At 64.9% G+C, this 55,945-nt stretch carries 58 protein-coding genes, 4 tRNA genes and 1 pseudogene (1 of these 63 cut by a window edge); 34 read left to right on the forward strand and 29 right to left on the reverse strand.

Features of this window, described 5'->3' with window-relative positions:
- Together VAE53_RS03550 and VAE53_RS03555 are read right to left on the reverse strand one after the other, a co-directional pair.
- Positions 1-285 (reverse strand): annotated as a pseudogene (locus VAE53_RS03550) (hypothetical protein); the annotation flags it as partial.
- 40 nt (positions 286-325) lie between these two features.
- Positions 326-1,216: a PhzF family phenazine biosynthesis protein gene (locus VAE53_RS03555; RefSeq protein ID WP_322817990.1), complete on the reverse strand. Its 891-nt coding sequence runs from the start codon at positions 1,214-1,216 to the stop codon at positions 326-328.
- 131 nt (positions 1,217-1,347) lie between these two features.
- Here VAE53_RS03555 and VAE53_RS03560 point away from each other — a divergent pair, with 131 nt between their 5' ends.
- Positions 1,348-1,875 carry a CinA family protein gene (locus VAE53_RS03560; RefSeq protein ID WP_322817991.1) on the forward strand — a complete coding sequence of 176 codons (528 nt, stop codon included), beginning with the start codon at positions 1,348-1,350 and terminating at the stop codon, positions 1,873-1,875.
- On the opposite strand, the gene VAE53_RS03565 is transcribed toward VAE53_RS03560, so the two are convergent.
- From VAE53_RS03565 to pyrR, 8 genes are all read right to left on the reverse strand, one after another.
- Positions 1,872-2,633: a hypothetical protein gene (locus tag VAE53_RS03565; RefSeq protein ID WP_322817992.1), complete on the reverse strand. Its 762-nt coding sequence runs from the start codon at positions 2,631-2,633 to the stop codon at positions 1,872-1,874. The genes VAE53_RS03560 and VAE53_RS03565 overlap by 4 nt on opposite strands.
- Positions 2,623-5,889 (reverse strand): carbamoyl-phosphate synthase large subunit, encoded by a 3,267-nt coding sequence (carB, locus tag VAE53_RS03570; RefSeq protein WP_369294020.1) that lies wholly within the window; start codon positions 5,887-5,889, stop codon positions 2,623-2,625. The genes VAE53_RS03565 and carB overlap by 11 nt, the downstream gene beginning before the upstream one ends.
- A 64-nt stretch (positions 5,890-5,953) precedes the next feature.
- Positions 5,954-6,322 carry a hypothetical protein gene (locus VAE53_RS03575; RefSeq protein WP_322817994.1) on the reverse strand — a complete coding sequence of 123 codons (369 nt, stop codon included), beginning with the start codon at positions 6,320-6,322 and terminating at the stop codon, positions 5,954-5,956.
- A gap of 82 nt (positions 6,323-6,404) precedes the next feature.
- Positions 6,405-6,854, reverse strand: a complete 450-nt coding sequence (locus VAE53_RS03580; RefSeq protein WP_322817995.1) for a GNAT family N-acetyltransferase — start codon at positions 6,852-6,854, stop codon at positions 6,405-6,407.
- The gene (carA, locus tag VAE53_RS03585; RefSeq protein WP_322817996.1) at positions 6,851-7,948 is read right to left on the reverse strand and encodes a glutamine-hydrolyzing carbamoyl-phosphate synthase small subunit; all 1,098 of its coding nucleotides are present in this window, start codon (positions 7,946-7,948) and stop codon (positions 6,851-6,853) included. Before carA ends, VAE53_RS03580 begins: the two co-directional genes overlap by 4 nt.
- Positions 7,941-9,266 (reverse strand): dihydroorotase, encoded by a 1,326-nt coding sequence (locus VAE53_RS03590; RefSeq protein ID WP_322817997.1) that lies wholly within the window; start codon positions 9,264-9,266, stop codon positions 7,941-7,943. The genes carA and VAE53_RS03590 overlap by 8 nt, the downstream gene beginning before the upstream one ends.
- On the reverse strand, positions 9,263-10,222 hold the full coding sequence (locus VAE53_RS03595) for an aspartate carbamoyltransferase catalytic subunit (protein ID WP_369294023.1): 960 nt from the start codon (positions 10,220-10,222) through the stop codon (positions 9,263-9,265). Before VAE53_RS03595 ends, VAE53_RS03590 begins: the two co-directional genes overlap by 4 nt.
- A gap of 13 nt (positions 10,223-10,235) precedes the next feature.
- Complete coding sequence (gene pyrR, locus VAE53_RS03600) at positions 10,236-10,784, reverse strand: bifunctional pyr operon transcriptional regulator/uracil phosphoribosyltransferase PyrR (RefSeq protein WP_322817999.1); 549 nt, start codon at positions 10,782-10,784, stop codon at positions 10,236-10,238.
- Between the two features lie 228 nt (positions 10,785-11,012).
- Between pyrR and VAE53_RS03605 the strand changes: the two genes are divergently transcribed.
- Positions 11,013-11,621 (forward strand): TetR/AcrR family transcriptional regulator, encoded by a 609-nt coding sequence (locus tag VAE53_RS03605; RefSeq protein WP_322818000.1) that lies wholly within the window; start codon positions 11,013-11,015, stop codon positions 11,619-11,621.
- Between the two features lie 85 nt (positions 11,622-11,706).
- Positions 11,707-12,108 (forward strand): DnaJ domain-containing protein, encoded by a 402-nt coding sequence (locus VAE53_RS03610; protein ID WP_322818001.1) that lies wholly within the window; start codon positions 11,707-11,709, stop codon positions 12,106-12,108.
- 8 nt (positions 12,109-12,116) lie between these two features.
- Here VAE53_RS03610 and VAE53_RS03615 read toward each other — a convergent pair whose 3' ends face one another.
- The 6 genes from VAE53_RS03615 to VAE53_RS03640 all read right to left on the reverse strand — a co-directional run bounded on the left by VAE53_RS03615 (position 12,117) and on the right by VAE53_RS03640 (position 16,425).
- The gene (locus VAE53_RS03615; protein ID WP_322818002.1) at positions 12,117-13,472 is read right to left on the reverse strand and encodes an ABC1 kinase family protein; all 1,356 of its coding nucleotides are present in this window, start codon (positions 13,470-13,472) and stop codon (positions 12,117-12,119) included.
- A gap of 86 nt (positions 13,473-13,558) precedes the next feature.
- A complete protein-coding gene (locus tag VAE53_RS03620; protein ID WP_322818003.1) occupies positions 13,559-13,870 on the reverse strand; it encodes a hypothetical protein in 312 nt (103 codons plus the stop codon).
- A gap of 76 nt (positions 13,871-13,946) precedes the next feature.
- The gene (locus tag VAE53_RS03625; RefSeq protein WP_322818004.1) at positions 13,947-14,762 is read right to left on the reverse strand and encodes an SDR family oxidoreductase; all 816 of its coding nucleotides are present in this window, start codon (positions 14,760-14,762) and stop codon (positions 13,947-13,949) included.
- 13 nt (positions 14,763-14,775) lie between these two features.
- Positions 14,776-15,378 carry a cob(I)yrinic acid a,c-diamide adenosyltransferase gene (locus VAE53_RS03630; protein ID WP_322818005.1) on the reverse strand — a complete coding sequence of 201 codons (603 nt, stop codon included), beginning with the start codon at positions 15,376-15,378 and terminating at the stop codon, positions 14,776-14,778.
- A gap of 534 nt (positions 15,379-15,912) precedes the next feature.
- A tRNA-Leu gene (locus VAE53_RS03635) sits at positions 15,913-15,996 on the reverse strand.
- Between the two features lie 18 nt (positions 15,997-16,014).
- A complete protein-coding gene (locus VAE53_RS03640) occupies positions 16,015-16,425 on the reverse strand; it encodes a Fur family transcriptional regulator (RefSeq protein WP_322818006.1) in 411 nt (136 codons plus the stop codon).
- A 78-nt stretch (positions 16,426-16,503) separates the two neighbouring features.
- On the opposite strand from VAE53_RS03640, the gene VAE53_RS03645 reads away from it, so the two are divergent.
- Complete coding sequence (locus VAE53_RS03645) at positions 16,504-16,959, forward strand: chemotaxis protein CheW (RefSeq protein ID WP_322818007.1); 456 nt, start codon at positions 16,504-16,506, stop codon at positions 16,957-16,959.
- On the opposite strand, the gene VAE53_RS03650 is transcribed toward VAE53_RS03645, so the two are convergent.
- Positions 16,932-17,939 (reverse strand): MBL fold metallo-hydrolase, encoded by a 1,008-nt coding sequence (locus tag VAE53_RS03650; protein ID WP_322818008.1) that lies wholly within the window; start codon positions 17,937-17,939, stop codon positions 16,932-16,934. The genes VAE53_RS03645 and VAE53_RS03650 overlap by 28 nt on opposite strands.
- A 78-nt stretch (positions 17,940-18,017) precedes the next feature.
- Here VAE53_RS03650 and VAE53_RS03655 point away from each other — a divergent pair, with 78 nt between their 5' ends.
- From VAE53_RS03655 to VAE53_RS03665, 3 genes are read left to right on the forward strand one after another with little or no spacing between them, the layout of a single operon-like run.
- Positions 18,018-19,001 carry a MoxR family ATPase gene (locus tag VAE53_RS03655; RefSeq protein WP_322818009.1) on the forward strand — a complete coding sequence of 328 codons (984 nt, stop codon included), beginning with the start codon at positions 18,018-18,020 and terminating at the stop codon, positions 18,999-19,001.
- A 1-nt stretch (position 19,002) separates the two neighbouring features.
- Complete coding sequence (locus VAE53_RS03660; RefSeq protein ID WP_322818010.1) at positions 19,003-20,214, forward strand: DUF58 domain-containing protein; 1,212 nt, start codon at positions 19,003-19,005, stop codon at positions 20,212-20,214.
- Positions 20,211-21,551, forward strand: a complete 1,341-nt coding sequence (locus tag VAE53_RS03665) for a DUF4129 domain-containing protein (protein WP_322818011.1) — start codon at positions 20,211-20,213, stop codon at positions 21,549-21,551. Before VAE53_RS03660 ends, VAE53_RS03665 begins: the two co-directional genes overlap by 4 nt.
- Here VAE53_RS03665 and VAE53_RS03670 read toward each other — a convergent pair.
- The gene (locus tag VAE53_RS03670; protein WP_322818012.1) at positions 21,538-22,257 is read right to left on the reverse strand and encodes a 2-phosphosulfolactate phosphatase; all 720 of its coding nucleotides are present in this window, start codon (positions 22,255-22,257) and stop codon (positions 21,538-21,540) included. The two genes, VAE53_RS03665 and VAE53_RS03670, sit on opposite strands and share 14 nt — an antisense overlap.
- 62 nt (positions 22,258-22,319) lie before the next feature.
- Here VAE53_RS03670 and murI point away from each other — a divergent pair, with 62 nt between their 5' ends.
- The 17 genes from murI (at position 22,320) to VAE53_RS03750 (ending at position 36,573) form a co-directional block, all read left to right on the forward strand.
- Positions 22,320-23,099: a glutamate racemase gene (murI, locus tag VAE53_RS03675; RefSeq protein ID WP_322818013.1), complete on the forward strand. Its 780-nt coding sequence runs from the start codon at positions 22,320-22,322 to the stop codon at positions 23,097-23,099.
- Entirely contained in the window at positions 23,096-23,890 is a 795-nt protein-coding gene (pyrF, locus tag VAE53_RS03680; protein ID WP_322818014.1) for an orotidine-5'-phosphate decarboxylase, read from the forward strand. The genes murI and pyrF overlap by 4 nt, the downstream gene beginning before the upstream one ends.
- Complete coding sequence (locus tag VAE53_RS13155; RefSeq protein ID WP_369294021.1) at positions 23,880-24,077, forward strand: DUF951 domain-containing protein; 198 nt, start codon at positions 23,880-23,882, stop codon at positions 24,075-24,077. Before pyrF ends, VAE53_RS13155 begins: the two co-directional genes overlap by 11 nt.
- A gap of 49 nt (positions 24,078-24,126) precedes the next feature.
- Complete coding sequence (locus VAE53_RS03685; RefSeq protein ID WP_322818015.1) at positions 24,127-25,392, forward strand: MFS transporter; 1,266 nt, start codon at positions 24,127-24,129, stop codon at positions 25,390-25,392.
- Between the two features lie 84 nt (positions 25,393-25,476).
- On the forward strand, positions 25,477-26,025 hold the full coding sequence (locus VAE53_RS03690) for a bifunctional nuclease family protein (RefSeq protein WP_322818016.1): 549 nt from the start codon (positions 25,477-25,479) through the stop codon (positions 26,023-26,025).
- A 114-nt stretch (positions 26,026-26,139) separates the two neighbouring features.
- Positions 26,140-26,367, forward strand: coding sequence for an AtpZ/AtpI family protein (locus VAE53_RS03695; RefSeq protein WP_322818017.1), 228 nt, complete (start codon positions 26,140-26,142; stop codon positions 26,365-26,367).
- A complete protein-coding gene (locus VAE53_RS03700; protein ID WP_322818018.1) occupies positions 26,348-27,688 on the forward strand; it encodes a F0F1 ATP synthase subunit A in 1,341 nt (446 codons plus the stop codon). Before VAE53_RS03695 ends, VAE53_RS03700 begins: the two co-directional genes overlap by 20 nt.
- Positions 27,689-27,750: 62 nt before the next feature.
- Positions 27,751-28,017, forward strand: a complete 267-nt coding sequence (locus VAE53_RS03705) for an ATP synthase F0 subunit C (protein ID WP_322818019.1) — start codon at positions 27,751-27,753, stop codon at positions 28,015-28,017.
- Positions 28,018-28,072: 55 nt separating this feature from the next.
- The gene (atpF, locus tag VAE53_RS03710; protein WP_322818020.1) at positions 28,073-28,582 is read left to right on the forward strand and encodes a F0F1 ATP synthase subunit B; all 510 of its coding nucleotides are present in this window, start codon (positions 28,073-28,075) and stop codon (positions 28,580-28,582) included.
- Between the two features lie 2 nt (positions 28,583-28,584).
- Positions 28,585-29,118 carry a F0F1 ATP synthase subunit delta gene (locus VAE53_RS03715; protein WP_322818021.1) on the forward strand — a complete coding sequence of 178 codons (534 nt, stop codon included), beginning with the start codon at positions 28,585-28,587 and terminating at the stop codon, positions 29,116-29,118.
- Positions 29,119-29,150: 32 nt separating this feature from the next.
- The gene (gene atpA / locus VAE53_RS03720; protein WP_322818022.1) at positions 29,151-30,653 is read left to right on the forward strand and encodes a F0F1 ATP synthase subunit alpha; all 1,503 of its coding nucleotides are present in this window, start codon (positions 29,151-29,153) and stop codon (positions 30,651-30,653) included.
- Positions 30,654-30,697: 44 nt separating this feature from the next.
- Positions 30,698-31,576, forward strand: a complete 879-nt coding sequence (atpG, locus tag VAE53_RS03725) for an ATP synthase F1 subunit gamma (RefSeq protein ID WP_322818023.1) — start codon at positions 30,698-30,700, stop codon at positions 31,574-31,576.
- Entirely contained in the window at positions 31,573-32,232 is a 660-nt protein-coding gene (locus tag VAE53_RS03730; protein WP_322818024.1) for an HAD family phosphatase, read from the forward strand. The genes atpG and VAE53_RS03730 overlap by 4 nt, the downstream gene beginning before the upstream one ends.
- Before the next feature lie 52 nt (positions 32,233-32,284).
- Positions 32,285-33,688 (forward strand): F0F1 ATP synthase subunit beta, encoded by a 1,404-nt coding sequence (gene atpD, locus VAE53_RS03735; RefSeq protein WP_322818025.1) that lies wholly within the window; start codon positions 32,285-32,287, stop codon positions 33,686-33,688.
- Between the two features lie 3 nt (positions 33,689-33,691).
- A complete protein-coding gene (locus tag VAE53_RS03740) occupies positions 33,692-34,135 on the forward strand; it encodes a F0F1 ATP synthase subunit epsilon (RefSeq protein WP_322818026.1) in 444 nt (147 codons plus the stop codon).
- Between the two features lie 102 nt (positions 34,136-34,237).
- Complete coding sequence (gene murA, locus VAE53_RS03745; protein ID WP_322818027.1) at positions 34,238-35,509, forward strand: UDP-N-acetylglucosamine 1-carboxyvinyltransferase; 1,272 nt, start codon at positions 34,238-34,240, stop codon at positions 35,507-35,509.
- On the forward strand, positions 35,509-36,573 hold the full coding sequence (locus tag VAE53_RS03750) for a rod shape-determining protein (protein WP_322818028.1): 1,065 nt from the start codon (positions 35,509-35,511) through the stop codon (positions 36,571-36,573). The genes murA and VAE53_RS03750 overlap by 1 nt, the downstream gene beginning before the upstream one ends.
- Before the next feature lie 93 nt (positions 36,574-36,666).
- Here the strand turns inward: VAE53_RS03750 and VAE53_RS03755 are convergent, their stop codons facing one another.
- A complete protein-coding gene (locus VAE53_RS03755; RefSeq protein ID WP_322818029.1) occupies positions 36,667-37,308 on the reverse strand; it encodes a redox-sensing transcriptional repressor Rex in 642 nt (213 codons plus the stop codon).
- 169 nt (positions 37,309-37,477) lie between these two features.
- On the opposite strand from VAE53_RS03755, the gene VAE53_RS03760 reads away from it, so the two are divergent.
- Both VAE53_RS03760 and serA read left to right on the forward strand, forming a co-directional pair.
- Positions 37,478-38,608, forward strand: a complete 1,131-nt coding sequence (locus VAE53_RS03760; RefSeq protein WP_322818030.1) for an alanine--glyoxylate aminotransferase family protein — start codon at positions 37,478-37,480, stop codon at positions 38,606-38,608.
- A gap of 76 nt (positions 38,609-38,684) precedes the next feature.
- Positions 38,685-40,457: a phosphoglycerate dehydrogenase gene (serA, locus tag VAE53_RS03765; RefSeq protein ID WP_322818031.1), complete on the forward strand. Its 1,773-nt coding sequence runs from the start codon at positions 38,685-38,687 to the stop codon at positions 40,455-40,457.
- Between the two features lie 9 nt (positions 40,458-40,466).
- Here the strand turns inward: serA and VAE53_RS03770 are convergent, their stop codons facing one another.
- Positions 40,467-41,885 carry an FtsW/RodA/SpoVE family cell cycle protein gene (locus VAE53_RS03770; protein ID WP_322818032.1) on the reverse strand — a complete coding sequence of 473 codons (1,419 nt, stop codon included), beginning with the start codon at positions 41,883-41,885 and terminating at the stop codon, positions 40,467-40,469.
- Here VAE53_RS03770 and VAE53_RS13160 point away from each other — a divergent pair.
- On the forward strand, positions 41,820-43,055 hold the full coding sequence (locus VAE53_RS13160) for a serine/threonine-protein kinase (RefSeq protein ID WP_369294022.1): 1,236 nt from the start codon (positions 41,820-41,822) through the stop codon (positions 43,053-43,055). The two genes, VAE53_RS03770 and VAE53_RS13160, sit on opposite strands and share 66 nt — an antisense overlap.
- 73 nt (positions 43,056-43,128) lie before the next feature.
- Positions 43,129-44,226, forward strand: coding sequence for an LLM class flavin-dependent oxidoreductase (locus VAE53_RS03780; protein ID WP_322818034.1), 1,098 nt, complete (start codon positions 43,129-43,131; stop codon positions 44,224-44,226).
- Between the two features lie 84 nt (positions 44,227-44,310).
- On the opposite strand, the gene VAE53_RS03785 is transcribed toward VAE53_RS03780, so the two are convergent.
- The 4 genes from VAE53_RS03785 to VAE53_RS03800 form a co-directional block, all read right to left on the reverse strand.
- Positions 44,311-45,294, reverse strand: a complete 984-nt coding sequence (locus VAE53_RS03785) for a dipeptide ABC transporter ATP-binding protein (RefSeq protein WP_322818035.1) — start codon at positions 45,292-45,294, stop codon at positions 44,311-44,313.
- Positions 45,295-45,322: 28 nt separating this feature from the next.
- Complete coding sequence (locus VAE53_RS03790; protein ID WP_322818036.1) at positions 45,323-46,324, reverse strand: ABC transporter ATP-binding protein; 1,002 nt, start codon at positions 46,322-46,324, stop codon at positions 45,323-45,325.
- Positions 46,325-46,378: 54 nt separating this feature from the next.
- Positions 46,379-46,463: transfer RNA gene (locus tag VAE53_RS03795), tRNA-Leu, on the reverse strand.
- 54 nt (positions 46,464-46,517) lie between these two features.
- Positions 46,518-46,593: transfer RNA gene (locus VAE53_RS03800), tRNA-Lys, on the reverse strand.
- A 173-nt stretch (positions 46,594-46,766) separates the two neighbouring features.
- Here VAE53_RS03800 and VAE53_RS03805 point away from each other — a divergent pair.
- Complete coding sequence (locus VAE53_RS03805) at positions 46,767-47,687, forward strand: glycerophosphodiester phosphodiesterase family protein (RefSeq protein ID WP_322818037.1); 921 nt, start codon at positions 46,767-46,769, stop codon at positions 47,685-47,687.
- 106 nt (positions 47,688-47,793) lie between these two features.
- Complete coding sequence (locus VAE53_RS03810; RefSeq protein ID WP_322818038.1) at positions 47,794-47,979, forward strand: hypothetical protein; 186 nt, start codon at positions 47,794-47,796, stop codon at positions 47,977-47,979.
- Positions 47,980-48,006: 27 nt separating this feature from the next.
- Here the strand turns inward: VAE53_RS03810 and VAE53_RS03815 are convergent, their stop codons facing one another.
- Together VAE53_RS03815 and VAE53_RS03820 are read right to left on the reverse strand one after the other, a co-directional pair.
- Positions 48,007-48,204, reverse strand: a complete 198-nt coding sequence (locus VAE53_RS03815) for a hypothetical protein (protein ID WP_322818039.1) — start codon at positions 48,202-48,204, stop codon at positions 48,007-48,009.
- A 40-nt stretch (positions 48,205-48,244) separates the two neighbouring features.
- On the reverse strand, positions 48,245-48,376 hold the full coding sequence (locus tag VAE53_RS03820) for a hypothetical protein (RefSeq protein ID WP_322818040.1): 132 nt from the start codon (positions 48,374-48,376) through the stop codon (positions 48,245-48,247).
- A 694-nt stretch (positions 48,377-49,070) separates the two neighbouring features.
- Between VAE53_RS03820 and VAE53_RS03825 the strand changes: the two genes are divergently transcribed.
- The 4 genes from VAE53_RS03825 to VAE53_RS03840 all read left to right on the forward strand — a co-directional run bounded on the left by VAE53_RS03825 (position 49,071) and on the right by VAE53_RS03840 (position 54,155).
- Positions 49,071-52,238 carry a tetratricopeptide repeat protein gene (locus tag VAE53_RS03825; RefSeq protein WP_322818041.1) on the forward strand — a complete coding sequence of 1,056 codons (3,168 nt, stop codon included), beginning with the start codon at positions 49,071-49,073 and terminating at the stop codon, positions 52,236-52,238.
- Between the two features lie 234 nt (positions 52,239-52,472).
- A complete protein-coding gene (locus VAE53_RS03830) occupies positions 52,473-53,036 on the forward strand; it encodes a DUF5317 family protein (RefSeq protein WP_322818042.1) in 564 nt (187 codons plus the stop codon).
- A 295-nt stretch (positions 53,037-53,331) separates the two neighbouring features.
- Entirely contained in the window at positions 53,332-53,955 is a 624-nt protein-coding gene (locus VAE53_RS03835; RefSeq protein ID WP_322818043.1) for a hypothetical protein, read from the forward strand.
- A gap of 123 nt (positions 53,956-54,078) precedes the next feature.
- A tRNA-Asp gene (locus VAE53_RS03840) sits at positions 54,079-54,155 on the forward strand.
- 100 nt (positions 54,156-54,255) lie between these two features.
- On the opposite strand, the gene VAE53_RS03845 is transcribed toward VAE53_RS03840, so the two are convergent.
- The 3 genes in view from VAE53_RS03845 to aroA are tightly spaced (at most 56 nt apart) and all read right to left on the reverse strand, a layout consistent with a single transcriptional unit that may run on beyond the window.
- Positions 54,256-55,104 (reverse strand): glucose 1-dehydrogenase, encoded by an 849-nt coding sequence (locus VAE53_RS03845; protein ID WP_322818044.1) that lies wholly within the window; start codon positions 55,102-55,104, stop codon positions 54,256-54,258.
- Positions 55,105-55,160: 56 nt separating this feature from the next.
- Positions 55,161-55,769 carry a guanylate kinase gene (gene gmk / locus VAE53_RS03850; protein WP_322818045.1) on the reverse strand — a complete coding sequence of 203 codons (609 nt, stop codon included), beginning with the start codon at positions 55,767-55,769 and terminating at the stop codon, positions 55,161-55,163.
- Positions 55,769-55,945: the 3' portion of a 3-phosphoshikimate 1-carboxyvinyltransferase gene (aroA, locus tag VAE53_RS03855; protein WP_322818046.1), read on the reverse strand. It continues 1,119 nt past the right edge of the window; 177 of the gene's 1,296 nt are visible here — the last part of the coding sequence; its start codon lies beyond the right edge, outside the window; the stop codon is at positions 55,769-55,771. Before aroA ends, gmk begins: the two co-directional genes overlap by 1 nt.

Genomic DNA, 55,945 nt, shown 5'->3' on the forward strand with positions numbered 1-55,945 from the left:
AGGGCCGTGCGGACCTTCACGCACGACAGTCGGCGGGACGAGACTCCAGCCGAATACGCGATCCAGACGGTAGGCAGCCACCTCCCGCCGATAGAGCGTGCCATGGGGAAAATCCCAGAGCGGGGTCTCGCCATCGCGCGGCTTGTAAATCGCGAGCAACTCACCCTCGCCATCGGTAAGCCGAGCGAGGTACACGTAATTCGATGAGTACCAGACCGGTCGACATTCCAGAAACGCCGAACCCTGCAGTCGTCGTTCGACCGCCACGAAATCACCACTATCCATCCGTTCTGAGCCTAGCAGAACACGTGCGGACGAGGCCGTCTCACACGACGATGGAGCCACGCAGGACGGTGACCGCCGTTCCGGCGATCCGGACACCGGTGGGCTCGTCGCCGTCCCCATCCACTTCTACCGTGACCACCCCCGGGCGCCCCATGAGGTGCCCCTGTTCCACCATATAGCGTCGCTCGCGGACCAAGCCGTACTTCCACAGGTAAGCTGCCATCGCCCCCGCAGCGCTCCCGGTTACCGGGTCCTCGGCAATGCCAGCGCTCGCCGCGAAATGTCGAGCGTGCGCCCGGTGCCCCGGTTCGAACGCTTCGAGGCAGAACACGTGCGTACTGAAATAGTGCCCGACCTCCTCCAGGTCGCCGAGGTGTTGAAAATTCGGCCGCAGCCGACGAAGGACCTCGAGCGACCGCACCGGCACCATCGCTTGCGGCGTTCCAGTCGATACCACCTGAACCGGCGAGTCCGAGCAAATGTCCGAGGGCGCGATTCCCAGTGCTTCCGCGATCACGTTCCGGTCGAGCCTGCGGCCAAATTCGGGCCGCGCTTGCGTCATGACCACACGGATGTTCCGCGCCTCGTCCAGGTCGATGTCCACCGGCAACAGCCCGATGTTGAGCTCCTGGGTAACCCGAACCGGACCGCCAGAAAGGTCGATACGCCCCTCCTCGACGAGCGCGTGCATCGTCGCGATCGTCGGGTGGCCGGCCAGCGGGATTTCTTTCGCCGGAGTGAAAAATCTGACACGAAACTTCGCCCTGCGCGAAGGGAACACGAATGCGGTCTCGCTCGCGTTGAGCTCCCGCGCAATCTGCTGCATCTGCTCATCGGATAGCCCGTCGGCTCGGGTGATGACGCCACAGGGATTGCCCGTGTACGGCCGCGTGGTGAACGCGTCGATAATCTTTACCTGATACTCCGGCATGGCCGCAGCATACCAGCCCCGCACGCTGCCGTTCCGAAGTTCGCCTCCGCCAACGTCGAATCAGGCCCTGGCCTCGGTCATGCCAGCCATTGACAATCTCACCGGCCCGCCGGCCGGGCTTGGAGGAAGGCGTGCACATTTCCCAATTTCCGCTCGAACAAGACCATCTCGCCGCCGCGGTTGGCGAACTGCTCGTGCGGCGCGGCGAGAAGCTAGCAGTTTCCGAAACCACCGCAGGGGGGCTCATTAGCGTCCGATTGCTGAGCGTCCCCGGAGCCTCGCGGTGGTACGACGGTGGCATCATCCCCTATGCCGGAGCCCATCGCTGGCAACAGCTCGGCCTCGACGTCGAGATTGCCCGGCAGCACGGCGCCGTGAGCGCAGCTTGGGTAGCGGCCACTGCCGAAGGGCTACGCCGGGCGCTTGGGTGCGCCTGGGCGCTCGCCGAGAGCGGCATCGCTGGGCCGCAAGGCAGCCGACGCTCGCCCAAGCCGGTCGGGTCGGTCGTCATCGCGCTCGCCGGGCCAGCGGGAACCATCACCGAAGAGCACGTCTTCCCCGGTTCCCGAGTCGAGGTGATGGTCCAGATCGCCGAGCGGGCCCTCGCCCTGCTGAAAGAGACCCTCACGGCGACAGCAGAAACGACGGTAACGAGCTAGAAGACATCGAAGAGGCTGAATCGCGGGCCGTCCTTGCAGCAGAGCCGGACACCCCGCCGCGTGAAAACGGCGCATCCGTAGCACATGCCCCAGCCGCACGGCATGTTCTCTTCCATCAGAATCTCCGGCGACTGTCGCCGTCCGTTGCCGCGGAGTCTATCCGCCAATGCCTGGAACATCGCGTTCGGCCCGCAGGCGTAGATACGATTCGCCCATTCCTGATATTTCCCGAGGTGCTCCGTGACGAACCCCCGTGGTCCCGCCGAGCCGTCCTCGGTAACGACGACATACTCGGTCTCCTTCGGCCACTCCGCTGCAGGGAGGAGATGAGCGGCGTCGCGAGCGCCCATCATCGCGACCACATGGTGCCCCGCTTCAATCGCGCGAAAGGCAGTTTCCACGAGCGGCGCCACGCCGACTCCTCCTCCGATGAGGAGGACGTTCGCCGGTGCCGATGGCAGGCGAAACCCCCGGCCAAGCGGTCCGTACGCTCGAACAGCGGTACCCGGTGGCTGCTCGCTCAGCCAACGGGTACCGCGGCCCACGACCGCATAGCAGAGCGCGAATCGGTCCCCGTCGACCCGGTAATAGCTGAATGCGCGCGCGAACATGGGATCCATGTGCTCGTGCGAGCAATGGACCATCACGAATTGCCCCGGCTCCACCCGACGAGCGAGAGCCGGCGAATGAAACCAGGTAATGAACGCCCCTTCCCAAGCCGGCCGCGTCTCGAGAATGATAGCGTCGTCAATCTCCACCGAGGTACTCCCTCACCGTCGCAACGTCGTAGGCTGCGGGCCGGGCAAGCGCCTGAATGGCTGCCCGGGCGGTATCGATCGACGTGAAGCACGGGATTCGACGTTCGGCCGCCGCTCGCCGAATGTGAAATCCGTCTCTCAAGGAGCCGGTCATCCGGCCTTCCGGCGTATTGATCACGCACTGCACGGTGCCGTCCATGATGACATCGACGACGTTCGGATGGCCGCCACTCAGAACCTTCGTGACCGTCTCGACCGGGAGCCCCAGCGCCTGGATCATCCGGGCTGTGCCCTCCGTCGCGTAGAGGCGGTATCCGGCCTCGGCGAGTTGGTGCACGAGTGGAAGCGCATCGGCCTTGGTGCGGTCCGAAATGCTGAGCAGAATCGACGCCTTCGACGGCAATGCGAGGTCCGCCGCAATGAGCGCTTTCGCCAGCGCAGCCTCGAAGGTCCGGTCGACCCCCATCACCTCTCCCGTGCTCTTCATCTCAGGGCCCAAGTAGGTATCGACGCCCTTGAGCTTCGACATCGAGAACACCGGGGCCTTGACTGCGTACAGGCGCCGCTCCGGCCAGAGGCCATCCGGATAACCTTGCTCGCGCAGCTTCCTTCCGAGCATCGCGCCAACCGCGAGCTGCACCATCGGCACACCGGTCACCTTCGAGAGAAACGGCACGGTTCGACTCGCGCGTGGATTCACCTCGAGGACGAACACGCGCGGGCCCTCGTGCGGTCGGCGCGGGAGCACGACGTATTGGATGTTGGTCAAGCCGATCGCGCCCATGCCCAGCACGATACGACGGGTGTAATCGACGATGACTGCCTTTTCCTCATCGTCGAGGTGGACCGGCGGGTAGACCGCCATCGAATCCCCTGAGTGCACGCCCGCCCGCTCGATATGTTCCATGATGCCCGGAATGAGCACCTGCTCGCCGTCGCAGATGGCGTCCACCTCCACTTCGGCACCTTCGAGGAACTTGTCGATGAGAATTGGCTTTCCGCCCGCAACCTCGGCGGCAGCGCCGACGAAGGTCACCAGCTCGGTCGCGTTCTGAACGATCTCCATGGCCCGCCCGCCGAGCACGTACGACGGCCGCACGAGAACCGGGTAGCCTATCTGCTGCGCCGTCTTCATCGCTTCTTCCAGCGTCAAGATCGCGGCTCCAGGCGGCTGCGGAATACCTCGCTCCTGGAGAAACCGCTCGAACCGGCGGCGGTCCTCCGCAATGTCGATCGCCTCGGCGTCCGAGCCGATGATCGGGAGCCCCGCCCGCCGGAGCGGGCCCGCGATGTTGATCGCGGTCTGTCCGCCAAACTGGACGATGCTCGGCGGACTCCCATGCGCGCCGGCCCCCTCGTTTTCGATGATGTCGCGAATCGATTCTTCGTCCAGCGGCTCGAAATACAGCCGGTCGGACGTGTCGAAATCGGTCGAAACCGTCTCCGGGTTCGAGTTCACCATGATGGCGCGCAGCCCCGCGCTCTGCAGCGCCCAAGCGGCATGGACGCTCGCGTAGTCGAACTCGATGCCCTGCCCGATGCGGATCGGACCGCTCCCGACGACAACGGCTCCGCGCCCCTCCTCAGGCGTCGCCTCGTTCTCGTATTCGTAGGTGCTGTAAAAATAGGGTGTCTCGGCGTCGAACTCCGCCGCGCAGGTATCCACCATCTTGTAGACCGGCCGGATATTCCACTCGTGGCGGAGCGCCCGGATCTGTTCGGGCAGCCGGTCCGCAAGTTGCGCGACCATCTCGTCGCTGAAGCCCATCCGCTTCGCTTCACGCAGCAGGTCGGGGTGGAGCGGCTCCTCCAACAGCCGCCGTTCCATCCGCACAATGTTCTGCAGGCGCTCCAGGAACCACGGGTCGACGCCATGCGACCGCCGCGAGAGCGTGACGATGTCTTCGCCCCGGCGAAGGGCCGCGATCAGCGCCCAGAGCCGCTCGTCCGTTGCGTGGACGGGCACCTCCGCCATCTCCCGCCACTCCGGCCGCTCCCAGAGCAGACTGCGCCCGCCGACCTCCAGCGAGCGGACCGCCTTGTTGAGGGCTGCCTCGAAGGTACGGTCGATCGCCATCACTTCGCCCGTCGCCTTCATCTGCGTGCCCAGGGTCCGGTCGCCAAGGGCGAACTTGTCGAACGGCCATCGGGGAATCTTCACTACCACGTAGTCGAGCGCCGGCTCGAACGCAGCCGTGGTCTTTTTCGTCACCGCGTTCGGAATCTCATCCAGGGTTCGGCCGCAGGCGATCTTGGCCGCGACGCGCGCGATCGGGTATCCCGTCGCCTTCGATGCGAGCGCTGAAGACCGGCTGACGCGTGGATTGACCTCGATAACGTAGTAGGGCAGCGGTTCGTCCGGATCGCCCCGCCAGTCGGTGACATCCTTCCTGGGGGCCAGCGAGAACTGGACGTTGCAGCCCCCTTCGATGCCCAGCTCCGAAATGATCCGCAAGGCCGCGGAACGGAGCATCTGGTAATCCTTGTCGCTCAGTGTCTGCGATGGTGCGACCACGATAGAGTCGCCCGTGTGGACGCCCATCGGGTCCATGTTTTCCATATTGCATATGGTGATGCAGTTGCCGGCGCTGTCACGCATCACCTCGTACTCGATCTCTTTCCAGCCAAGGAGGTTCTTCTCGACGAGGACCTGCGTGATCGGGCTGGCGGCCAGCCCCGACGCCGCGACGCTCCGGAGCTGCTCCATCGAGAAGGCCATGCCACCACCGGTGCCGCCCAGCGTGTAGGCAGGCCGCACGACCACGGGCAGGCCGATGCGCTCGGCCGCCCTCTCGCACTCGGCCACCGTGTGGCAAATCTCGCTCTCGAGAACCGGCTCCCCGAGCTTCGCCAGCATCTCGCGGAAGAGTTCGCGGTCCTCCGCCCGACGTATCGCGTCGAGCGGAGTGCCCAGCAGGCGCACGTTGTACTTTTCGAGAATGCCGGCCTTCGAGAGCTCGACGGCGAGGTTGAGGCCTGTCTGGCCCCCCAGCGTCGGCAAAAGCCCCTCCGGTCGTTCGCGCGCAATAATTCGCTCCAGTACGGGAACGGTCAGCGGCTCGATGTAAACGGCATCGGCGATATCGAGGTCCGTCATGATCGTCGCCGGATTCGAGTTCACGAGGATGCTGCGCACGCCCTCCTCGCGCACCGCCTTGCAAGCCTGCGTTCCGGCATAGTCGAACTCCGCGGCCTGGCCGATGACGATCGGCCCGGACCCGATGATGAGCACGCTCGATGGTTTCACGGATGGCATCTCCGGAGAGGTTCGATGTGGGTAGCGGCCATCGATGCTGAAGCCGGGATTCTCGACGGCTGCCTCATCGTCGTAGTCCGCTTCGGAGAACCCGGCGAACGGGCAGCGGCACGAACAGGAACAGCGCGAACGGCAGTAGCAACAGTTCCACCCGTGCCTCGAGGATGAGCAAGGCCTCGAACGCGCCGACCACGGCGCCCAGCAAGACCGGTACCGTCGAATGGGCCCCCGCATCGGGCGCGCCGCTGACAAGCATCGCGCCAATCAGCATTCCGCAAATGCTCGCGATGGCGAGCGAAGCCGCGAACAGCCGCGCGAGACCGGCGCCGGCATCTCCAGCCGCGAACCCGGGCCCGCCGAAGCTGATAGCCGTAAAGACTCCAGCCATCACGAACATGCCAGCAGCGAGCGCGAAGGCGAAGTCAGCTACCACGGATACCTGTCGCCTGGGCCGAATAGGCGCGTTGTTCCGCCGGCGGGTCGTCATCGTCGGGTTACCTGCCATGGACCCCATCTCAGAGCGGTAACTCGAACCGCATGTTGGGGTTCCGTAGCGGAACCATCGCGCCGATGCTCGAGAGGAAGCTCAGTGCAGGTTCGTTCCCCTCCGGCAGCCGGCCGCGGATGCGCCGGTAGCCGCGTTGACGTGCGAATTCGAGAATCGCCTCGGCGAGGTCGGTCGCGATTCCGCGCCGCCGGTACTCCGCGAGCACCCACACGCCCAGCAGCCCAGTCCCCGGGTCCGCCGTGTCGAAATCGAGCGCCCCGAAAGCGACGGGGATGCTGCCATCGTAGGCCACGAAAAGCGCTCCGTCGTCGCCAAGGCGGCGAAGCCATGCCTCGATCCGGCTCGCATCGAACGGCCCCTCCAGGCCGACATTCTCGTTTCCCATACCCCGCAGAATGGCCGCGATGCCCTCCGCATCGGCGGCGCTGGCCCGTCGAATCTCCGTGGCACGGGTCATCGGCCCCCTCCTTTCGTTGTCGCCATCAGGTCGATGAAGCGGTCGAAAATGTATTCGTTGTCGAGCGGCCCCGGACACGCCTCACTGTGATACTGAATCGTCATCAGCGGATCCCGTCGCGAGGCGATGCCTTCGACCGTTCCATCGTTGAGGTTGATGTGGCTCACGTACGCCGCGGCATCCAGGTGGTCTGGGTCGACGGCGTACCCATGATTTTGTGCCGTGATGGTCACCCGGCCCGAAACGAGGTCCTTCACCGGGTGGTTCCCGCCCCGGTGGCCGAACGGCAGCTTGAATGTTCCCGCACCGAGAGCACGCGCCGCCACCTGATGGCCGAGGCAGATACCGAAAACCGGAACGCGTCCGATCAGCTGTCTCACCTCACGGACCATCCGATCCAAGAGTCGCGGATCACCCGGCCCGGGCGAAAGACAAACCCCGTCGGGATGAACGGCCAGAATGTCGGCCGCCGGCGTACCGGCGGGAAACACCCGAACCGAACAGCCCCGTTTTTCGAGCAACCGCATGATATTTCGTTTCACCCCACCATCGAGCAGCGCCACGCGGTAGCGACCTTCGCCAAGGGGGACCGACCAGTCGTAGACCCGGTCGGTGGTGACCGAAGCCACCCAGTCGATGTCGTCGTACACAGGCAGGTCGCGCACCCGCGCCAGCGCCTGCTCCGGAGACTCGTGGGTCGTGATCGTTCCTAGCATCACACCTTGACGGCGGATCCGCCTGGTCACGGCGCGGGTGTCCACGCCCTCGATAGCCACCACCCCGCGTGCCTCGAGGTACTCGCGCAACGTCTGATGTGACCGGAGGTGGCTTGGCTGGTCGGTGGCCTGACGGACAATCAGGCCCCTCGGCTGAATACGGGCTGATTCTTCGACCCGTTCGTCTATCCCGTAGTTGCCGATCAGCGGGTACGTCAGCACCAGGAGCTGCCCGGCGTACGACGGATCGGTCAGCATCTCCTGGTACCCAGTCATCGACGTGTTGAACACAACCTCGCCATCCGCGTGTCCGAGCGCCCCCACAGCCCTCCCGGGGTACGCCGTTCCGTCAGCGAGGACGAGCCAGGCATCAGCCATTCACCACCTCCCGCTCCCATGCGATCGTTCCACCGAAAACGACGGCACGCACCGCGCCCGTCAGGCGTTGTCCGCCGAGCGGTGTGTTTCTTCCTTTCGAGCACCACGAAGTAGGATCGACTACCACCGTCGCCCGTGGATCGAGCACGACAATGTCTCGCGCTTCGCCCGGCGCGAGGGTGCCCAGTCCTCGTACCCGCTCCGCGAGGCGGAAGCACGCTGCCGGTCCCGACGTGAGCGCCTCGACCATCCGTTCGACCCGAAGCTCGCCGCGCGACGCCAGGGTCAGCAACGTCGACACCGCCGATTCGAAACAGCTGATGCCGAAGGCCGCCTCTTCGAACTCGACGAGCTTGTCCTCGACCGCGTGAGGCGCGTGATCGGTTGCGATCGCATCGATAATCCCCTCGTCGAGGGCGCGCAGCAGCGCGCGCCGATCCGATTCCGTCCGCAACGGTGGGTTGACCTTGGCGTTCGTGTCGTAGGAAGGCTCCGAGCCCGTCCCGGCGACGGCGTCCTCGGTCAGAAACAGATGGCTAGGGGTGACCTCGCAGGTCACCCGAACGCCGCTGCGCTTCGCCTGTGCGATGAGGTCCACGCCCCGCGCCGTGGAAACGTGGGCGATGTGAAGCCGAGCGCCCGTGAGAGCAGCGAGTTCGATATTGCGGGCGATGGCGGCAGCTTCAGCTGCCGAAGGCTGCCCGGTGAGCCCCAACCTCTCGCTCACCGCCCCCTCGTTCATCGCGCCGTTCGTGTGCATCTCGGGACTGTCGCAGTGCTCGGAAAGGGGAACGCCGAGTGCATTCGCGAGGGCAAGCGCGTTCCGCATGAGCCGCGGGTCCGCCACGGGACTCCCGTCGTCGCTGAAGGCGACGACCCCGCGCTGCGCGAGCTCGGCCAGCTCGGCAAGCTCTCTCCCCTCGCGCCCCCGGGTGACACACCCGATCTGGAAGATGCGTACACGCCCGTACCGAGCGTAGAGTTCGAGAATGCTCTCGAGCACCGGCCCGCAGTCGGGCGCAGGTCTCGTGTTGGGCATCGCGCAAACCGTGGTGAATCCGCCCCGAAGCGCAGCGGCCGTTTCCGTCGCCACGGTGCCTTTCTGCTCGAAGCCCGGCTCCCGCAAATGCGCATGGAGGTCGATGAAGCCCGGGGCCACGATACACCCATCGGCTTCCACCACACGTGCACCGGTCACCTCCAGCCCCGCACGAACGTCCGCGACAACCCCGTCCGCTACGAGCACGTCCACCACCGCGTCGAGCCTCCGCGCGGGATCGATGACCCTGCCGCCCCTGATGAGAATGCGTTCGCTCAACGTCGGCTCCTCGCTGCGATGAGGTAGAGGAGGGCCATCCGAATGGCCACCCCATTCGCGACTTGTTCCTCCACCAGTGACTGCGCCCCGTGAGCGACATCGGGCGCTACCTCGATCCCCTCGTTCATCGGGCCGGGGTGCATCAGCAGCGCGCCCGGCCGTGCCCGCCCCATCCTCGCCGCATTGACCTGGTACCCCGAGATGTACTCTCGGAGCGAAGGGATCAGGCCACGCTGCTGGCGCTCCTTTTGCATCCGAAGCGCCATGACGACGTCGGCACCTTCGACCGCCCGGTCCAAATCGGTCGTGAGCGCGCAACGGTTCTCTCCGAGCTGCGGAACGTAGCTCCGAGGCAACAGCGTCGCCGGTCCACAGAGAATGACCTCTGCCCCGTACCGAAGCAGAGTCCACGCGTTCGAACGAGCGACCCGCGAGTGGAGAATGTCGCCCACGATGACTACCTTCCGCCCCTCGAGCGAGCCGAGGTGCTCGACCATCGTGAACAAGTCCAAGAGGGCCTGCGTCGGATGCGCGTGTGTGCCGTCGCCGCCGTTGATCACCGCAGCGCCCGTGTTCCGCGCCGCGAGGTAGGGGGCTCCCGACCGAGGATGGCGCATCACGATGACGTCCGCGCCGATCGCTTCGAGGGTCCGAACCGTGTCGATGAGCGTCTCCCCCTTCTCGACCGACGACCCGGCGGCCGTGAGGTTCACGACGTCGGCGCCCAGCGCCTTGGCTGCAACCTCGAAGCTGGCCCGCGTGCGGGTGCTCTGTTCGTAAAACAGTGTCGCAACGGTCACACCGCGCAGCGTCGACACCTTCGACACCGGCCTCGAACGGATCTCTCGCATGCCGCGAGCCGTCTCGAGGATGAGGTCGATCTCCTCTCGGGAGAGCGTGTCAGTGTCGAGCAGGTCCTTTCGAGTCCAAGTGGTTGCGAGAGAAGGCTCCGCCACGGGACTGCGCGCGTCAGGCACTGGCCGCCTCCTCGCCGTAGACATACACCGCATCTTCGCCATCGACCTCCGAGAGGCGCACCCGAACTCGCTGGACGAGGGCAGTTGGGATGTTCTTCCCAACGAAATCCGGCCGGATGGGTAGCTCACGATGCCCACGGTCGACCAGTACGCAGAGGCGAACCCGTGCCGGCCTTCCAAAATCGAGCAGCGCATCCAAAGCAGCCCGAACCGACCTACCCGTGAACAGCACGTCGTCGACCAACACCACGGTTTTTCCGTCGATCGGGACCGGGATGTCCGACGGCCGGACCGGGGGTGGCGAGGGGCGGCGCACGACATCGTCGCGGTAGAGACCGATGTCGAGGGCCCCTACTGGTACCTCGACACCCTCGAACTCCCGAATGGCGGCGGCAAGCCGCTGCGCGAGCGGAAACCCCCGGGATAGCAAGCCAACCAGCACGAGGTCGTCCGTTCCGCGGTTACTCTCGACGATCTCGTGCCCTAGGCGCCGGACCGTGCGCGCGATCTCCTCAGGGCCGAGGTATCGGGTTGGACTCACGAAAAACGCCTCCCCCAAGCTCCGGAGAAGGCGCACACGAACATGAACGACCTGCCGGCCATGCCGGCACCTCCTCCCTTGGCGGCCTCACGGGACCACCTTAAAGGGTCCCGCTCAGCATACACCGCGCACCGCCACGGTGCCAGCCCACCATCCATGACCCGTTCCGGAGTCAGCCGTATACTCCAGGTACCCGCACCGCCTGAATCCGACGATCGGAGCTCTTGCGTGTCATCGCCCTCGGGCACAGAGCAGACGAAGGAGTCCGACGTTCGCGATCGAATCTTCGCGAGCGCGCTGCGGCATTTCTCGCAAAAGGGCTACGCCGCGACGTCCCTCCGTGAGGTCTCGGAGGACGCTGGTACCACCAAGCCGATGATCTATTACTACTTCGGCTCGAAAGAGGGCCTCTACGCTGGCATCGTCCGGCAGATCCTCGAGGAGATGGCGGACACGATTCGTGCCCAGCTACCCGCCGAGGCCCCGGTCGAAGAACAGGTGCTCGCGTACTGCGAGCGATACCTCGACTACTTCCTCCAACAGGAGGAGATCATCGCCCTCGTTCTGCGGGAAGTGTTCGGGCTCGGCGGCGTCCCCATGGCCGAATTCGCGCAGGCGCTCGGTGAACGCGTCCGCCTACCCCTCGACGAAATCCTCGCCCGCGGCATGGCCTCGGGTGTGCTTCGCACAGATTCCGTACCAATCTGTGCGACCGCCATCACCGGCATTCTCAACATGTTCATCCTGGCCCACGTCTTCGGTGGCGCACCCATCGACCGAGAGACCCCCCTCAGGCAGGTGCGCTACTACATCGCAGGGCTCGCCTGCCTTTCCTGAGCCTTGTCGTGCGAATCGGCGCCAAAAGGCCGGAGCCTCATCTTTTGGCCCGGGCTGCCGTTTTATCTCTTTAGAGAGGCATGCCGTGGCCGAATCCCGCTTGGTCGACTACTACTCGATCCTCAACCTGCCCCCAAAAGCCGACCTTGCTGGCATCGAGGCAGCCTACGCGCGACTCTCGGACGACCTGATGCGTCAAGCCGAGTACGATGACTCGGCGCGTGAAGCCATGCAGCGGCTCAACGAAGCCTACGCGGTGCTTTCGAAACCGGACCTCCGCCGGGAGTACGACCGCGCATTCTTTCGAGCGGAGCTCGAACGACTCGAGCGGGAAACTCGCGCGATAGAAAGGCGTCGAGCCATTGCCAGCAGCGTCCTCGTTGGCGCACTCGGGCTCGTCGTCGCGGTCCAGGCGGCTGCATTGCTCTACCTCGGGTGGGACAGCGCCACCGGGCTCTTCCGCGCCATTGCCGACTGGCTGATGTAGCGCTGCCGTTATCCCGCGGCTTCGCCCGTCCCCCGCTCTGTCAGCAGGCGTGCCTGTTCCTCGGCGTAGGGAGTGATCGTCTCGAACATGTTGACCTGGCTTTCGAGCCGCTTCTGCAACCCGCTCATCAGTCCGAGCACACGGAAGATCAGCAAAATGTCGCCGGGGATCTCCGTCACTGGGTTGGCATTAAGGATTCGCGCGAGCCGCTCGTTGACCTCCGGCATAACGTCGGCGTCCATGTACGGCTTTTGGTCGGGTCCGGTAGCCTCGAAGAACGACCTCCCGAGCGCGATGAGCGATTGCGGGTCTTCGGATTTCGTTCTGAAGCCGATTGCACGGAACGCCGCCACCATCTCGGCATCGTCCTGGCGCAACATTGCCACCACCAGCCGCGCATAGTTGAGACGGAAGGATTCGGGCAGCTCTTTCGATAGCCCAAAGTCGAGGAAGACCACCACAGGCCCAGGCAGAACGAGGAGGTTGCCGGGGTGAGGGTCGGCGTGGAAATACCCATGAACCAGGATCTGCTCGCAGTACGCCTCGGTCATGATCAGGGCGACCTGGTTGGGGTCGATCCCTTGCGCGAGCAGGGCGGGGATGTCGGAGATCTTGGTCCCCTCGATAAATTCCGTGGTCAGGACACGCCGGGCCGTGTATTCCCAATACACCCTCGGGATACGGATATCCCTCCGGTGGGCCAAGTCCCGCGCGACACGCTCCGAGCTTTTCCCTTCGAGGATGAAGTCCAGCTCTAACGGTATCTGCCGGTTCAGCTCGTCCATGATGACCCGGAAATCGAAGTTCGGCTCGATGCGGGCCAAGATGCGGACGAGGATCGAGATATTCCGCAGGTCGGTTTCCAGCACGCGGTCAATCCCCGGGTACTGCACCTTCACGGCCACGTCGTGACCGTCGCGCGTCCGCGCTCGGTGCACTTGAGCAAGCGAGGCCGACGCGATAGGCCGACGGCTGAACTCGGCGAAAATGACATCGGGGTGATTGCCTAGCTCCCGACGTACTTGCTCGGCCACCTCACGGAAAGGCCGGGCCGGCACCCTATCCTGCAGGCGACTGAGCACGGCAATGTACTCCGGCGGGGCGACGTCCGCGCGGCTGGAGATGAACTGACAGGTCTTGATGAGCAGCCCTTCCATCCTCGTCGCGAGCCCGTAGACCCTTCGAGCTGCTCGCAGATGGGTCTGGGAAAGCCGCCGTGCCCGCACTTCGGGGTCGCGGGCTGGGAATTTCTGGAGCCGCTTGTAGCTGAGGTAAATGACGACGAACGCCCAGCCCACCTCGACAAAGCGTCGGATTCGTTGCGGCCAGGGAAGCGGGCGAGCGCCAGTCAACGTGCGTGCCATCGCTTCCAACGGTAGCAGGCCACATTGGCACGACGAAGAAAGGCCGCCCACGATTGGGCGGCCCCGAGTTCATTCAGGGCTGGCCGTCAAGCCTTCAGCGAAATGCCGTCGACCTTCCACGAACCCGCGACGTCCTTCCAGCGGGTCGCGATGGTGCGCGCGCCCGCGTCAGAGGCCATCACGATGTCGACGAGGTGGTCTTCCCCATCCTGGCCTTGAAGCTCGACGGTCACCGTCGGTGTACCTGTCGGCTGCGGGCCGCCAGCTGCCTGCATCTGCGATTGGAGGGCCATGGCCTGCCCCATACCATTCGGGGTGAACGCCATCATGAGGCCCGCGATGTTCTGGTTGACCAGGTCCTTCGCGAACTGTTCGGCCGCTTCCTTCAGATCCGCCATTCATTGCTCCTTGTTTCCCGGCCGGTAGGTATCGTGGTTGCCGGGAAGGCTTAGCGTAGGGAGCTGGCGCACCGTGTCAAGCGTCACCCCTCGCGGAGGGGTTTTCGGCTGCGAACAGTGGCCGGAACTGATGGAGCAGGTCGGGCCCTTGGCGCAGATGGTGGCCGCCATCGTCGGCCAGCGTTACGCCCGTAATCCAGCTCGCCTCGTCGCTGAGCAAAAACGCCACGGCCGCCGCAATGTCGTCCGTCGTGCCCAAGCGGTTCAACGGCATCCTTCGCAGGTATTCGGCAACGGTCTCGTCGTTAGCCAGCAGCCCCGATGCCAAATCCGTTGGCACGAGACCGGGAGCGACGGCATTCACCCGAATGCCGAACTCGCCCAGGTCGTCGGCAGCACAGCGCGTGAGCATGTCGAGCGCTGCCTTCGAAACACAGTACGCGGTCATCCAGCGATGGGTATGGGTACCGGCAATCGAGCTGATGTTCACGATGCTGCCGCCACCGGCCGCAGCCATCAGACGTGCCTCCTGCTGCATCACCCGGTACACACCCGTCAGGTTCGTATCGACGACCCTCACGAACTCACCGACCGGACCGTTGAGCACGCTCCCGACCGTTCCCGTGCCGGCGGCGTTCACCGCCAGGTCGAGCCTTCCGAAACGGTGCGTTACCCACGAGAACGCCCGACCCACGGATGCGTCATCCTGGACGTCGCACGGAACAAAGGATGCGCTCGGGCCGAGCTTCTCGGCTGCGTCGTGGAGCACGCCTTCCCTCCGTCCCGCCAGGATGACCCGGCCGCCGCCTTCGACGATTGCGCGGGCACAGGCAAAACCAATCCCTGTGCCACCTCCGGTCACAAATCCGACTTTTCCATCGAATCGAGGCATGCCGGGCTCCGGGTCAATATTTCCGACTATCCCAGGTGATATCGCCGATCCCCGCCAGGCGGGCCTGGTATCGGGCGGCCACGAACAGGAGATCCGAGAGCCGATTCAAAAACGGCACGACTTGCGCGCCGATTGGCTCCTCGCGGGAGAGGGCCACCACGGCACGCTCCGCCCGGCGGCAGACGGTGCGGGCCACGTGCAGCTGCGCCGCAGCCAGATCCCCGCCCGGCAAGATAAAGCTCGTGAGCGGCTCCAACTCGCCGTTCCATTCATCGATCCAGGCCTCGAGCTGCTCGACGTGACGCGGCTCGATACGGGGAACCGGGAGCCGTTCCTTGTCCTCCTCGAGGATGCAAAGGTCCGAGCCGAGGTTGAACAACACCTGCTGAATGACGTGAAAACGCTCACGCATCGACTCATGAAGCCCGGCGGCCACGGCTACGCCGATCACGCTGTTCAGCTCGTCGACGGTCCCGTAGGCCTCGATCCGCAGGCTTTCCTTGGGGACGCGCTGCCCCCCGCCAAGCGCGGTTTCGCCAGAGTCGCCCGCCCGAGTGTATACGCGATTGATTCGAACCATAGCATCGTCCCGCGGCTTTTTCGGAGCCAGCCGCATGGCAGAATGATCAGCGAAACGCACCAGCGGGGGTCCCGATGACGAACAACGAGCCGCGGCGCTGCATCCGCTGCCATGCAGTCTACACGTCACCGCCGCACATCATGGCGGGCCGGTCGTACTGCTGCGCTAGCTGCTCCGTTGGTTCCGCTTGTGAGCACCAAGGTGTCCGAAGGCCGGTCGAGGTCCGCCGCTTCGACACCATGTTCGAGCCATTCCGCCGCGTTGCTCATTCGGCCACCCCCTACGAGCGGGACGTCGAGCCCCAACCCGAAGGCTGAGCTGAGCAAGGCATGTCCATTTGCCACGAAGCGGCCCCGAACATTTGAGGCATCACCTCCCAGGAGAACGCACCCGCGCCAACCGCTGGTTCTACGAATCGCCTTCGAGCGGCCGGCGCCGTACCCGTGACGGTGCTCGAACCACCGGCCAGGTAGGTCGCAAATCCGCGCCCGCCCGCGCCAGGTTTCTGCGCGGTGCCTCGCCTCCCCAAGCCGAGGCGAGCCGCCAACCGATGCGAACACCCTGGTGCGATGGTGCCGGGGGAGGGATTCGAACCCACACGCCTCGCGGCCGCCGGGTTTAAGCCGGCTGCGTCTGCCATTCCGCCACCCCGGCGAGGTACGCGCCGCTATCCTAACGCGCGCACTGCCCGCAAACGCCGTAAAGCTCGACCGCGTGGCTTTCGAGGGTGAAGCCGTGCGCGCGTGCCTGCTCCTGGATGCGGGCGTCCAGCTCCAGGTCGGTGAATTCCGTGAATCGCCCGCACGCGCGGCAGACCAAGTGATGATGATGCTCGCCCTCGCTGAGCTGATACCGCACGCCCCCGTCTTCGAGCGGGACCCGACACAGCAGGTCAAGCTCGTGAAGGAGCTTCACGGTCCGAAACACCGTCGCGCGGCCGACTCCCGGAAGCGTTTCCAGCAGTTCCTCCACGGTGAACGGCGACCCGGCAGATTCGATAGCCTGCAGGACCGCCCGGCGCGGAGCAGTGGAACGAAACCCGATGGCATCGAGGCGAGCATTCGCTACTTCGGTAAAGCTCACGTGACAATGCTAGCAAACAGCCCCATTGCGGCTCCACGAGCGCCTTCGCCGGCCGATAACCCGGACGAGGTGATCTCGATGAACGCCACAGAGCTCCCACGCGAACCCGTCCAGTGCGTCATCTTTCGCGCCGGCGGCTGTCGCCACGCACTCCCCATCGAGGCCGTTCGCGAAATCCTGATGCCAGGCAGCCTAACCCCCGCGCCCGGCGCTCCTCCTGGCGTTCTCGGCCTCATGCAGGTTCGGGGCGCGGCCCTCCCCGTCATCGACCTCGCCCGTCGGCTCGACCTCGGTCGCGCGGAGCCAACGCCTGACCGGCGACTCGTGGTGGTCGTCGCTCGGGGCGAGACGGCCGCCCTGCTCGTTGACGACGTCGACGAAGTGGTCACGGTCCCGCCAGCCGATTTCGAACTGGTGCACCTCCCCGGCGGAAGCGCCCACCTCGTCCTCAAACGTCATGATGCACTCGTCGGCTGGCTCGATCCTGCGGCGACCATCGCCGCTGACTACGAGAACGAGGTGCTGGCAGCCTGAGTGAGCCGCCAGCGACCGTCCTCGTAGGCGACCAGGCCGCGAAACTCCAAAACGTCGATTAGGCCCTGCACCGTCGCGAGGATCTGCCAAAAGCGGCGTCGCACGGCGCGGGGGTACAGTCGCTCCGCCAGTTCGTACAAGCTCGAGCCTGCAGCATCCCGCAGGGCCCCGACGGCCCGATTCAGACGCTGCTCCGCTTGTTCCAGGTTGGCCTCGATCACCGCGACCACATCTCCGAATGGTTCACCATGACCCGGAAAACAGCGAGTGGGCTGGAGAGCCTGCAGGCTCCGAAGCGCGCCAAGGAAGGCCGGAAAGCTTCGAAATCTCCAATCGCTCGCCGGACCGTGACCGTGGTGCCCTTGCAGCGCTGGCGTCGGCGTAATCCCCGGGAGGAGCTGGTCGCCAGAGAACAGCCAGCCCTCCGAAGGGACCCAAACGACGGCATTGCCGGGCGTGTGCCCGGGCAGGTGCAGCAACTCAAGCCCTCCAACATCGACGTCGTCGAGCGCAAGTCGGGGTAGGAACGGACGATATAGCAGACCGGTCGGCCAGCGGCGGTCTCGGCCCGCCGGCGGATGCCGTTGCGCTGTCCGAGCTGCAACGCTCCACGCCCGCCGCGATTCGATAGCGGCTGCGGCGCTCGCAGCCACATCCGGCGGCGCGCCGGATGCGAGCGCCAGCTGCTTCAAAGCGGCAAACTCAGCCTCCGAGGGGGCCTCTCCAGTGGCGAACGGCCAGTCCAGCGGATGGAGGGCGACCGGTAGCCCCTGCTCCTGCCACCATGCTCCGAGGCCGGCGTGATCCAGGTGCCCGTGGGTGGCGATCACCACGTCGGGAGACGTGCCGCGGAGCGATTCCGTGAGCAAATCGCGAGCACCCTCGAAATCCGGCCCCGGATCGATCAACACTCGGGTGCCGTCGAGTTCGAGCAGGTAGACGGTATTGTCCCCCAGCGAAACAGCTCGGACCGAACGCATAATCCCTCAGTCTACGGGCGCCTGGTCCGTTATCGGAATTCGCCCGCCATGGGCATTTCCCGGTACCATCCCGCAACCATGAACGACGGAGAAACCCGTGGACGGCTCGCCCCTCGGGATGTGGAGCGCATCCGTGATGCAGCGGAGCGGCTTCGTGAGAACGTCGAGCGAGTCATCGTCGGGCACAGGGACGTCGTAGACCTCGTGTTGGTCGCTCTGCTGTGCGAAGGACACATCCTGCTCGAGGACGTCCCGGGCACGGGAAAGACGACGCTCGCAAAGGCAATCGCGCGCTCGCTCGACTGCTCGTTCCGTCGCATTCAGTTCACGCCCGACCTGATGCCCTCCGATATCACGGGAATCACGTACTACAACCAAAAGCTCGGAGAGTTCGTCTTTCGCGAAGGGCCACTCCTCGCGCAAGTGATCCTTGCCGATGAGATCAATCGCGCGACGCCCAGGACACAGGCAGCGCTCCTCGAGGCGATGGAAGAGCGGCAACTGACCGTCGAGGGGACGACGGTGCGTATGCCGGCCCCGTTCATCGTCATTGCCACGCAGAACCCCGTCGAACTCGAGGGCACGTTCCCCCTTCCGGAGGCACAACTCGACCGCTTCCTCTTGCGGTTGCGCATTGGCTACCCCAGCGAAGACGACGAGGACCGAATCCTCCAGCGATTCGAATCAGCGAACCCCTTGGAAGCGCTCCAGCCGGTGATCGCGGCTCCCACGCTTCTCGAGCTGGCCGCGAGTTTGCGCCACCTCTACGTCGCGCCGGGAGTTCGCCGCTACATCGTGCGGCTCGTTCAGGCCACCCGCGCCGAGCCCGCGTTCGAGCTTGGAGGTAGTCCGCGAGCCACTCTCGCCTTGTTTCGAGCCGCGCGCGCTAGGGCGGCCATCGAAGGTCGCGACTTTGTCCTTCCCGATGACGCCAAGGCCCTCGTGCCGCAGGTCCTCGGCCACCGCGTCATTCTGTCCACGCAGGCGCGATTGCGGGGTCGCGACGCCGAAGCATTGCTCGCAGAGGTCGTCGAACGCGTCCCCGCGCCGGTGGAGGGCTGATGTGCCATTCCGAGATTCCTGGCCTATCGTCGGTGGGCTGCTCTTCATCGTCGGTGTCGGAGCGGAATTGCCGCTCGTCGCGCTCGTGGGTCTCGGGGTCATGGTCCTCGGCGTCGGATCCCGCTGGTGGGCGGATCACCTCTTCGACCGGGTCACCCTGCGCCGTCGACTCTCCGAGAACCGGGCGTTCATCGACGAGCCCGTCATGCTCGAGGTCGAACTGGAGAACCGAAAGGTGCTGCCACTTCCGTGGTTCGAGTGGCGGATCGCACTCGGAGAGCGACTGCACGTCGCCGGCGAGGTGCTGGCCGCGTCGGCCGCACATGGCCTCCACTACCTCGTTCGCCGCGGCTCGGTCGGCTGGTACTCGGTCGAGCGCTGGGCGTTCCAGCTGTCCTCACCGCAACGCGGCTACCACCCCATCGGACCGGCGTCCATCCGATCGTCGGATATCCTCGGCGCATGGCCCTCGCGCTTCGAGGACGACAAGATCGATCACCTCATCATCTACCCGCGCGGCTACCGCCTACAGGAGCTTGGCCTGCCCGCAGAGCGGCCGTTTGGCGATGTTCGTGGGGGCGATCGCCTTTTCGAAGATCCGCTGCGCATCGCGGGGCTCCGCGAATACCGTCCGGGTGACCCGCTGCGCCGAATCGATTGGAAGGCAACCGCACGTGCCGGTGAACTACGCTCGCGCGTATACGAGCCCTCGGCGACGCGTCAGCTCTATATGTTCCTCAACGTCGACACGCTCGAGCATCCCTGGGAAGGATATCTTTCGGACGAACTCGAGCGCCTCGTGTCCGTGACGGCATCCGTTGCGATTTGGGCAGCGGGCGCGCGATATGCCGTAGGTTTGCTCGCCAACGGCGCATTCCCCGCCGCCGACCGACCGATTCGCCTCCCTCCCTCCCGCGCCCGCGACCAGCTCGCACGATTGCTCGAGGCGCTCGCGGTGATCCAACCACTCACCATGGGCGACCTTCCCGGCGCAATCCGCCGAGAAGCGGGACGGCTGACGGTTGGATCGACTATCGTCGCTATCGCGGCACTCGTCCCCCAGGCGCTTGCCGAGGCGCTCGAGCGCCTCGCGGGCGAAGGGCACCGCGTTCGCCTGCTCGCCACGACCGATCGCGCGGCTGCCACGCAGATTCCGGGCGTCCCGGTGCTTCGAATCGGGAGAGCCTTCGAGCCGACGGAGGCATTTCCGTGATTGCCGGGGCAGCGACCGGCCTCGCCATGTTGGCCGATGCGCTCGCGCTCGCCTGCGTAGCCACGCTTGTCGCTCTGGTGACCGCCCCGGAGCGGCCGGATGCCGGGCCTATCTCGATTCTTCTCCTCGTGCTGGCTGGATTCGCCGTTCCGCGTCTGGCTGGGGCACTCGTGGAGCCACGCCGCGCGACGGTAGCGGCGGTCATTGGTGCCCTCGTAATCGTGTTCACCGCAACCAGCCTCGAAGCCACGGGAAACCTCAGCGCCTGGACATTCGACTGGGTCGTCGATTTCTACCGCGAGCCAGGGTCCACGATGCGGGCCGGGGCCCCGGCTGTCATTATCGCGTTGCTCCTGGCAGTCGCTTGGGCCCGGGGCGCATCGCGCGCGGAGCAGGACCTCGACCTGGAACTCCACGCGCGAACGATGTTTCTGCCCTTCGCCATCGTTGTCGTTTCTTGTGTCCTCGGTGCAGGGTCCTCCCGGGCGGGCGACCTCGCGACGCTCTCCGCGGCGTTTTTCGCTACCGCGGTTGCATCGCTCGCCATGGCACAGCTGGCCCTCGGGGGAGCCACGCTCGGGGCGCTGCGCTCCGGCGGCATCACGGCCACCCTGCTTGTCGGCACCGCAGTCATGGCCATCGCGGTGTTCGTCATTTTCGGCGTGCTCTCTCGATGGCTTGGGCCAGTGGTCGTACCGCTCGCGGCACGCGCGGCCGAGCGGGTGCTCATCGTGATGCTCACACCCTTGGCGTGGGTGCTGACCGAACTCTTCGAGCGACTCCTCCAGGGGGTCGACCCGTTCCAAAGGCTCCAGCCGGTGCTCGAACAGGCCTCCAACGATCAGGCGGCCAACGACACTGGAGGCCCTACCGCTGCCGAACGGGTTGCCCTCTTCGGCCTTCGAACGCTCGGCTTGATCGGATTCGGCGCAGTTCTCGCCGCCATCGTCCTCGCCTGGACGCGCGCCCGCCGCCGTTACGCTCGGCTCCGCGAAGGGAGCGCCCCGTACGGGCGATCTGGCGGGCTCGCCGAAGACCTGCTCGGGCTCTGGAAGAGCCTCCCGAGGCTTCGCCGCGATCCCGGCCGCCCGGACTCGGGAGGAGCGGCTGTACGGCTCTACCTCGCCGTTCTCGCCGACGCGGAGCGCCGTGGCCACCCGCGTGAGCCGGCACGGACGCCGCACGAATTCCAGCCCGTGTTGCACCAGGCTTTCCAAACTCCCGTGACCGACGAAATCACCAAGCTGTTCGAAGAGGCGCAGTACGCAGGTCGCGACCCTGAGCCTGCGCGGGTGCGCGATGCAGCTGCGCGCTGGCACGCCGTCAAACGCGGGTAGCCTCGAGCCGAGCCCAGCCCTCACCGTGGGCGACGACGACGGGAACCATGTCGACGATATCTCTCTGCAACCCCAAGTCGATGTCCGCTGCGAGTCCCAACGCCCGCAGCTCGACTGCATGGGCCGCGCGCGTGGCGAGGTCGAGCGGGTGCGGTGTCGCCAGCCCGAGCCGGGCTCCATCGCCCCAATTGGCCCGCGGAAACTCGCGCTCCAGCTCCTGCACCAGGTTGGCCGCGACCGCGAAGTCCTCGAGCGCAAAGGCGGTCCCCTGACGCTCGCCGGCGCAAACGATGAGGACGCGCCCGGCCCGCCCCAGCCATCGAACGGCCGCGGTGGCATTCACCGCCGCGGCTGCTGCCGTCGTGCCAGCGCTGGCAGCCATGCAAAGCGCGCGAGTGCCATTCGTCGTGAACAGAACGGCGCACCGTCCCGCGACGATAGCCGGGTCGATTTCCACAGGGCTGTTGCCGAGATCGAAACCTGGCGGAGGTAGTCCCCCGACCTCCCCCGCAAGGATCGCGCCTTCGCTTCGGGTGATTTCCCTGGCGAGCGAAAGGTCGGCAACAGCGATGACCGCCGTTGCACCATGGTGCAGGAGCATCGTTACGGTCGTTGTCGCACGGAATACGTCCACCACGGCGATAGCGTCGGCAGCCGGCCAGGCGCCCACGGGTGGGGTGGGCAGAATGTCCACGACATGCACCATTGAGTTCACTATCGCGCGTCTACCACCATGGCGACAACGCGGGCCATGGTACGCTTCACCCCGTGGATAACCGGCCGGTTGGCATGTTCGATTCGGGCGTCGGTGGTCTCGCCGTGGCGCGCGCATTCCGGCGGCTCGCTCCTTCCGAGCACATCCTCTACTTCGCCGATACCGCATGGTTCCCCTACGGCCCTCGGCCAGCCGCGGAGGTTCGGAAGCGGTCCTTCGCTATCGCGCACCGGCTCCTCGCGAGCGACGTCAAGCTCATCGTCGTCGCGTGCAACACCGCGTCGGCCGCAGCGCTCGACGCACTGCGCGAGGCGTTTCCCGCGGTCCCGTTCGTTGGCATCGTCCCCGGGGTCAAACCTGCTGCCCGCCAGTCACGTAGCCGACACGTCGTCGTCCTGGCAACGGCGGGCACCCTCGATGGTGGTCTCTTCGAACGCGTCGTCGAAGAATTCGGGAAGGGGACACGGGTAGCGCGCGTGGTAGGTCATGGGCTCGCCGAGGCCGTCGAACGTGCCGAACACAGGACGCCCCATGTTCGCGCTCGTCTCCGCGAACTTCTCCAACCCGAAGTTTCCGCCGGCGCCGATACGATCGTGCTCGGATGCACCCACTACGCCTTCTTGGCGAACGTCATCGAGGAGGAATTTCCGGGCGTGACGGTAGTCGACACCACGGAACCAGTAGCCCGGCGGGCGCTCGACCTGCTTCGAGAGCGAGATGCCCTCGGGCCGGGACCCGGCGGACTGAGCCTCATCGCGAGCTTGGACCCGGAACGGTTCGCCCAGAAGGTCGAGCGGCTCGGATTCCAGCGGGCCGAGGCCGTGCAGGTATGACCCCGTTTTTCCAGCGCCTTGCCCAACGATCACAGGCCATCGATTCACTCGTCTGCGTCGGCCTCGACCCCGACGTCCGCCGTCACTCAGTGGGCGAAGTAGCTCCCTATCTGCGCGACATCGTCGCCGCGACGGCCCGATTCGCCGCCTGCTACAAGCCGAACCTCGCTTTTTTCGAACAGTGGGGAGTACCGGGTCTCGAAGCGCTCGGTAGCGTTCTCGAGAGCATTCCCTCCGAGATACCGGTCATTGGCGATGCCAAACGGGGCGATATCGGCAGCACGGCCGAGGCCTACGCCAGGGCCCTGTTCGAAACTTGGAAGTTCGACGCAGTGACGGTGAACCCCTACCTCGGCCGAGACGCAACAGAGCCATTCCTCGCCTACCAAGACAAGGGTGTATACCTCATCTGCAGGACCTCCAACCCGGGAGCGAGCGACTTCCAGTCCCTCCGCTTGAGCGACGGACGCCAGCTCTTCGAGCACGTCGCGACAACGGCGGCAGCGTGGGCCCCGAATGTCGGCCTCGTCGTGGGGGCCACCGCTCCCGAGGAACTCCGCCGCGTCCGCGAGCTCACGCCCCACACACCGCTTCTCGTCCCTGGGGTCGGCGCTCAAGGAGGGACAGCCAGCGAGGTTATCCGGAGCACTGGCTATCGGTACGGAATGATCGTGGTCAACGCATCGCGAAGTATCGTCTACGCAGGCTCCGATTCGAGCGCACCCGAAGCGGCAGCAAGCGCCGCCCGTGCACTTCGGGACGCCCTCAGGGCTGCTCGCGATGGTGCCTGATCCCGATATTCGCGAGGGCGATATCGTGAAGATGAAGCGTCCGCACCCCTGCGGCGGCACGGAATGGCGCGTGACGCGAATCGGAGCCGATGTCGGCATCGAATGCCTCCGCTGTGGGCGGCGTGTGCTGGTCGAGCGGCGAAGGTTCGAAAGCCGCCTGAAGGGACTGGTTCGCCGTGGTGCGTGAGGCTGCCCACCCCAGGCCTGCCCCGCTCTGGCAGCAGCGCCCTTTCCGGATGCTGAGCTACTCGCGCTTCTTCTCACGGGTTGCCCAGAACGCCCTGAACTTTGGCCTCGTCCTGCTCATCACCGAGGAAACGGGCCGGGCAGTTTTCACATCGCTCCTGGTGCTCGCGCTCGTGGTCCCCTCCACCGTTGCGGGGCTCGTGGCCGGAACCGCGGCGGATGTGCTTCCGAAGCGCCTCGTGGTGTTCGTGGCCAACTCGGCGAGGGTCGCTATCTGTGTGCTGTTCTTGCTCGAGGGTGGAAGCGCAATCAGCTACTACCTGTTCGCCATCCTGCTCGCGACCGCGTCGCAGTTCGCCGGAACGGCCGAGAGCGCCATCTTGCCGGCTATTGTCCGCAAAGAGGACCTTGCGCGCGCGAACGCCATCGGCCAAGCGGTCGGAGGTGCGGCGCAGGCCATCGGCCTGGGTATCGTCACGCCTGTGGTGCTCCGGCTGTTCGATTCACGCGAGGGATTGTTCGCCCTCGGTGCGTGCTTGTTCGCCGTCGCGGCTTTCCAGGTGCTGTTCGTGGGCAACACCCGCTCGGCAGAGCGCCAAGAAATCGGCGGTGAGCCGGGAGGACGCTGGTGGAGCGTCGGCTGGCGGGCAATGCGAAGCGACCGTGCGGTCTTCCATGCCGCCGTCGAACTGACGCTCATCTCCGCGACGGTGATCATTCTGAGCGGCCTCATCCCTACGTATATCACCGATGTCCTCGGTGTACGGATCGACTTTGGCGCTGCCGTGTTGGCGCCCGCGGTGCTCGGCGTCGCGCTCGGCCTTCGGGTTGCCGGGCTACTCGCCCGTCGCCTGCCGCATACGCTCCTCAGCACCACGGGATTTCTCGTATTCGTTGGGGCACTCGGCTTGCTCGCCGTCGTCAACGAGCTTGCGGCGTTCCTCGGCGGCTACGGCGCCTTCAGTTGGCTGAACAGCGTGTCCATCGGCCGATTCGACGGAGGCGGCGTCATCGCCATGGCAATCATGCTGCCATTGGGCTTCGCCTACGCGCTGGTCTCGGTAGCAGGACAAACGGTCATCGACGACCGCGTCCCGCTTTCGCTCCGCGGGAGAGTCGGCGCCACTCAGGCAGCTATGGCGGCCGTAGCATCGTCCGTCCCGGTGGTCGTCGCGGGCGTACTCAGCGACTGGCTCGGGGTCGGGCTCGTGTTCGCGCTCGTTGCCCTCGTCACCGGGGCGGTGGCCATTGCCCTTCAGAGGAGCGACCGGAGCAGCGACCGCCGTCCGCGAGTGATCGCCATCACGGGACGCTGACTCACTGCGTTGACTCGCCGATCCGGCCGAACCTATCATCGAATTCGGGGCTTGGTATGCGAAGGGCCCCCGGGAGGGCTCCAGGTGAGAGAGCTGAGCATCGAAAGCATCCGACTGAGCCTGATGAACTATCAGCGTGTGGTCATCCTGCGCGAAAAGGATTCCGATCGCTATCTCCCGATTTGGATCGGCCCCGCGGAAGCCGATGCCATTGCCGTCCGCCTCCAGGACGTGTCGGTCGCTCGCCCGCTGACCCACGACCTCCTGCGGAACATGATCGAGCAACTCGGTGCCCGCGTCGCCTACATCGTCGTGAACGACCTCGAGAACGACACCTTCTACGCACGAATCGTCCTCGATGTGAACGGCCAGACCCTCGAAGTCGACAGCCGTCCATCGGATGCGATCGCGCTCGCGGTCCGAGTCGATGCTCCCATCTTCGCCGAGGAGTCTGTGCTCGACCGAGCAGGAGTCATCCTCGAGGAGGGCGAGGAGGCCGAGGGAAAGGAAGGGGGCACGTCCCCCAAACCGCTCGAGGAAACCAAACCGGCCGACCCCGAGGAACTCGAAAAGCTGGGTGTCTTCAAGGAGTTCATCGAGGGGTTGGACCTCGATGACTTCGGCAAGCGCTGAAACGACGGCCCGCTCCAACCGCGGGCCGATTGCTTCCCAGTTCCGCTTGCGCATTGCTTCACAATCGTCCTATGATGCGCGGGGTCTGGAGCCCGGTCGCCCCGGGGTGGCCGCGTGAAAGCTTGGCTCGTACCTGCAGCGAGCCTGCTGGGCGCGGGGTGGTTCTTCGCCACCGCCATCATCGTCGGGGTGGTCGTTGGCCGCTGGGTCGACGGCAAGACGGGGCTCGAGCCCACATTCACGCTCGTCGGGATTGTCCTCGGGTTAGCCGTTGCTCTACTGGGCGGCTACCGCATGGTGCAGCCCTTGATGAGCCGGCTCGATGACGAGCCACCGGAGTGACGTCGGCTTGAAAATTATCGTCATCGCGGTTATCGCCCTCGCGGTCATCGGTTCCGGATTCGTCCTTGCCGCCGGTCCCGAGCCGCACATCGTCATCCCCGGCGAAATCCTTTGGCAGCTCGGCCCGCTCCCCATCACTTCCACGCTCATGGCCGCCTGGCTCGCCATGGTCCTCCTCATCGTTGGCACCTTTCTCATGACCAGGACCATGAAGCTCATTCCTACCGGCGCGCAGAACTTCATCGAGTCAATCATCGACTTCCTCTACGGACAGGTCGAAGAAATCGCTGGCGAGACCAATGCGCGTCGCTTCTTTCCGGTGGTAGCGAGCTTCTTCCTGTTCATCCTGGTCGCCAACTGGGTCGCCCTCACGCCCATCTTCAAATCGATCGGCGTCACCAAAGATTACGGGCACGAAATCTTCCACGAGATTCAAGAGAAGGCGGCCAAAGGCAAGGCCTTCGACAAGGACAAGCACTTCCTCGCGTGGCAGATGGAAGACGCGGGCGGCATTGGGCTGGCCAAAACCGGCGCCGAAACCTTCAAATTCGATATCCACGCTGGCGAGGACCCTGCCGACGTCTTGGATCGGTACATCATCGCCCTCGCCGAGTTCTACACCGATTTCCAGCCCCACGCCGATCCCGCTCACGGCACAGGACACGCGGACCCTGCGGACGTCGAAGCAGCATTCGCCGCTCTCCAGGCTGACCCCGATGCGCCGAAGTTCATCGCCGAAAGCCACGGCGAATCTACGGCCGAACACCATGGCGTCACCAGCAAGGCGCTCGGGCAGACATTCACCGCCCTCGACTTCCCGGGAGACAAAATCGCTCTTGTATACCCCTTCTTCCGGGCAGCGTTCAGCGACCTCAACAACACCCTCGCTCTCGCTATCTTTGCCTTCCTCGTCATCGAGTTCTGGGGCTTCCAATCGCTTGGCTTCGGCTACCTCGGAAAGTTCTTCATCAGCCCGCTCAAGAATCCGATTCTCACGTTCGTCGGCATCCTCGAGCTCGTTTCCGAGTTCATTCGCATCATCAGCTTCTCCTTCCGTCTTTTCGGCAACATCTTTGCCGGCGGTGTCCTGCTCCTCATCCTGACATTCCTCGCTCCGTTCATCGTCCCGCTCGGGATTTATGGCCTCGAGCTTTTCGTTGGCCTCATCCAGGCCATCGTGTTCTCGCTGCTCGTGCTCGTCTTCGCGGTGGGCGCCGTCGAGCACCACGGCGAGGAGCACAACGACGAGCACGGTGAAGGACGGCATGCCGATGAGCATCCTTCACCGCAGCATCAACCGGGGGCAGTCCAGGCGCACTAGCGCCTGTTCGCAGGCAATCCAGAACAGCGCACCGCAGAGGGGTGCAACGGAGGAAAACAGTCATGGATCTTCTCAGCTATCTGCCGTTCCTGGTCATCCTCGAGACCGATGCGGCCAAAGCCATCGGCGCCGCGCTTGCGATGGGGATCGGGAGCATCGCGCCTGCGATCGCAATCGGTATGCTCGTCGGCAAGGCGATGGAAGCGCTCGGCCGCAATCCTGAGGCCCGCGCAGCTATCCAGACGAACATGATCCTCGGCGTCGCGTTCGCCGAAGCCATTGGCATCTACGCCCTGCTCTCCGCGCTCATCATCGCATTCGTCATCTAAGTCAGTCGCGCGCCTGGGGAATCGTTTCCCCCGGCGCGGGGAAGGGGGTTGCGCAGTGGGTGACGCATTCTCTGCTCTCGGGGTCAGCGTACCGCTCCTCCTTGCGCAGTTCGTCAACTTCGCGGTGCTGCTTGTCATCCTGCGACTGACGCTCTACAAGCCCGTGCTCCGCATGCTCGATGACCGGAAGCGGCGCATCGCCGAGGGCCTCAATGCCGCGGAGATCGCCCGCCAGGAAGCGGCCGCCGCTCAGGCGAATATCCAGGCGCAAATCGAGGCGGCTCGGAAAGAGGGCCTCGACATCGTTGCAAACGCTCAGGCGGTCGCTGCCAGGATCGAGACGGAAGCCCGCGAGCAGGCAGCGCGGGAGCGCCAGGCGGCGCTCGAGAAAGCCCGAAACGAAATCCAGCTCGAACGGGACCGCGCCATCTCGGAGCTCCGGCGGGAGTTCGCAACGCTCACCGTGGCGGCTGCCGAACGCGTCATCAATCAATCGCTCGATCCCCAAGCTCACCAGCGCATCATCGAAGAAACGCTGGCCGAGTCGCGATTCAGTGGGAACTGACGATGGGAGACAAAGCGGCCGCTCGACGGTACGCCCAGGCAGCCTTCAGCATCGCCCGTGACCGGAACGAGATTCCCGGCTGGCGTGCTGAACTTGGCGACGTCGCGACGGTGCTCTCGGAGTCGCAACTCGCCCCGGTCTTCGCCGACCCGGCGCGCCCTGTCGACGAAAAGTTCAGACTCCTCGAGCGGGTTCTCGACGTGTCGCCCCTAGTCACCAACCTGGCAAAGCTCCTCGTTCAGAAGGGACGAGCCGCTGACGCTCGCGACGTGGCCGAAGCATTCAATCAGCTCGCCGACGAGTACGAGGGCATCGCCCACGCAGAAGTGACCACGGCCGTCCCGCTCGGTAGCGACCAGCTGCAGGCGATCGAGAGCCGCCTCTCCGCGCAACTCGGGAAAAAGGTCATCGCCTCGACGCGAGTCGACCCGGGAATCATCGGCGGTGCGATCGTGCGCGTCGGCGACCGGTTGGTCGATGGCAGCATTCGGACGCGGCTCAAAATGCTGCGTCGGGAACTCGAAGGGGCCCGCTAGCGGGCGTTCGAATCAGGAAGGGGTATTGCCGCATGGCAGTTCGCGCAGAAGAAATCGCGTCGATCCTTCGCGAGCAAATCGAACACTTCGGCTCGAAGGTGACGGCAACCGATGTTGGCACCGTCATCGAAGCCGGCGATGGCGTCGTGCGCATCCACGGCCTCTCTGGTGCCATGTACTCGGAATTGCTCGAGTTCGCCAACGGGACGATGGGCATCGCCCTCAACCTCGAGGAAGAGTCGGTCAGTGCCGTGGTGCTCGGCGATTACCTCGAGATCAAAGAAGGCGATGAAGTTCGCTCGACCGGGCGCGTCATCGAAGTTCCCGTCGGTGACGAGCTGATCGGGCGCGTGGTCGACCCCCTCGGAAACCCCATCGACGGCAAAGGCCCCATCAACACGACAAAGACGCGGCCGGTCGAACGCATCGCTCCGGGCGTGACGCTTCGCAAGAGCGTCTCGGTGCCCGTCCAGACGGGCATCAAGGCCATCGACGCGATGTTCCCCATCGGGCGCGGCCAGCGCGAGCTCATCATCGGTGACCGCTCCACCGGCAAAACAGCCATCGCCCTCGATACGATCATCAACCAGAAGGGCGGCGACCTCATCTGCATCTACGTCGCCATCGGTCAGAAGGCAGCAAAAGTCGCCCAGGTCGTCGGGATGCTCGAAGAGTACGGCGCGATGGAGCACACCATCGTCGTCGCCGCCAACGCATCGGAGTCGGCTGCACTCCAGTACCTCGCTCCGTATGCCGGCTGCGCCATGGGCGAAGAGTTCATGGAATCCGGCCGGGATGCGCTCATCGTGTACGACGACCTCAGCAAGCACGCCTGGGCCTACCGCCAGATGTCGCTCCTCCTTCGCCGGCCGCCGGGCCGCGAGGCCTACCCCGGTGACGTGTTCTACCTGCACAGCCGGCTACTCGAGCGTGCCGCACGGCTCGCAAAAGGCGGGTCGCTCAGCGCCCTTCCCATCATCGAAACCCAGGCGAACGACGTCTCTGCCTACATTCCGACGAACGTCATCTCGATTACCGACGGACAGATCTACCTCGAGACCGACCTTTTCAACGCCGGCATCCGACCAGCCATCAACACAGGTCTGTCGGTGAGCCGCGTCGGGTCGGCGGCTCAGACCAAGGCCATGAAGGCGGTCTCCGGCGGTCTGAAAGCCGAAATGTCCCAGTACCGCGAGCTGGCAGCATTCGCCCAGTTCGGTACGAGCGACCTCGACGCCGCGACCCGGCGACAGCTCGAGCGCGGGCAGCGCGCAACGGAAATCCTCAAACAAGATCAATTCCAGCCCCTGAGCCTCGCCGAAGAAGTCGTCGTCATCTTCGCTCTGACGAGCGGCCTGCTCGACGACGTGCCAGTGGCAAAGGTTCGCTCCTTCGAAAACGAGCTCCGGAAATATCTCGCCACCACCGAAAAGCCGTTGATGGACGAGATCCAGGCCAACCCAGTCATGACTCCCGAGCTCGAAACGCGCATAAGGACGGTGATCCGCACCTTCAAGGAGACGATTCCCTACTAAGTCCGGGCCGTCGCTCGGGTACGAGGAAAGAAGCGTAAACGGCTATGGCAACCATTCGACAGCTTCGGCGACGCATCCAAAGCGTCAAGAACACGGCGAAAATCACTAACGCGCTGCAGCTCGTCGCTGCATCGAAGATGCGGCGCGCGCAGGACCGCGCCCTGCAGGCAAAGCCGTACTCGGAAAAGCTCCGAGCTGTCATAGCCGACCTCGCTGCCGCCACGCTCGACCCCGAAAAGCCGGCGCACCCGCTCTTGACGGTCCGTGAGGGCAACAACATCGGTCTCCTCCACATCACCCCGGACCGCGGCCTCTGCGGTGGCCTCAACTCCAACCTGAACCGGAGTGCCGGGACGTTCGTCGCCACCTCGCGCAATCCTGTCGACGTCATCGCAGTCGGCAAGAAAGGCCGCGACTTCTTCATTCGGGCCAGGGTCAACGTCGTCGCCGAATTCACCGAACTCGGCGACTACCCCGGGGCCGCCCAGGTGGCACCCATCGCGCGGCTCGTGATCGACGACTATCTCGCGGGGATATTCGACAGGGTCTATATCAGCTACCCGGAGTTCGTTACCACCGCCACACAGCGCCCCGTGATTCGGCAGCTCCTCCCCATCGAGCCGCCAACCTCCGAGATATCGGAAAGCAGCGCAACCCTGGCACAGGACTACATCTTCGAGCCATCGCCCGAGGAGGTGCTCGGAGAGCTCCTCCCGCGCTACGTCGAGATGCAAATCTACGAGGCGATCCTGCAAAACTCGGCGAGCTTCCAGAGCGCCCAGATGGTCGCCATGAAGAACGCAACCGACAATGCCAACGAGATCACCCGAGAACTGACGCTGACCTACAACAAGGCGCGCCAAGAACAGATCACCAAGGAGCTCCTCGACATCGTCGGCGGAGCCGCAGCCCTGGAGGGTTGACACTGGCTGGGTTCGCAGCGGTCATCTTCGACATGGACGGGGTGCTCGTCGATGGCGAGCCACTCCACTTCCGTGCTGTCAACGAACTGCTCGGCGAAGAGGGCCTCTCCATCTCCCTCGAGGCCTACAAGCCCTATATGGGGACGAAGACCGGTTGGCAGGATATGGCCCGCGATCTCGGACTCCGGCGGCCGCTCGACGAATATGCCGCCCGCTACCGAGAAATCATGCTCACCAAGTACCGCGCCGAAGCCGAGCCCATGCCAGGCGCGGTTGCCCTCGTGCGGAACCTCCGCGACGCCGGAGTCCCGCTTGCGCTCGCATCGTCGTCGATCCAGCCGTGGGTGGATGCCTGCCTTGAACGGATCGGCCTCGCCGGCGCATTCGAAGTTGTCGTCACCGGCAGCGATATCCGCGAGGGAAAACCGCACCCCGAGATCTATCTCCTGGCCGCCGGGCGCCTGGGCATCGCGCCAGCGCGAGGCCTCGCTTTCGAAGACGCCCCCGCTGGAATCCACTCGGCACGTGCAGCGGGCCTGACGGTTTGGGCGGTGAGAACGCCGTACACCCGCGGACTCGAACTCCCGGACCCCGACCGCGAATTCGAATCACTCGAAGAGGTTGCGCTCGAACTGCTCCTGGGGGCGGCAGCATGAACGCCCCATCGAACTCGGCTTTCGCCAATCTTCCGGAGGTCTTCCCATGGTCATGACAACCACTGAAGGTCGCGTCGTCCAGGTCATCGGTACGGTGATCGACGTCGAGTTCCCGCCCGACCAGCTCCCTGCCATCTACAACGCCGTCAACATCGTCAAGGAAGACGGCTCGATCCTGGTGACCGAAGTCCAACAGCACCTCGGCAACAACTGGGTGCGCTGCCTCGCCATGGATTCGACCGACGGCCTCCGTCGGGGCGTGCGGGCGATCGACACAGGAGCACCGATTTCCGTTCCCGTAGGCCCCAAAGCCCTTGGCCGCATGTTCAACGTCCTCGGCCAGCCGATCGACGACCTGCCGGCTCCGGACGAGGCGCCCCGTTGGGCCATCCACCGCGAGCCGCCGACGTTCGAAGAGCAGGAGACCGCACCATCCGTTCTCGAAACAGGCATCAAGGTCATCGACCTCATCGCACCGCTCGTCCGCGGTGGCAAGGTCGGCCTCTACGGCGGCGCCGGCGTGGGCAAAACCGTCGTCATTCAAGAGCTCATCTCGAACATCGCCCGAGAGCACGGCGGCTACTCGGTCTTCGCCGGAGTAGGGGAACGCTCACGCGAAGGCAACGACCTGTGGCACGAAATGAAGGAGTCGGGCGTGCTTCCGAAGATGGCGATGGTCTTCGGACAGATGAACGAGCCGCCCGGCGTGCGGCTCCGCGTCGCGCTGACCGGTCTCACGATGGCCGAGTACTTCCGCGATGAGGAAGGGCGCGACGTGCTCTTTTTCGTCGACAACATCTACCGCTACACCCTTGCTGGCATGGAAGTCTCGGCACTCCTCGGCCGCATGCCGTCCGCCGTGGGCTACCAGCCAACCCTCGCCACCGAAATGGGCGAACTCGAGGAACGTATCACGTCCACCAAGAAGGGTTCCATTACGTCGTTCCAGGCCATCTACGTCCCCGCGGACGACTACACCGACCCCGGCGTGGCGACGACCTTCGGACACCTCGACGCCGTCGTCGCCCTCGAGCGGTCGCTCGCGGAGCAGGCACTGTTCCCCGCGATGGACCCGCTCGCGTCGTTCTCCCGGGCCCTCGAACCGCGCGTGGTCGGCCAGGAACACTACGAAGTAGCTCGGGGCGTGCAGCGCGTGCTCCAGCGCTACAAGGACCTTCAGGACATCATCGCCATTCTCGGCATCGATGAACTTTCCGATGAAGATAAGCTGACCGTCGCCCGAGCACGCAAGATTCAGCGCTTCCTCACCCAACCCTTCTTCGTTGCCGAACAATTCACCGGCAACCCCGGACAATACGTGCCCGTCCGGGAGACCGTCCGCGGCTTCAAAGAAATCCTCGAAGGCAAGCACGACGGCCTACCCGAGCAGGCGTTCTACATGGTCGGTAACATCGACAGCGCGGTCGAGAAGGCCCGACGCCTCGCACAGGAGTAAGGCATGCCGCTGACCGTCGAGCTGATCACGGCCGAACGGGTGGTCCGCGTGGAGCAAGGGGTCGATGCCCTCATCGTCCCCGGCGCCGAAGGACAGCTCGCCATTTACCCGAAGCACGCAGCGTTGATGACAACGCTGGAGCCCGGCGAGATGATCATCCGCCGCGCGGGCCAAGAAGAGGCGTTCGTCGTGACCGGAGGCTTCCTCGAGGTCAAGAGCGACCACGTCACCGTCCTCGCCGACGCCTCCGAGGCAGCCGAAGAGATCGATATCGCGCGTGCCGAAGAAGCCCGCCGCCGCGCCGAAGAACGCATCCGTCGCTTCCGCGAACAGGCCGACCGGGATGTCGACCTCGCCAGAGCCCAGGCGGCGCTTCAGCGCGCACTGCTCCGCCTTCGGGTGGCCGAGCAACGGCGCCGGCGCACCACCGGCCGGCCGCAGGTGTAGCGCCTCCGGTTCGGTCGACCGTACCCGACGACCGGTCGTCTCCACCGAATTCGGACGGGGCGGTCGCATGTTCAGCAGCCAGACCATAGACTGGCCTACGACATGACCACAAGAGTGCGCGGTGGACGCTATATCGTCCGAGGTGAAGCCGTCATCCACGGAAGCGTCCGAGTCTCCGGAGCGAAGAACCACGCGCTCGCGGCGATGTGCGCCGCCCTCCTCACCGACGAAGACGTCATCCTCGAGAACGTCCCCTTCATCACGGACGTCGAGTCCCTCGCCGACCTCTTGCGGAGCCTCGGGGCCAAGGTCGAACGCCTGCCCGACGGCGCGTTGTTGCTGAACGCGGCCAAAGTCAACACCTACGAAGCCCCGACCGAACTCATCAGCGAGAATCGTGCCTCGTTCCAAGTGATGGGCCCGCTGCTCGGACGTCACGGATTCGCGGCCTCCGCCCCGCCCGGCGGAGACGTCATCGGACAACGGCCCATCGATGTCCACCTCTCGGGCTTCGAAGCGATGGGGGCAACCATCACCCGCGAAGGGGAACGCTTCGTGGCGCGGGCGCCGGAGGGGCTCACGGGAACTCGAGTCTTTATGGACTATCCTTCGGTCTCGGGTACACAAAATGTCATGATGGCCGCGGTGCTCGCGCACGGCCACACGACCATCGTCAACGCCGCCACCGAGCCGGAAGTGCAGGAGCTTTGTCACCTGCTCAACGCCATGGGAGCACGCATCACCGGCATCGGGAGCCAAATCCTCGAGGTCGATGGCGTCGACCACCTCCGCGCCACACGGGCTCGAATCATGCCCGATCGAATCGAAGCGGGAACATGGGCCATCGCCGCCGTCATGACGGGTGGGGAGCTCCTCGTCGAAGAGGCGCCCTGGGAGGTGATGGACGCATTGCTCCACAAGCTGCGCGCGACAGGCGCAACCATCACCACAGGACCCGAAGGAATGCGCGTTCGAGGAAGCCAGCCAATCCGAGCCGTCAGCTTCCAGGCGCTCCCCTACCCCGGCCTGGCTACCGATTTGCACGCACCGTTCGGGGCGCTGCTCACCCAGGCGAACGGCGTATCCATCATCCATGAGCGCGTGTTCGACAACCGCATGCTGTACGTGAGCGAACTGCGCAAGATGGGCGCCGAAATCGTGTCCACCGGCTCCTCGGCGATCGTTTCCGGGCCCACCCCCCTTCACGGCACAAGAGTGAGGGCGCTCGATGTCCGGGCGGGCGCCGCCGTCTTGCTCGCCGCAATGGTCGCGCAGGGCACAACGGTCATCGACGATATCTACCACCTCGATCGTGGCTATGAACGGCTCGACGAGAAGTTGCGTACCATGGGCGTCGAGGTGGAGCGCGCCTGATGGCCTTCGAGTTCCTCGTCCCGAAAAAAGTTGGCATCGACCTCGGCACGGCGAACATCCTCGTCTACGTCAAGGGCCAGGGGATCGTCGTCAACGAACCGAGCGTGGTCGCCAGGCACAACCGAGACAATGCGATCGTCGCGGTCGGTAACGAGGCCCGCGCAATGCAAGGCCGGACTCCAGGCTCCATCAGCGTCATCCGCCCGATGCGCGATGGCGTGATCGCCGACTACCTCACCACCGAGGCGATGCTCCGCTACTTCATCGGGTTGGTCACCGGTCGCTTCAACCTCATCCGGCCCGAAGTGATGGTCACCGTGCCGGCCGGCGTCACCAGCGTCGAGCAGCGTGCCGTGCGCGACGCCGCCGAGCAGGCTGGGGCGCGCAAGCCTGCCCACCTCGTCCCCGAACCCCTCGCCGCAGCCATCGGTGCCCGCATCCCCATTGGCACCGCTCGCGGCAACATGATCGTCAACATCGGCGGCGGCCGGACCGAAGCGGCCGTGATTTCCCTTTATGGCATCGTCGTTTCCGAGTCGGTACGGATGGCCGGCGACCGCATCGACGAGGCGATCATCGCCTACGTGCGTAGACGACATAACCTCATCATCGGCGAAAAAACCGCCGAAGAAATCAAGATCGCCATCGGCAGCGCGCTTCCGATCGACGAAGGGCTCGCCACGCAGGTGCGGGGCAGAGACCAGTTGAGCGGACTCCCGAAAACGATATCCCTGACGTCCACCGAGGTAGCCCAGGCCATTCAAGATTGCCTCGGCACGATCGTACAGACGGTCCGAGCGGTGCTCGAAAAAACCCCACCCGAACTCGCGGCCGATGTCATCGACCGCGGCATCGTTCTCACCGGCGGAGGCGCCCTGTTGCGGCACCTCGACGAACTGCTTACGCAAGAGACCGGCGTGCCATGCTACGTCGCCGACAACCCCCTGGAGTGCGTTGCGATCGGGGCTGGCATCGCATTGGACCACCTCGACGTCATCAAGCGAAGCCTCCCGACGGAAGAAGAAAACCTCGTCGGCATGTTCCCGCAAGCCGAACAGCGATGAGACCGCTATGCCGTACGTCGGGGGCCCAACTCAGACCCACGATGCTAGAAGCCCGCTGGAGGCGGACTCCGTGTTGAAAAGACGCTCGCAGCTTCACTTCGCAGCCGGAGTCTCGCTCCGCTTGATGTAGAACGTCATGCTCTGCATGGCAATGACCGGATCGATGTGTCGGATTACCACGTCGCGGGGCACGTGGGCGGTGATCGGTGCGTAATTGAGGATCGCCTTGATACCAGCGTTGACGAGACGGTCGACCACCGACTGCGCCTCTCGTGCAGGCACCGCGACGATTCCGATGTCGACTCGGTGCGCGCGCAGATAGTCGTCTAGCTCGTCGATGTGGCGGACGCTCACCCCTCCGACTTGTCGCCCGACGATCTCCGGGTTCGCGTCGAACGCGGCAACGATTTGGAAGCCCTGGGGACGGAATCCGCCGTACTCCGCGATCGCCTGACCCAAGCGCCCTACCCCGACCAGACAAACCCGCCACTGCCGGTCGATACCCAAGATTTCGCGCAGTTTCGCCAGCAGACCGTTGACGTTGTAGCCCCGTCCCTGCTTACCGAACCGCCCGAAGTAACTCAAATCCTTGCGAATTTGGGCCGGGGTCACGTCCAGAAGCTCCCCCAGCGCTTGCGAACTGACCACCGTTTCCCCCCGCGCAGCCAGGTCTGCCAGTGCGCGGGCGTACACCGGCAGGCGATTGATAACGACTTCAGGGATTTCGAGCGCCATGGCAGGGGTTGTGAAATCCGTAACTTTCGCCGGACTATATGCCGGAGGCCAACTGCGGGTCAACTCCCGAACACCATTGCGTCATGTGCGACACCAATTCCGGAGATGATAGCGCAAGTATCGAATCTCCTGTTGGGCGCGGGGAGCATCTTCGATTGACCCATCGCCGATGACCGCTGACGATGGAGAACACCACTTCCCGGAGACGACTGTGAACCTGCGGATCCCTGGCCCAACGCCTTGCCCGGAGGAGGTCCTCGCTGCCAGCGCGCGGCAGATGATGAACCACCGCGGCCCCGAATTCGCGCAAATTTTGCGACGCGTCACCGACGGGCTGAACTGGGTCTTCGAAAGCTCGTCCGACGTGCTGTCCTTCACGACATCGGGAACCGGAGGACTCGAGGTTGCAGTGGTCAACACACTCAGCCCGGGAGACCGCGTGCTTTCGGTTTCGATCGGTTCGTTCGGCGACCGATTCAAGTCCATCGCAAAGGCCTACGGAGCCGACGTGGTCAGCTACGCAACCGAGTGGGGCGAGGCGGCCGACCCGGCGGTCGTCGGTCGCATGCTCGATGACGACCCCTCCATCAAGGCTGTGCTCGTCACGCACAATGAAACCTCGACCGGCGTCACCAATCCCCTCGAAGCTATCGCCCGCGAAGTCCGTGCGCGCGACCGACTTATCCTCGTCGATGCGGTCAGCAGCATGAGCTCGGTCCCGTGCCCGGTCGAAAAATGGGGCCTCGACGTTGTGGTGAGCGGATCCCAGAAGGGGTGGATGGTCCCGCCGGGGTTGGCATTCGTGTACATGAGCGAGCGGGCGTGGGCGGCGAACGCCCACGCCAAAATGCCGCGCTTCTACTTCGATGCAGCCAAGACGAGGGACTCCCTCGCCAAGCTCCAGAATCCCTGGACGCCTGCTTTGTCGGTGTATTACGCGCTCGACAAGGCGTTCGAACTCATGCGAGCCGAGGGCCTCGAGCGCATCTTCGCCCGCCACGAAGCCATCGGCACCTACACCCGCGAGCGCGTCAAGGCTATGGGGCTGAAGCTCGTTCCGGTCGATGAACGATTCGCCTCGAACACCGTCACCGCGGTTTGGTGGCCCGAGGGAGTCGATGGGAAGTCCATCGCCCGCCGGGCTCGCGAGGAATTCGGCATCGTCCTGGGCGGCGGTCAGGGCAAGCTCGAAGGAAAAATCTTCCGAGTCGGACACCTCGGCTGGGTGCACCAGCAGGAAGTCGCTGAAGCGCTCGACGTGGTGGAAAAGCTACTCGCTGAAGCGGTCGCGCGAGTCTAGGACGTACATTCTCACTTGCAAGCCCACCTATGCAGTTTGCATAGGTGGGCTTGTGTCATGCATACTGCATAGCGCGATGACGCCCGAACGATTCGTCGCCGAACGTGCCGCCCTCGGCCTCTCACAGAGCGCGCTCGCCGAAGCGCTTGGAGTCGACCAGGGCACCATCAGCCGCTGGGAATCCGGAAAAACGCGCATTCCCCCGGCCATCGAACTGGCGCTCGCTACCCTGAAGGAGAAGCTGCAGCCCATGACCGCATCCGTTCGCCCCCGCGTGCTCATCGCCGATCCCGTTGCCCCGGAAGGCATCGAGCTGCTTCGACGTGTTGCCGAGGTCGATGTCAAGACCGGCCTACCGCAGGATTCTCTCATCGCGACCATTCCCAGCTATGACGCACTCGTCGTCCGGAGCGAAACGAAGGTGACGCGGCCGGTGATCGAGGCCGCGGAACGTCTGCAGGTCGTCGGTCGAGCTGGCGTCGGAGTCGACAACATCGACCTCGATGCTGCCACCGAACGCGGCATCGTCGTCGTCAACGCACCGCAGGGCAACACTGTGGCAGCTGCCGAGCACACTATCGCGCTCCTTTTGGCACTCGCGCGCCACATCCCGCAAGCCGACGCTTCGATGAGGGCGGGCAAGTGGGACCGTAAGAGCTACATCGGCACCGAGGTGCGGGGGAAAACACTCGGCATCATCGGCCTCGGCAAAATTGGCTCCGAAGTGGCACGGCGCGCAACTGCCTTGGAAATGCGCGTACTCGCGGTCGACCCTTTCGTGCCGGTCGAACGCGCACGTGCGCTCGGTGTCGAATCGGTGGATTTCGAACAGTTGTTGATCCTTTCCGACTTCATCTCGGTCCATCCACCGCTGACGGCAGCGACGCAGGGGATGATCGGCGCCGCCGAAATTGCCCGGATGAAAGATGGGGTGCGCATCATCAACGTGGCGCGCGGAGGGATCATCGACGAGACGGCGCTCGCGGACGCCGTCCGTTCCGGCAAGGTCGCCGGTGCGGCCGTCGATGTCTTTACCAGCGAGCCGCCGCCGCCCGACAACCCCTTGCTCGGTGACCCTCGGATCATCACCACCCCCCACCTTGGAGCATCGACCGCCGAAGCCCAGGAACGGGTGGCGATCGACGTCGCGGAACAGATCGTCGATGTGCTTCAGGGCAGACCAGCGCGATACGCCGTCAACGCCCCGCTCCTTGCCCCCGAAACGCTCCAGGTAGTTGCCCCCTACATGGGGATGGCCGAACAAATCGGCATGGTGGCTACCCAGCTCGTGACCGGAAAGCTCGAATCCATCGAGGTCGAGTACTACGGTGAAATCACCGAGCACGACACAACGCCCCTCCGTGCTGCCATCGTCCGCGGCCTCCTCCGCCCCATCAGCGAAGAAAACGTCAACATCGTCAACGCACACCTCATCGCGGCCAGCCGAGGTTGGGACATCCGTGAAGTCACCCGCGCGTCCCACGAGGTGTTCATGAACTTGGTAAGCGTCCGGGTCAAAACTTCGGAAGACGAAGTCACCGTCGCCGGAACGGTCGAGCGCGGCCAGCCCCGCATCGTCATGATCAACGGGCTCGACATCGACCTCGCGCCGGAACGCGGCATGTGCATCATCGTCTGCGGAAACGAAGACCGGCCCGGAATGATCGGCAGAGTCGGGACCCTGCTCGGTGAGTTCGACATCAATATTCAGTCCATGCAGGTCGGCCGAAGGACCCGTCGCGGGCGGGCCCTCATGTTCATTGCCGTCGACGAAGAGCCGACCGCCGACCAGCTGCGGCAGGTCGAGGCGATCGACGGAATCTACAACGTTCGGATGGTTCGACTCTGACACGTCGGCTCAGGCGGGGCGCTTTCGGCTCGCGTGCGAGATTCCGAGCAAAACCCCCACCAGTCCGAGATTCACGACGAGGCTCGACCCGCCGTAACTGACGAAGGGCAGGGTGATGCCGGTCGTCGGGATGAGGCGAAGATTGCCACCGATGATCACCGCCGCTTGAATGCCCATCAGGAGCGCAATCGCGGCAGCCAGGTAGCGGTCGTAAGTCGTGGGGGCTTCCGCCGCCACGCGCATCCCCGCGTGAATCAGAACAAGAAATACGAGCGCGACCCCAGTCGCGCCGGCGAGGCCGAGCTCCTCCGCGACAGCGGTGTAAATGTAATCGGTCGATGCTGCCGGGACGACCGTTGGCATTCCCCGGCCAACCCCAGTCCCCGTGACACCCCCAGCGTTGACGGCGTAGGTCGCCTGCAGCGATTGATACCCACTTCCCGTCGGGTCCGCTAGCGGGTCGATCCAGGCATCGACACGGGCCTGGACGTGGCCGAAAGCGACGTAACCGATGACACCGGTCGCCAGCACGAGAGCGAAGCCGGCCACCGCGAAACGAAGTCGACCGGTAGCAACATACAACAGGGCTATTGCCAACGTCAGCAGGATGGCGATGGACCCGAGGTCACGAAGCAGCGCGAGCGCGGCGACCGCGCCCGCGAGGACGAGCGCAAGCGGGAGCACGTACGCGGCGCCAGGAACCGAAATGCCAGCGAATCGGCCGCTCGGCATGGCGAGGACTCCTCCGGCGTCCGTGAGATACCCCGCGAGAAAGAGAATGAGAAACGCCTTGATGAATTCCGTCGTCTGAACGGACTGGCCCGCAAGGCTCACCCAGAGCCGCGCGCCGTTGATCGTTTGTCCAAATAGCCCCGTCGCGACGAGGGTGAGCACCGCGAGAAGCCCGCTCGTGTACGTAAGCTGCTTCAGACGCCGAGGTTGGCGCCCAGCGACCATACCAAGCCCGAGCGCGACCGTGCCGACAGCGAGCCAGTTGGCCTGTTGGTCCGCGGCGCTCGGAGCGAGCCTCGTCACGAAAACCAGTCCCGTGCAGGCCAGCAGGCCCACGAGCGGCAGAATCTCGGGACGCGCGCGCGGAACGATCGCGCGAGCGAGGAGGTGCATCGCGAACACGCAAAGCGCCGCCTGCGCTACGATGCGAATCATGCCGTCGGGCACCGCAAAATTCGCCTCGGCTAGCGCGCGCCATCCCAGGGCTAGCATTGCGATCGGGCCCGCTAGCAATGCAGCCTCTGCGGCTCGTTCCCTCGTCAGCGCTTCCTGGAGGGTCATCTGACGCTCAGCGCAGCGAACATCGTGGATGGACGATACCGCCTCGAGCGCTTGCTCGGAACGGGCGGGATGGCCGAAGTGTGGCTCGCCGAGGATCTCAGGCTCGAACGCTGGGTCGCGCTCAAGGCTCTGCATGCTTCCCTAACGGCGGCTATCGACCCGGAGGCGGTCGCAGCCTTCGAGCGCGAGGCGCGCGTGGTCGCTCGCTTGCAACACCCGAACATCGTCGCCGTTCACGATGCCGGCGAACATGAAGGCCGGCGCTATATCGTTACGGAATACGTCCACGGCTATACCCTTCGCCAGCTGATCGCAACCCATGGCCGCCTCACGGAACGGGAGGTAGTCCGGCTCGGTCGGCAAATCGCCGACGCCCTCGCCTACGCCCATGGCCTCGGTGTTATCCATGCCGACGTCAAGCCGGAGAACATCCTCGTCAACGAACATGGTGTTGCAAAATTGGCTGACTTCGGGGTGGCGGAGACCCTCGGACGGACGCTCTCCCCGGCCATGGCGAACGACCTCTTAGGGACGATTGCCTACCTCGCGCCGGAAGTGATCCAGGGAAGCACTCCATCGCCCGCCTCCGACCAGTACGCCCTCGCGCTCACCCTTTACGAGGCTGCCGCCGGTCGTTTGCCCTGGTCCGGGGCCTCCCCCGCAGTCGTTGCCGGCCAGCGACTGGCCGCGCCGCCCCCTTCCTTGCGACGTTTTGCCCCCGGAAGTTCGTCCCAGCTCGAAGCCGTCCTCGGCAGGGCGCTCGCACTCGAGCCGTCCGACCGGTTCCCGGACTTGCGGGCCTTTAGCCGAGCACTCGCCAACATCCCACTGGGCCAGACGCCGACAGCACCGATAACAGCACCGCCCGGCCGGCCCCCACAGCTGCGGAGGCAGACGACGGCACGTGTGCCACGAGCACGGGCGCATGCGCCCCGGCGGAGCACGGCGACGGGCTGGTTCACCGCCTTGGCCATCGTCGGGGTCCTCCTCTTCGCGGTCGGGGCCGCCGTACTCCTCGCCGCGATCGTCTCGGAGGGCGGAGGGAGCGGCTCCCCAACGCCGGTACCGACTCCAGTTCCCACGAGCGCGCCCGAGCCGACTGCGGTCCCCACGGCTGTCCCGTCGCCCAGTCCCACGCCTCAGCCCACACCCGGTCAGTCCCCGAGCCCGGCCGTCAGTCCAACGCCGCGAGTCAGCCCGACGCCGTCCCCACCCGGCACCGCGTCGCCGTCCCCGACGCCGACACCGGGCACGCCGCAGCCCACCGCGACAGCTCCCGGTCCGGTACCGACCGCAACCCCTTGACCTTTGTCAAAAAGTCACCATACCCGCAATCGAATACGCCTATCGTTCTGTATGCTCCCGGCCGGAGGTGACCATGGAACTCGGTCTGTTCATGATGCCAACCCATCCGCCCGAGCGCCGGCCATACGACGGCGCGCAATGGGATCTGCAAATGATTCGGTGGGCCGATGAACTCGGCTTCGCCGAGGCCTGGATCGGCGAGCACTTCACCGCAATCTGGGAGCCGGTACCAGCGCCCGACTTGCTCATCGCCCAAGCACTGCTGCAAACCTCGCGAATCAAGCTTGCCCCAGGCGCCCATCTTCTGCCATACCATCACCCGGCGGAACTCGCCGCCCGCGTCGCCTACCTCGATCACCTCGCTCAGGGGCGCTTCATGTTCGGCGTCGGCTCGAGCGGCCTCCCCTCGGATTGGCAGCTCTTCGATGTCGATGGGATGTCCGGCGAAAACCGCCGGATGACCGCTGAGGCCCTCGACATCATCCTCCGCATCTGGGAGGCCAAGGGAGAGATGCGATACGAGGGACGATACTGGACCGTTCACGTGCCGCCACCGATGGTCGACGGCCTCCTCTACCACCACCTCGAGCCGTTCCAGAAGCCGCACCCGCCGATCGGCATCGCCGGCCTCAGTCCGCGTTCGGATACGCTCAAATTGGCCGGCGAACGGGGATTCATCCCCATGAGCCTCAACCTGAGCCCCCACTACATCAAAACGCACTGGGAAGTGTACGAGGAGGCCGCGCAGGCGGCCGGTCGGACGTGCGACCGCGCCAGCTGGCGTGTCGTGCGAGAGGTGTTCGTCGCGGAGACCGACGCACAGGCGCGGAGGTGGTGCCTCGAGGGCAATATGGGCAGACAGGAGGGAACCTATCTCCTTCCACTCTTCAAAGCCTTCGACTTCGTCCAGTGGATGACTGACGACCCATCGGTCACCGAAGCGGACCTGACGCCGGAATACTTCGTCGACCACGGCTGGCTGGTCGGCTCGGTCGAAACCGTGACCGAGAAGCTCCTCGAGATGAACCAGCAGGTCGGGGGGTTCGGCACCCTCCTCGTCCTCGGCTTCGACTACGCCGACAACCCCGAGCCGTGGCGCCAGTCGATGGAGCTGCTTGCCCGCGAAGTGCTGCCGAAGGTCAACCGCGCCCTGCAACCGGCCATCGTCTGAGCAAGGGCCTGCTCGAGCGAACCAAGAGGGGCCTCCGCCGGGAGGCCCCTCTTTCGTTCGACATCGTTTCCCGCGCGACTGGGACTACACGCGATGGCACCAGACCCAGTGCTCGCGGTCGGGTGTGCCGACATTCCGCCAGTCCGGCCGGCGAGCCCGGCACTCGTCGATTGCAATAGGACAGCGCGTATGGAACACGCACCCCGGGGGCGGCCGGAGCGGGCTCGGCACATCGCCGAAGAGGATGATGCGTTCCCGCTTCCGCTCGACGTCCGGGTCCGGAATCGGCACCGCCGAAAGAAGTGCCTTCGTGTACGGGTGGAGCGGATTCTCGAAAATCGAATCGCGGTCCGTCAGTTCCATCAAGTGGCCGAGGTACATCACGCCCACGCGGTCCGAAATGTGGCGGACGACGGAAAGGTCGTGGGCGATGAACAGGTACGTCAGCCCGAACTGATCCTGGAGGTCCTGAAGGAGATTGATGATCTGCGCCTGGATAGAAACGTCCAGCGCTGAAACAGGCTCGTCGCACACGATGAAATCCGGCTCTACCGCAAGAGCCCGGGCGATGCCAATTCGCTGGCGCTGTCCGCCCGAGAATTCGTGCGGGAATCGGTTCGCGAAGTACGGGTTCAGCCCGACGGTCTGGAGCAGCTGCTGGACGCGCTCCTTCTTCTCCTTCCCGTTCGCGAGCTTGTGGATGGTCAACGGCTCGCTGATGATGCTTCCAACGGACATGCGCGGATTGAGGCTCGCGTACGGGTCCTGAAAGATCATTTGCATGCGCCGGCGGAACCGCCGCAGCTCGCTGCCCTTCACCCTCGTGAGGTCGGTGCCATCGAACAGGACGGAACCCGAGGTCGGGCGCGTGAGCTGGAGAATGGCCTTGCCCGTCGTGCTCTTTCCACAGCCCGATTCTCCCACGAGCCCGAGGGTTTCGCCGCGCCGAATCTCGAAGGAGATATCGTCGACGGCCCGGACATCGGCCACCTTGCGCTGAAAGATGATGCCGGAGGTCACCGGGAAGTAGACGTGGAGCCCGTCGACCTTGACGAGAGTCTCGCCCAAAGCGGCGCGACCAGGTCGCGCGGTGGAACTAGTTTGCTGCGCCAACTGGTACCTCCCGGCGGACACGTTCAGATTCCCAGCAGGCGGCATAGTGCTTTTCGCCCACCAGGTTGAAAGGTGGATACTCCTCCCGGCAGAGATCGACTCGCCATGCACAGCGAGGATAGAAGGGGCAGCCCGGCGGCAGGTGGGCCAGGTCGGGCGGGAGGCCTTCGATCGGCACCAGCTTCTCTTTCCGGGTTTCGTCGAGTCGCGGCACCGAGTTGAGCAGGCCAACGGTGTACGGGTGCTTCGGATTGCGGTAGAGCTCGACGGCCGACGCCGTTTCGATCACGCGTCCCGCGTACATCACGTTCACCCTATCGGCGTAACGAGCCACCACCCCGAGGTTGTGCGTGATGATGATCACCGCCGTGCCGAACTCGCGGCTCAGCCGGTTCATCACCTCGAGGATCTGCGCCTGAATCGTCACGTCCAACGCGGTCGTCGGCTCGTCAGCCAGCAGCAGCTTCGGGTTGCAGCTCATCGCCATCGCGATCATGACGCGCTGCCGCATTCCGCCGGAGAACTGGTGCGGATAATCGTCGAGGCGCCGCTTCGCCTCGGGAATGCCGACCATCTCCAAGAGCTCCGCCGCCCGATTGCGGGCAGCCTGACCGTGAAGATCCATGTGGAGCTCGAGCGTCTCCGTGAGCTGGCGCCCGATGGTCAAAACGGGATTCAGCGACGTCATCGGCTCCTGGAAGACCATCGCGATTTCGTTACCGCGGATCTTCCGGATCTCATCCTCGTCGAGCTTCAGCAGGTCGCGCCCCTTGAAGATGATTTCACCCGAGACGATCTTCCCCGGCGGCTGGGGAATCAGGCGAAGGATCGAGAGCGCCGAAACGCTCTTTCCACAGCCGGATTCACCCACCAGCCCGAGCGTTTCGCCTTCCTCGACCACGTAGGAGGTGCCGTCGACGGCTTTGACGACGCCTTCCTGTGTGTAGAAGTACGTGCGCAGGTCTTTGACCTCGAGTAGCGGCATCCCTTCTCCTTTCGCGCCCGGCCGGACCGGAATTGGCCGCCGACGGGGTTCGAGTGGTGGGGAAGAGGAGACTCGAACTCCTACGCCTTGCGGCACATGATCCTAAGTCATGCTCGTCTGCCGATTCCGACACTTCCCCACGAAGTGCCCCGGCGGCCTGTGGGCTACCCGGCCGTCGTATCGTACAGGGAGCTGGTGAGCCGCGGAGGACTCGAACCTCCAACCGGCTGATTAAGAGTCAGCTGCTCTGCCAGTTGAGCTAGCGGCCCCCTCAGGACGCGCGGGAGTATATCACGGGCCTTTCGCGTCGCGGCAACTGCGCGACCCCTCCACTACTGCCAGCTTTTACCTTATCGCGGTGCCCCGGCCGGGTCTAGCATCGGGAATGCGCGCCACTCCAATTTCACTCGTGCGTTAATCGGGTTGCGCGTAGGATTTGTCCATGGCAGCGGATGACGATGGGTTGCGTGAGTCACTGCTCCCGGACGTCAATGGACGTCGACGGGTCTTCTGTTGTCATTCCGCGACCTTGAGCGGCCACCACGCGCCAAACAGCCTGGGAGCTGTGCGCGAATGCATCGAAGCCCGCGTGCCCCGTCTCGAGGTGGACGTTCGGTTCACGGCCGACGATGCGATGGTCTGCTTCCACGATGCCGAGCTCGACCGTCTGACGACCGGCTCGGGTGCGGTCGGACTGCACACGGCCGTCGCCCTGAACGCGATCCAGTTCAGGGCCACCGGTGAGCCGCTCTGCTTCCTCGAGGATGTCGTCGAACTGCTGCGTTCCAGCAGCACCATCCTCCAGGTCGACCTGAAGCTCAGCCGCCCGATCACTCCGGCGAGGGTGCGTCGTCTCGAAGACGCCCTAGAGCCGCTTCGCGACCGTGTCATCGTCGGATCGCAGTCCCCGTGGAACCTTCGGAGACTGTCGCGCGTTCCGGTGGCGTTCGACCCCACGCTCTTCCTGAATTACACCGGCGCCAAGCGGCAGGCTCCCTACCCGCGACAGCGAGGCCTTCACGGTTTCTGGGATGATTCGCCCCTGGCGCTGAACCCCCATGCCAGCGCCAAGGAGTACCTTCGAGCGCGCATCGAAGAACTGCAGGGCCTGGTCCCGGCTGCCGTCGAATGGATGGTCGACATCGGGACTATCCTCCGAATGGCCGAATTGGGCGTTCGCCTCGGAGACGTTCTGGCGAAATCGGAGGTCGCGCTGGCCGCCTGGACCCTCTCGGAACGTGATCCGCTGGAAAGCACGCTCGACCGACTCTGGGAGGCCGGGACCACGACCGTTATCACCGACGTAGCGCTCGCAGTGTCGGAACTCTTCCGCACACGCTCGAAGCCGGTCGCGCGCTGGTAACCCGAGTCACGGCTGCGTCACGCACTCTCCTCCATCGGCACCCGGTTGAAATGACCCTCCCGGCCGAACCTGAATCCAGGGAGAGACTACCGGGGGGATTGCCTGCATGAGCCGAGTAAAGACCTGGATCGGAGCGCGCCGCTCGGTCGCCGAAGACGAGTCCGGTCAGGGCCTCGCGGAATATGCCCTCATCCTGGCGCTCATCGCGCTTGTTTGTGTGGCCGCGCTTGCTACGCTCGGCCAGGCGATCGCCAACTCCCCCGGATTCACCGTCCTCCCCGGCAACCTGTAGCCGAATGCCCCGCATCCCTCCGGACGATCAGAGCAGGATCGTCCCGCAGTTCGCCGCCGACCCCTTCACCCACGCCGGGCCAGGAAGTACGGAGCCGAGGGTGTTCACGTAGCCGGGGCCGCCCGGAACATACCGCAACCACCCCGTGCCATCGAATTGGTAGACGGCCTCGTAGCAACCGGCCGCCCTCCCGAGCACCGCCTCGACCGGACCGGCCGGCAGCATCACCAGATTCCAACCTGCCCAGAGCGTTATGGAGATGCCATCACCCCGGGGCGGTGGTGTCGGTGACGAGGTTGGACGGGGCGTTGGCGAAGGCGTTGCCGACGGCGTCAGGGTCGCGGATGCGCTTGGCGACGGCGTGGCGCTCGGGCTCCCGGCACTCGACGTCGGACAAGCTAAGCTCGCTGGATACTGGGCGATCACGATAACCCAAGCCACTCGCTTCCCGTCCGAGCTGGCCGCCCGGGCAGCGCCGACGCATTTGAAGGGGAGCGAAGCCGACGATGTCTCCGCTCGGACACCACTCCCGGGATAGGTGATGTCAGCGGCCGCCGTAGAGGCTGGAACTGTCAGTGGCTGGCTCGATGCATAGGCCCGAATGCCTTCTCCGCTCCCGTTGGCAAACGGCACTCCGCCTGATGTCTTGCCCGAATACCCGCAGTCGATCGCGCGCTGGATCCAGCTTCGCCCGTAACTATCGATATGGCCGCCGGGCGCTCCATGGTCCACTTGCCATTGCGCAAACCAGGCCGCAGCAGCGTTGAGCGCGCCAGATACCTCCAAAGGCGTCGAGTACGTCAGGTTCTGATTGCGCCACGCCTGCACAAGCTGAACGAATTGTTGCTCTTCTGCATCGAGCGAGTCGTGCGGTGTACCGCATGGGCCATCCGCCCTGGCAGGCACCCGCTGGAGCAGCGCGGCGCCGAACAGTGCGGCCCCGGCAACGAGGACAGGGACAATTACCCATCGCATGGCATCACCGGCAGCGGGGGCGCTGGCGGCTTCACCATAACACCGCCACCGACCGTGAAGTCAACGAAGGCTTAACTGGCGAGGCCGTGCGGCGGGTCGTACCATTACGACAAATCATGACGGCGACCTCCACGAGCTCGATGGGAACGCGCCCCAGCCACGGGGGGCGGTTCGCCGTGCCTCGCCTTCCGCGCCGACTCGTGGAGCGTCCGCGTGTCCTCGCAGCGCTGCACCGCGCGGTCGGCAACGGTGTCATCGCCGTCGCCGCCCCCGCGGGGTTCGGAAAGACCACCGCGCTCGCGCTCGCAGTCCGCGACCTCGACTACGAACCGCGCTGGCTGACCCTCGACACGACATCTCGTGCACCCGAGGCGTTCGCATATCAGATTGGCTGCGCACTCACTGGGAGTCGGATGCTCCCGGCACCGCCAACAGCGCACGAGCTCGACGACCTGCAAGTCTTCATCGCCTCGGCTGTCTTCGATGCAGCCGCAGCTTCGCCTCGGCCACTCCTTCTAGTCCTCGATAACAGTCACGAGCTGGTCGATTCCCAGGACGCGCTCCAGCTCCTCGCGTGGCTCATCGAAGCGATGCCCGATGGCCATGAGCTCGTGCTGTGCGGCCGCGACATCCCGCCCCTGTCGGACCTCGCCGAGCGGATCGCGACCGGTGAAGTCGCCGTTATCGGCCCGGAATTGCTCGCATTCGACCGCGAGGAGGTGGCGGCCGCCATCGCCGGGACCGGCGTCGCCGCCGACCCGGCCGACCTCCTCGTCCGCACCGGGGGATGGCCTGTTGGCGTCATGGCGACGCTCGCTGGAGAAACGCTCAGCGGGATCGCCGCGCAGGACTTCGACCGCTACCTCGCGCGCGAAGTCTGGGACAAGGTCCCCGCCGAGTTGCGTCCACTCCTGCATCGGCTCTCCCTCCAACCCTCCATCGAACGGTCATACGTCGAGCTGGAATTCGGACTGCGCGCCTGGCGAAGGCTCGTCGAGTGGACAAGGCGCCGCGACTTTCTCTGCGAGCACCTCTCCCCGCGCGAGTTTCGTCTCAACCCCTTGCTCCGTCAGTTCATCGCCGATGACTTCGCGACGAATGACCACGACGGATTTCAGCAGACTCTCGATGCAGTCGTGGCTTCGCTCTCGAAAGCTGGTCGCCTTGCCGAGGCGGTCGAGCTCGTCCGCGCGCAAGGCTCGGAGGCTCAGCTCGCCAAGCTGCTCCGCGAGTACGCTCACGCGCTCATTCTCCGCGGCTCGTTTTCCCTGCTCAGGGATGCATTTGCCGCGCTCGGGACCGCTTCGATAGAACACGATTGGCTGTTGCGTGCGCTCCAGGCTCGCGTCGAGGCCCACGTCGGCGACCCGGAACGTGCACTTCAGTTGGCGGCAAAGGTGCTGGAACACCGCTCGCAACGCGGCGCACACCGCGTCCACGCGCATCTGGCACGATTTCGAGCCCTCCGGCTTCTCGGGCGTCACGATGCAATGGCTGCCGAGGCCGACCGCCTCAGGGTGCTCGGCGCCGAAGAATCCCCAGCGCTTCGGACGGAAGTGACCTACCAGCTCGCCGAGTTCGAATTGAGCATTGCGCGCAACTTCGCTCGGGCCGAGGAGCTGCTACGAGCGACCATCGAGGAAGCGGAGCAGCATGGCCTCCAGCAGCTCGGGCTCCTCGCGCGTTCCACACTCGGGCAGGCACTCGCCATGCATGGCGAGGTCCCAGAAGCCGTGACCATGCTTACCCGGGCTGCGAAGGGCTGGCGAGCCCTCGGGCGGTCGTCGAACCTCGGCTGGACGCTCAACAACCTCGGAATGGCACACCTCGACGCTGGAGACTTCAAGAGCGCCATCCAGGTACTCGGGGAAGCAGCTGCTGAAGGCATCGCCAGTGGCAACCGCAGGAACTTGGCCTACGCAAAGGGATCGCTCGGCGACGCGGAGCTGGCGCTCGGACACTTCCAGAACGCACGGGAGCACTTCGAAGAGGCAATCCGAATCTGCGCGACGGAAGCTCTCGACGAGACCCTGGCGGCATACGCTATCGCCGGACTTTCCTCCGCCTATCTCGGGCTTGGCGACCTTCAGCAAGCGGACTTTTTCGCGCGTCGCGCCATGCTCGTCGCGCTGGCCTCCGGTAACCAATACGAGATCGCCTACTGCAAATTGCGGCAGGCAGCCATCGACCTCGCCGTGGGAAACGCCGTTGCGGCCGCCCATCTCGCAGAAGAAGCCGCACACGCATTCGAGTCGATGGACGTGGCAGCACAGGCTGCCGCAGCCTGGTATCGGGTTGCGATGGCCCAGTTCAAGGCCAATCGCCGCGCCGAAGCCCAAGAATCCCTCGCACGGTGCGCGCAGGCCATTCGCCAGCCTTGGATGACGAACGTCCTCGTGCCGCTCGTCCGGGAGAACCCGATGTTCGCGCAATGGGCTGCATCCCGTCCTTCGGCCGGACGGTCGTTCCGAGAAATCCTCGAGCGCCAAAGCTTCCTGGTCAGCAACTCCGAGCCCGAACAGCCGCGAGAGTCCGGGCGCTTCCCGAAAGTTGTCGCACGCAGCCTTGGCCGGGTTTCCGTGACTGTCGGCGGCCGGCACGTGACCGACGAGCAATGGGCCAGCGTGAGAGCCAAGGAGCTCTTTTTCCTGCTTCTTGCCCACCGCGATGGGGTTCGGAAAGAGCAGGCAGTCGAACTGCTCTACCCTGAATTGCCCCGCGAAAAGTGCAATTCGGCCTTCCATTCGAACCTTTACCGAGTTCGCCGCGCACTCTATCCGGATTGCGTCATCAAGCAGGACGGCACCTACGTGCTCAACCCAGAGGCAGAGTTCGAGTGGGACGTCGAGCGTTTCGAGGCCGCAATCGAGCGCGCGCAGCGCGCGGAACCCGGGAGCAAAGAACGGGCATTGGCCTTCCAGGAGGCCGTCGAACTGTACGAAGGGCCGTTCGCAGAAGTCTTCGAGTCCGAGTGGGCGGCCGCCCTCAGAGCACAACTCCACGAACGCGCACATGCGTCGCTTGCCGCGCTCGCCGGCTATTTCGCCTCGCGCAACGATTTCGAGGCTGCTGTCCTCTGCCTCGAGCGAATCCTCCGGGCGGACCGCTTCAACGAAGAAGCTGCCTACGAACTCGCCCGCTACCGCAGCCGCGCGGGCCAAGCCGTGCAGGCCCTCCAGTTCATCGACCAGTACGCTGAAACCTACGAACGCGAGCTCGGGGCGCCGCTCCCGGACCGCTTCTTCGAGCTTCGCGCGGCCATCGCGGCGGGCATTGCTATTTAGCCATTCCGCGTTCTCCGTTCGCGAGAGTTTCGTGATAACCAACTGCGTAGTCTCCGGCCGACAAACCGTTCCGGAGGAACACGCAGATGACCCGCCGCCTTGTCACCCTCGCCATCTCGGTTTCGGCCCTGGCCGTTATCGCTCTCGCCGGCGCTGCGCCGTATCAGTCCTGGTAGGAAACAGCCAGGGAAAGCCTCCCTGCAAGTTTCCGCCACATTCGCGAAAATCGCCCGCATGGAACGTCGTGCGGGCGATTTGTTTGTCCTGGTTCTCGCTGCGGCGATATTCCTCGCCCAGCAGCTGGCGATCTCCTTCATGCCGCTCGATGGTCACGCGGGAGTCGCCCGACGTGTCCTGTTCTTCGTCACCACGGTCGCCCTCGCGGCAATGGCGCTCCACTTCCGCCGTTTCGTCGGGGCTTGGCTGGTCGCGGCTGGCATCGTGCTCAACTTGCTCCCTATGGCGGCGCATGGCGGCGCCATGCCGATCGACTACGCCATCCTCGAGCGCTCGGGGGCTTTCCCGGAGGTTACCGAAGCCGACATCGGCCGCCAGACGAATCACGGAAAAGACATCGTCCTACGCAGAGAGGACATCCACCTCTTTGTGCTGTCCGACCGATACATCGTCGACCTTCCCGTCTACGGGACCAATATCTACTCCCTGGGCGATTTCGTCCTGTTCGCCGGGCTCGGGCTGGCGGTTCTCCAGGCCGGCGTGGCTGCGGTTCGCCCTCGGCCATCCGGTGGAGTCGACTCGGCGGATCCCGCTTCGCCCGTACGCAGGAGGGAGCCCTGATTCGCTCCGTCAGCTTGGCTGGCCGCACCATCGGCCGAGCGTACGCGCGCTTCGCCCCGTGCGCGAGCGTTGCCTTTCATGGGGTGGCGAACCGCCTCGTTCTCTGGGCAACCGACGAAGCTGCTTCGACGAGCGTGCACCAGGTGCACGAACCCGCTCGCAACCGTTCCGAGGCGAGGCAGACGACGGGCGCCGAACAGAACGACTGGGAATCTCTCGGAGACTCACCGCCTCGGCCTTTCGCCGCAGAAAATCGGATCGCCTCGAACGAGACCCAACCAGAGGGTGTGAAGCGTTGACGTTCGACCACGACGCCTTCGAGCGCTGGCTGGAGCATCGCCTTGGGCCGAATCATGGGCGCCGGGCGGTCGTCGTGCGTGACGACCGCATCCTTGTGTCGAAGGTAGAGCCTGGATTGCCAGCACGGGTCATCGAAACCGTCGAACGGCTCTCGGAGCTGTTCGACCCCGTGGCCTTGCGCGAAGTGGCGCAGCCAGGGCCAGCTCCCGTGGTCGCGTGGCAGAGCGCCGTCGTCCGCGTCCTCGAAAGGGCTCTGCACGAAGGAGAAATCTCGCCATCGGAGTTCGACGAAGTTGTGGCTGGCATCGAATCCGTCGTTGCCCTCCTCGATGCTTGCTGCTGGACATGCGACGGGTCGCCCGACTGGGTGCCGGGGCCGGCTCAACGAGAGGCGCTCGACGAAGCCGAGCGCAGCCTGGTGGCCGGTACCGCCAGGCTCTTCACGCGCCATTACGGCATCTTCGACGGCCGGCCGGTCGAGAATCATTGCCCCGGGTCGAGCGTGGCCCGCCGACTCTTTGTCGCGGCAAGACACTTCATCGAGTCCGCCCCGGCCCGTCGTGCGCAACTCCGACCGAAGATGCCGGACAAGCCGGAGCTCCCAAGGAGCGACGAGTGAGCCGGCTTCGGTAGCTTTCCCCTACGCCAACCCGGCACCCGCCAGGGATGGACCTTGGTGCCTCATCGTCGGCCCGAGCCGACCTTGCCCGGGAGTCGAACCCCGCTTACTATGGCCACGTCTGGCCCCGTGGTGTAGTGGTCTAACATGCCACCCTGTCAAGGTGGAGATCGGCGGTTCGAATCCGCTCGGGGTCGCCATGTCGCATACTCTAGAAGCCCGGCTCGCCCGCCGGGCTTCATCGTCACCAGCGCAATTTTCCGTTCCCGACTACCGGATCTCGGTAACGCGGGCGGCTTCCTAGAGCCGCTGGTGGCCTGGCTCCGTTTCCCAGGGAGGGGCGATCTGGTGATAACCACCGCCAGCGGTCCAGCCGCCATCCACGTACAGAATGTGTCCGGTGACGAACCTCGACGCGTCCGATGCGAGATAGACGATCGCCCCCTCCAAGTCCTCGGGCTGTCCCAGGCGTCCCATCGGTGTTCGGGAAACGGCCTGGTCGCGGGTTCCCGGGGTCGATTCGAACACCTTCCCCATGAGCTCCGTCCCATCGAAATAGGACGGGGCGATGGCGTTCACGCGGATGCCTTCGCGGGCGTATTCCAGAGCCAACACCCGAGTTAGCGCATCCACGCCCCCCTTTGCGGCGTGGTACGAAGCGGCCCGGAATTCGCTCCCGACGCGGCCCAGGATCGAGCTGATGTTGATGATCACGCCCCCGGAACCTTGGGCAAGCATTTGGCGCGCCGCCAGTCTGCATCCATTGATCGTGGCCAACAGGTCGAGTTCGACCACCGAACGCATCCGTTTGAAGCTCCCGAGATCGTGACGCAGCCCCGAACGGTCGGTGTAGCCTGCGTTATTTACCATAATATCGAGGCGACCAAAACGATGGACACTCCGGGAGAAGAGGTCTTCGAATTGCTGCTCGTCGGTAATGTCCGCGGGAAAGGCCTCCGCTTCGACGCCGAACTGACGGAGCATCGACGCGGTTTGTTCGATCAATTCCTGACGGCGTGCTGTGACCACCACGTTGGCGCCCGCCCGTGCGAGGCCGCGCGCAAAGGCCACACCTAGCCCACTCGAGGCGCCCGTGACGAGGGCAACCTTCCCCTCGAGGCTGAACATCTGAACGAGCGAAGGGTCCACGCTGAGACTCCGTCCGAAGAGGATGCGCGCATCTTAGGGGTGGGTTTGGGCCCGCGCTATGCGACCAGCCGCGCGCGGGGTCGGTTCGGATTTCGTTTTTCGCGCTCGATGATTTCAGCGATCTCGTCGACCGCTTCCTCGAGCCGACCATGACGGTTGATCACGACATAATCGTTGTTGGGGAGGTCGGCGAGCTCCTCCTCGAGCTCCGCGAGCCTGGCGGTGAGCTGCTCAGGATCTTCGGTCCCGCGCGCGATGAGCCGGGCGCGCAAGACTTCTCGGTCCTCCGCCGTTAGAAAGATAAAAATGGCGCCCTCGAGCTTGCGCCGCCACGTGCGGGCCCCTTGGACGTCCGTGCGAATGATGACATCCTGTCCGGCCTCGAGGTACGGCTCGATCTCCCGCCGTTCCACGCCCTTCAGTTCGCCGTACACGCTCGCCCACTCCGCGAATTCCCCCGCCGCAACCTTCTGGCGAAACTCCGGCTCGGACAGGAAGTGGTAGTGGACACCATCGACCTCGTTCCCACGAGGTGGGCGCGTCGTTGAACTCGTAGCGCGATGGATTCCGAGGCGCTCGCGCAGTCGGTCGATGACGGAGTCCTTGCCGACCCCCGAAGGACCGTGCAGCACGATGACCAGCGGCTTCTCCTCCCCGCCTTCCATCAGGGACTCACCGTATCCGGGGCAGCCTGGCGAAGGTGCTCCCAGAATTCGCGATACGAAACGCCCACGGCATCGTCGAGAACCATGGTCTCACCGTCGGCGAGGCAGCCGGCGATCGCGGCGAGCATCCCTATCCGGTGATCACCGTGGGCGTCGAGCCGGGCTCCGCGGAGGGG

Source organism: Tepidiforma sp. (assembly GCF_034432735.1).
GTDB lineage: Bacteria > Chloroflexota > Dehalococcoidia > Tepidiformales > Tepidiformaceae > Tepidiforma.

Bases quoted from the DNA above. Each gene is read 5' to 3' on its own strand.
- VAE53_RS03780 (WP_322818034.1), top strand. From the start codon at position 43,129: ATGGAACTCGGTCTGTTCATGATGCCAACCCATCCGCCCGAGCGCCGG.
- VAE53_RS03815 (WP_322818039.1), bottom strand. From the start codon at position 48,204: ATGCTGCCGGCCGGTCCGGTCGAGGCGGTGCTCGGGAGGGCGGCCGGT.
- atpD (WP_322818025.1), top strand. From the start codon at position 32,285: ATGACAACCACTGAAGGTCGCGTCGTCCAGGTCATCGGTACGGTGATC.
- VAE53_RS03555 (WP_322817990.1), bottom strand. From the start codon at position 1,216: ATGCCGGAGTATCAGGTAAAGATTATCGACGCGTTCACCACGCGGCCG.
- VAE53_RS03630 (WP_322818005.1), bottom strand. From the start codon at position 15,378: ATGCGGCTGGCTCCGAAAAAGCCGCGGGACGATGCTATGGTTCGAATC.
- pyrF (WP_322818014.1), top strand. From the start codon at position 23,096: ATGACCCCGTTTTTCCAGCGCCTTGCCCAACGATCACAGGCCATCGAT.
- VAE53_RS03810 (WP_322818038.1), top strand. From the start codon at position 47,794: ATGAGCCGAGTAAAGACCTGGATCGGAGCGCGCCGCTCGGTCGCCGAA.
- VAE53_RS13155 (WP_369294021.1), top strand. From the start codon at position 23,880: ATGGTGCCTGATCCCGATATTCGCGAGGGCGATATCGTGAAGATGAAG.
- VAE53_RS03620 (WP_322818003.1), bottom strand. From the start codon at position 13,870: ATGGCGGATCTGAAGGAAGCGGCCGAACAGTTCGCGAAGGACCTGGTC.
- carB (WP_369294020.1), bottom strand. From the start codon at position 5,889: ATGCCATCCGTGAAACCATCGAGCGTGCTCATCATCGGGTCCGGGCCG.
- VAE53_RS03790 (WP_322818036.1), bottom strand. From the start codon at position 46,324: ATGCCGCTACTCGAGGTCAAAGACCTGCGCACGTACTTCTACACACAG.
- VAE53_RS03805 (WP_322818037.1), top strand. From the start codon at position 46,767: ATGGCAGCGGATGACGATGGGTTGCGTGAGTCACTGCTCCCGGACGTC.
- VAE53_RS13160 (WP_369294022.1), top strand. From the start codon at position 41,820: ATGGCCGAAGTGTGGCTCGCCGAGGATCTCAGGCTCGAACGCTGGGTC.
- VAE53_RS03830 (WP_322818042.1), top strand. From the start codon at position 52,473: ATGGAACGTCGTGCGGGCGATTTGTTTGTCCTGGTTCTCGCTGCGGCG.
- VAE53_RS03645 (WP_322818007.1), top strand. From the start codon at position 16,504: ATGAACGCCACAGAGCTCCCACGCGAACCCGTCCAGTGCGTCATCTTT.
- VAE53_RS03740 (WP_322818026.1), top strand. From the start codon at position 33,692: ATGCCGCTGACCGTCGAGCTGATCACGGCCGAACGGGTGGTCCGCGTG.
- murA (WP_322818027.1), top strand. From the start codon at position 34,238: ATGACCACAAGAGTGCGCGGTGGACGCTATATCGTCCGAGGTGAAGCC.
- VAE53_RS03625 (WP_322818004.1), bottom strand. From the start codon at position 14,762: ATGCCTCGATTCGATGGAAAAGTCGGATTTGTGACCGGAGGTGGCACA.
- VAE53_RS03755 (WP_322818029.1), bottom strand. From the start codon at position 37,308: ATGGCGCTCGAAATCCCTGAAGTCGTTATCAATCGCCTGCCGGTGTAC.
- VAE53_RS03615 (WP_322818002.1), bottom strand. From the start codon at position 13,472: ATGGCACGCACGTTGACTGGCGCTCGCCCGCTTCCCTGGCCGCAACGA.
- VAE53_RS03715 (WP_322818021.1), top strand. From the start codon at position 28,585: ATGGGAGACAAAGCGGCCGCTCGACGGTACGCCCAGGCAGCCTTCAGC.
- carA (WP_322817996.1), bottom strand. From the start codon at position 7,948: ATGGCTGATGCCTGGCTCGTCCTCGCTGACGGAACGGCGTACCCCGGG.
- VAE53_RS03655 (WP_322818009.1), top strand. From the start codon at position 18,018: ATGAACGACGGAGAAACCCGTGGACGGCTCGCCCCTCGGGATGTGGAG.
- atpG (WP_322818023.1), top strand. From the start codon at position 30,698: ATGGCAACCATTCGACAGCTTCGGCGACGCATCCAAAGCGTCAAGAAC.
- VAE53_RS03685 (WP_322818015.1), top strand. From the start codon at position 24,127: ATGCTGAGCTACTCGCGCTTCTTCTCACGGGTTGCCCAGAACGCCCTG.
- gmk (WP_322818045.1), bottom strand. From the start codon at position 55,769: ATGGAAGGCGGGGAGGAGAAGCCGCTGGTCATCGTGCTGCACGGTCCT.
- VAE53_RS03750 (WP_322818028.1), top strand. From the start codon at position 35,509: ATGGCCTTCGAGTTCCTCGTCCCGAAAAAAGTTGGCATCGACCTCGGC.
- VAE53_RS03650 (WP_322818008.1), bottom strand. From the start codon at position 17,939: ATGCGTTCGGTCCGAGCTGTTTCGCTGGGGGACAATACCGTCTACCTG.
- VAE53_RS03760 (WP_322818030.1), top strand. From the start codon at position 37,478: ATGACCGCTGACGATGGAGAACACCACTTCCCGGAGACGACTGTGAAC.
- VAE53_RS03770 (WP_322818032.1), bottom strand. From the start codon at position 41,885: ATGCAGAGCCTTGAGCGCGACCCAGCGTTCGAGCCTGAGATCCTCGGC.
- VAE53_RS03670 (WP_322818012.1), bottom strand. From the start codon at position 22,257: ATGGTGCATGTCGTGGACATTCTGCCCACCCCACCCGTGGGCGCCTGG.
- VAE53_RS03700 (WP_322818018.1), top strand. From the start codon at position 26,348: ATGACGAGCCACCGGAGTGACGTCGGCTTGAAAATTATCGTCATCGCG.
- serA (WP_322818031.1), top strand. From the start codon at position 38,685: ATGACGCCCGAACGATTCGTCGCCGAACGTGCCGCCCTCGGCCTCTCA.
- VAE53_RS03825 (WP_322818041.1), top strand. From the start codon at position 49,071: ATGACGGCGACCTCCACGAGCTCGATGGGAACGCGCCCCAGCCACGGG.
- VAE53_RS03705 (WP_322818019.1), top strand. From the start codon at position 27,751: ATGGATCTTCTCAGCTATCTGCCGTTCCTGGTCATCCTCGAGACCGAT.
- VAE53_RS03580 (WP_322817995.1), bottom strand. From the start codon at position 6,854: ATGACCCGTGCCACGGAGATTCGACGGGCCAGCGCCGCCGATGCGGAG.
- atpA (WP_322818022.1), top strand. From the start codon at position 29,151: ATGGCAGTTCGCGCAGAAGAAATCGCGTCGATCCTTCGCGAGCAAATC.